At 60.8% G+C, this 56,732-nt stretch carries 46 protein-coding genes and 8 pseudogenes (1 of these 54 running past the window's edge); 31 read left to right on the top strand and 23 right to left on the bottom strand.

Translation table 11 applies throughout. The annotated features are described in order from the left end of the window. Positions 1-385 carry the final stretch of a 3-methyl-2-oxobutanoate hydroxymethyltransferase gene (locus U5O12_RS05835; RefSeq protein WP_322577725.1) on the top strand. It extends 392 nt beyond the left edge of the window, so the window shows 385 of its 777 coding nt (coding positions 393-777); its start codon lies off the left edge, out of view; the stop codon is at positions 383-385. 36 nt (positions 386-421) lie between these two features. Here the strand turns inward: U5O12_RS05835 and U5O12_RS05830 are convergent, their stop codons facing one another. Next, entirely contained in the window at positions 422-1,015 is a 594-nt protein-coding gene (locus U5O12_RS05830) for a tRNA-uridine aminocarboxypropyltransferase (RefSeq protein ID WP_322577724.1), read from the bottom strand. Beyond that, complete coding sequence (locus tag U5O12_RS05825) at positions 1,015-1,917, bottom strand: LysR family transcriptional regulator (protein ID WP_322577723.1); 903 nt, start codon at positions 1,915-1,917, stop codon at positions 1,015-1,017. Before U5O12_RS05825 ends, U5O12_RS05830 begins: the two co-directional genes overlap by 1 nt. Before the next feature lie 102 nt (positions 1,918-2,019). Between U5O12_RS05825 and U5O12_RS05820 the strand changes: the two genes are divergently transcribed. Then, a complete protein-coding gene (locus U5O12_RS05820) occupies positions 2,020-2,997 on the top strand; it encodes an NAD-dependent epimerase/dehydratase family protein (RefSeq protein ID WP_322577722.1) in 978 nt (325 codons plus the stop codon). Here the strand turns inward: U5O12_RS05820 and yghU are convergent. After that, on the bottom strand, positions 2,994-3,851 hold the full coding sequence (gene yghU / locus U5O12_RS05815; RefSeq protein WP_322577721.1) for a glutathione-dependent disulfide-bond oxidoreductase: 858 nt from the start codon (positions 3,849-3,851) through the stop codon (positions 2,994-2,996). The two genes, U5O12_RS05820 and yghU, sit on opposite strands and share 4 nt — an antisense overlap. Positions 3,852-4,101: 250 nt before the next feature. Here yghU and U5O12_RS05810 point away from each other — a divergent pair, with 250 nt between their 5' ends. Then, positions 4,102-4,314, top strand: a complete 213-nt coding sequence (locus U5O12_RS05810; protein WP_322577720.1) for a DUF4287 domain-containing protein — start codon at positions 4,102-4,104, stop codon at positions 4,312-4,314. Further along, positions 4,311-5,324 (top strand): adenosine deaminase, encoded by a 1,014-nt coding sequence (gene add, locus U5O12_RS05805; RefSeq protein WP_322577719.1) that lies wholly within the window; start codon positions 4,311-4,313, stop codon positions 5,322-5,324. Before U5O12_RS05810 ends, add begins: the two co-directional genes overlap by 4 nt. Positions 5,325-5,611: 287 nt before the next feature. Here the strand turns inward: add and U5O12_RS05800 are convergent, their stop codons facing one another. Continuing rightward, on the bottom strand, positions 5,612-6,781 hold the full coding sequence (locus U5O12_RS05800; protein ID WP_322576672.1) for an IS4 family transposase: 1,170 nt from the start codon (positions 6,779-6,781) through the stop codon (positions 5,612-5,614). 302 nt (positions 6,782-7,083) lie between these two features. Between U5O12_RS05800 and U5O12_RS05795 the strand changes: the two genes are divergently transcribed. Then, positions 7,084-8,418: a tetratricopeptide repeat protein gene (locus U5O12_RS05795; protein WP_322577718.1), complete on the top strand. Its 1,335-nt coding sequence runs from the start codon at positions 7,084-7,086 to the stop codon at positions 8,416-8,418. A 2-nt stretch (positions 8,419-8,420) separates the two neighbouring features. Here U5O12_RS05795 and U5O12_RS05790 read toward each other — a convergent pair whose 3' ends face one another. The 7 genes and pseudogenes from U5O12_RS05790 to U5O12_RS05760 form a co-directional block, all read right to left on the bottom strand. Then, a complete protein-coding gene (locus tag U5O12_RS05790) occupies positions 8,421-9,680 on the bottom strand; it encodes a Zn-dependent hydrolase (protein WP_322577717.1) in 1,260 nt (419 codons plus the stop codon). Between the two features lie 132 nt (positions 9,681-9,812). Next, positions 9,813-11,255, bottom strand: coding sequence for a dihydropyrimidinase (gene hydA / locus U5O12_RS05785; RefSeq protein ID WP_322577716.1), 1,443 nt, complete (start codon positions 11,253-11,255; stop codon positions 9,813-9,815). Positions 11,256-11,344: 89 nt separating this feature from the next. Beyond that, positions 11,345-12,652, bottom strand: coding sequence for an NAD-dependent dihydropyrimidine dehydrogenase subunit PreA (preA, locus tag U5O12_RS05780; protein ID WP_322577715.1), 1,308 nt, complete (start codon positions 12,650-12,652; stop codon positions 11,345-11,347). Positions 12,653-12,712: 60 nt separating this feature from the next. Then, a pseudogene (locus tag U5O12_RS05775) lies at positions 12,713-14,066 on the bottom strand (NAD(P)-dependent oxidoreductase). 259 nt (positions 14,067-14,325) lie between these two features. Next, a complete protein-coding gene (locus U5O12_RS05770; protein WP_322577714.1) occupies positions 14,326-15,234 on the bottom strand; it encodes a LysR substrate-binding domain-containing protein in 909 nt (302 codons plus the stop codon). Between the two features lie 7 nt (positions 15,235-15,241). Continuing rightward, positions 15,242-16,045, bottom strand: a complete 804-nt coding sequence (locus U5O12_RS05765) for a carbon-nitrogen hydrolase family protein (protein ID WP_322577713.1) — start codon at positions 16,043-16,045, stop codon at positions 15,242-15,244. 5 nt (positions 16,046-16,050) lie between these two features. Beyond that, on the bottom strand, positions 16,051-17,733 hold the full coding sequence (locus U5O12_RS05760; protein ID WP_322577712.1) for a flavin monoamine oxidase family protein: 1,683 nt from the start codon (positions 17,731-17,733) through the stop codon (positions 16,051-16,053). 198 nt (positions 17,734-17,931) lie between these two features. Between U5O12_RS05760 and U5O12_RS05755 the strand changes: the two genes are divergently transcribed. From U5O12_RS05755 to U5O12_RS05735, 5 genes are read left to right on the top strand one after another with little or no spacing between them, the layout of a single operon-like run. Beyond that, positions 17,932-19,128 carry an acyl-CoA dehydrogenase gene (locus U5O12_RS05755; RefSeq protein WP_322577711.1) on the top strand — a complete coding sequence of 399 codons (1,197 nt, stop codon included), beginning with the start codon at positions 17,932-17,934 and terminating at the stop codon, positions 19,126-19,128. A 59-nt stretch (positions 19,129-19,187) separates the two neighbouring features. Beyond that, a complete protein-coding gene (locus tag U5O12_RS05750; RefSeq protein WP_322577710.1) occupies positions 19,188-20,216 on the top strand; it encodes a LacI family DNA-binding transcriptional regulator in 1,029 nt (342 codons plus the stop codon). Positions 20,217-20,272: 56 nt separating this feature from the next. Then, positions 20,273-20,764, top strand: a complete 492-nt coding sequence (locus tag U5O12_RS05745) for a hypothetical protein (RefSeq protein WP_322577709.1) — start codon at positions 20,273-20,275, stop codon at positions 20,762-20,764. A 6-nt stretch (positions 20,765-20,770) separates the two neighbouring features. Next, positions 20,771-21,763: a response regulator gene (locus tag U5O12_RS05740; protein ID WP_322577708.1), complete on the top strand. Its 993-nt coding sequence runs from the start codon at positions 20,771-20,773 to the stop codon at positions 21,761-21,763. Then, a complete protein-coding gene (locus U5O12_RS05735) occupies positions 21,760-22,707 on the top strand; it encodes a hypothetical protein (RefSeq protein WP_322577707.1) in 948 nt (315 codons plus the stop codon). The genes U5O12_RS05740 and U5O12_RS05735 overlap by 4 nt, the downstream gene beginning before the upstream one ends. Here the strand turns inward: U5O12_RS05735 and U5O12_RS05730 are convergent. Then, a complete protein-coding gene (locus tag U5O12_RS05730) occupies positions 22,704-24,047 on the bottom strand; it encodes a GH1 family beta-glucosidase (RefSeq protein ID WP_416221453.1) in 1,344 nt (447 codons plus the stop codon). The two genes, U5O12_RS05735 and U5O12_RS05730, sit on opposite strands and share 4 nt — an antisense overlap. Positions 24,048-24,153: 106 nt before the next feature. Between U5O12_RS05730 and U5O12_RS05725 the strand changes: the two genes are divergently transcribed. After that, entirely contained in the window at positions 24,154-25,413 is a 1,260-nt protein-coding gene (locus tag U5O12_RS05725) for a CaiB/BaiF CoA-transferase family protein (protein WP_322577705.1), read from the top strand. On the opposite strand, the gene U5O12_RS05720 is transcribed toward U5O12_RS05725, so the two are convergent. After that, on the bottom strand, positions 25,410-27,371 hold the full coding sequence (locus U5O12_RS05720) for an ATP-binding cassette domain-containing protein (protein ID WP_322577704.1): 1,962 nt from the start codon (positions 27,369-27,371) through the stop codon (positions 25,410-25,412). The two genes, U5O12_RS05725 and U5O12_RS05720, sit on opposite strands and share 4 nt — an antisense overlap. A 141-nt stretch (positions 27,372-27,512) precedes the next feature. Further along, positions 27,513-28,688 carry a GGDEF domain-containing protein gene (locus tag U5O12_RS05715; RefSeq protein ID WP_322577703.1) on the bottom strand — a complete coding sequence of 392 codons (1,176 nt, stop codon included), beginning with the start codon at positions 28,686-28,688 and terminating at the stop codon, positions 27,513-27,515. 79 nt (positions 28,689-28,767) lie between these two features. On the opposite strand from U5O12_RS05715, the gene U5O12_RS05710 reads away from it, so the two are divergent. Next, on the top strand, positions 28,768-29,634 hold the full coding sequence (locus U5O12_RS05710) for a pirin family protein (protein ID WP_322577702.1): 867 nt from the start codon (positions 28,768-28,770) through the stop codon (positions 29,632-29,634). Here U5O12_RS05710 and U5O12_RS05705 read toward each other — a convergent pair. Then, positions 29,606-30,649, bottom strand: coding sequence for an LLM class flavin-dependent oxidoreductase (locus U5O12_RS05705; RefSeq protein ID WP_322577701.1), 1,044 nt, complete (start codon positions 30,647-30,649; stop codon positions 29,606-29,608). The genes U5O12_RS05710 and U5O12_RS05705 overlap by 29 nt on opposite strands. A gap of 161 nt (positions 30,650-30,810) precedes the next feature. On the opposite strand from U5O12_RS05705, the pseudogene U5O12_RS05700 reads away from it, so the two are divergent. From U5O12_RS05700 to U5O12_RS05690, 3 genes and pseudogenes are all read left to right on the top strand, one after another. Next, positions 30,811-31,260, top strand: a pseudogene (locus tag U5O12_RS05700) (FxDxF family PEP-CTERM protein); the annotation flags it as partial. Positions 31,261-31,272: 12 nt separating this feature from the next. Continuing rightward, a complete protein-coding gene (locus U5O12_RS05695; protein ID WP_322577699.1) occupies positions 31,273-31,764 on the top strand; it encodes an FxDxF family PEP-CTERM protein in 492 nt (163 codons plus the stop codon). Positions 31,765-31,920: 156 nt separating this feature from the next. Then, on the top strand, positions 31,921-32,421 hold the full coding sequence (locus U5O12_RS05690; RefSeq protein ID WP_322577698.1) for an FxDxF family PEP-CTERM protein: 501 nt from the start codon (positions 31,921-31,923) through the stop codon (positions 32,419-32,421). Between the two features lie 70 nt (positions 32,422-32,491). Here the strand turns inward: U5O12_RS05690 and U5O12_RS05685 are convergent, their stop codons facing one another. After that, positions 32,492-33,997: a CoA-acylating methylmalonate-semialdehyde dehydrogenase gene (locus tag U5O12_RS05685; protein ID WP_322577697.1), complete on the bottom strand. Its 1,506-nt coding sequence runs from the start codon at positions 33,995-33,997 to the stop codon at positions 32,492-32,494. Between the two features lie 86 nt (positions 33,998-34,083). Beyond that, positions 34,084-35,394, bottom strand: coding sequence for an aspartate aminotransferase family protein (locus U5O12_RS05680; protein ID WP_322577735.1), 1,311 nt, complete (start codon positions 35,392-35,394; stop codon positions 34,084-34,086). 167 nt (positions 35,395-35,561) lie between these two features. On the opposite strand from U5O12_RS05680, the gene U5O12_RS05675 reads away from it, so the two are divergent. Next, the gene (locus U5O12_RS05675; protein ID WP_322577696.1) at positions 35,562-36,488 is read left to right on the top strand and encodes a LysR family transcriptional regulator; all 927 of its coding nucleotides are present in this window, start codon (positions 35,562-35,564) and stop codon (positions 36,486-36,488) included. 103 nt (positions 36,489-36,591) lie between these two features. On the opposite strand, the gene U5O12_RS05670 is transcribed toward U5O12_RS05675, so the two are convergent. Beyond that, the gene (locus U5O12_RS05670) at positions 36,592-37,923 is read right to left on the bottom strand and encodes a D-amino acid dehydrogenase (protein WP_322577695.1); all 1,332 of its coding nucleotides are present in this window, start codon (positions 37,921-37,923) and stop codon (positions 36,592-36,594) included. A gap of 85 nt (positions 37,924-38,008) precedes the next feature. Here U5O12_RS05670 and U5O12_RS05665 point away from each other — a divergent pair, with 85 nt between their 5' ends. Together U5O12_RS05665 and U5O12_RS05660 are read left to right on the top strand one after the other, a co-directional pair. Beyond that, positions 38,009-38,926, top strand: coding sequence for a LysR family transcriptional regulator ArgP (locus U5O12_RS05665; RefSeq protein WP_322577694.1), 918 nt, complete (start codon positions 38,009-38,011; stop codon positions 38,924-38,926). A 54-nt stretch (positions 38,927-38,980) separates the two neighbouring features. Further along, a complete protein-coding gene (locus U5O12_RS05660; protein ID WP_322577693.1) occupies positions 38,981-39,598 on the top strand; it encodes a TetR/AcrR family transcriptional regulator in 618 nt (205 codons plus the stop codon). Positions 39,599-39,641: 43 nt separating this feature from the next. On the opposite strand, the gene U5O12_RS05655 is transcribed toward U5O12_RS05660, so the two are convergent. Continuing rightward, positions 39,642-40,409: an aldose 1-epimerase gene (locus U5O12_RS05655; RefSeq protein ID WP_322577692.1), complete on the bottom strand. Its 768-nt coding sequence runs from the start codon at positions 40,407-40,409 to the stop codon at positions 39,642-39,644. Positions 40,410-40,965: 556 nt separating this feature from the next. Here U5O12_RS05655 and U5O12_RS05650 point away from each other — a divergent pair. The 10 genes and pseudogenes from U5O12_RS05650 to U5O12_RS05605 all read left to right on the top strand — a co-directional run bounded on the left by U5O12_RS05650 (position 40,966) and on the right by U5O12_RS05605 (position 50,682). After that, positions 40,966-41,975: pseudogene (locus U5O12_RS05650) on the top strand (ABC transporter substrate-binding protein). 53 nt (positions 41,976-42,028) lie between these two features. Further along, positions 42,029-42,340 carry an ATP-binding cassette domain-containing protein gene (locus U5O12_RS05645; protein ID WP_322577691.1) on the top strand — a complete coding sequence of 104 codons (312 nt, stop codon included), beginning with the start codon at positions 42,029-42,031 and terminating at the stop codon, positions 42,338-42,340. A 573-nt stretch (positions 42,341-42,913) separates the two neighbouring features. After that, entirely contained in the window at positions 42,914-43,183 is a 270-nt protein-coding gene (locus tag U5O12_RS05640; RefSeq protein ID WP_322577690.1) for a hypothetical protein, read from the top strand. Between the two features lie 438 nt (positions 43,184-43,621). Further along, positions 43,622-44,637 (top strand): annotated as a pseudogene (locus U5O12_RS05635) (ABC transporter permease); the annotation flags it as partial. An 18-nt stretch (positions 44,638-44,655) separates the two neighbouring features. Then, the gene (gene yjfF / locus U5O12_RS05630) at positions 44,656-45,621 is read left to right on the top strand and encodes a galactofuranose ABC transporter, permease protein YjfF (protein ID WP_322577734.1); all 966 of its coding nucleotides are present in this window, start codon (positions 44,656-44,658) and stop codon (positions 45,619-45,621) included. 179 nt (positions 45,622-45,800) lie between these two features. Then, positions 45,801-46,739 (top strand): ABC transporter substrate-binding protein, encoded by a 939-nt coding sequence (locus tag U5O12_RS05625; RefSeq protein WP_322577689.1) that lies wholly within the window; start codon positions 45,801-45,803, stop codon positions 46,737-46,739. Between the two features lie 113 nt (positions 46,740-46,852). Next, positions 46,853-47,806 (top strand): annotated as a pseudogene (locus U5O12_RS05620) (ABC transporter substrate-binding protein). A gap of 225 nt (positions 47,807-48,031) precedes the next feature. Then, complete coding sequence (locus U5O12_RS05615; protein ID WP_322577688.1) at positions 48,032-48,757, top strand: hypothetical protein; 726 nt, start codon at positions 48,032-48,034, stop codon at positions 48,755-48,757. Positions 48,758-48,856: 99 nt separating this feature from the next. Continuing rightward, positions 48,857-49,597, top strand: a pseudogene (locus tag U5O12_RS05610) (methyl-accepting chemotaxis protein); the annotation flags it as partial. Positions 49,598-49,700: 103 nt separating this feature from the next. Continuing rightward, positions 49,701-50,682 (top strand): annotated as a pseudogene (locus U5O12_RS05605) (aldo/keto reductase). A 59-nt stretch (positions 50,683-50,741) separates the two neighbouring features. Here the strand turns inward: U5O12_RS05605 and U5O12_RS05600 are convergent. Continuing rightward, entirely contained in the window at positions 50,742-51,164 is a 423-nt protein-coding gene (locus U5O12_RS05600; protein ID WP_322577687.1) for a universal stress protein, read from the bottom strand. A gap of 240 nt (positions 51,165-51,404) precedes the next feature. Here U5O12_RS05600 and U5O12_RS05595 point away from each other — a divergent pair, with 240 nt between their 5' ends. Next, a complete protein-coding gene (locus U5O12_RS05595) occupies positions 51,405-51,563 on the top strand; it encodes a hypothetical protein (RefSeq protein WP_322577686.1) in 159 nt (52 codons plus the stop codon). 62 nt (positions 51,564-51,625) lie between these two features. Next, a complete protein-coding gene (locus U5O12_RS05590; protein ID WP_322577733.1) occupies positions 51,626-52,240 on the top strand; it encodes a DNA ligase in 615 nt (204 codons plus the stop codon). Positions 52,241-52,330: 90 nt separating this feature from the next. On the opposite strand, the pseudogene U5O12_RS05585 reads toward U5O12_RS05590, so the two are convergent. Both U5O12_RS05585 and U5O12_RS05580 read right to left on the bottom strand, forming a co-directional pair. Next, positions 52,331-53,177 (bottom strand): annotated as a pseudogene (locus U5O12_RS05585) (metallophosphoesterase). After that, on the bottom strand, positions 53,174-54,136 hold the full coding sequence (locus U5O12_RS05580; protein ID WP_322577685.1) for a LysR family transcriptional regulator: 963 nt from the start codon (positions 54,134-54,136) through the stop codon (positions 53,174-53,176). Before U5O12_RS05580 ends, U5O12_RS05585 begins: the two are co-directional and overlap by 4 nt. Positions 54,137-54,268: 132 nt before the next feature. Here U5O12_RS05580 and U5O12_RS05575 point away from each other — a divergent pair, with 132 nt between their 5' ends. Further along, entirely contained in the window at positions 54,269-54,670 is a 402-nt protein-coding gene (locus tag U5O12_RS05575; RefSeq protein ID WP_322577684.1) for a hypothetical protein, read from the top strand. Positions 54,671-54,786: 116 nt separating this feature from the next. Here U5O12_RS05575 and U5O12_RS05570 read toward each other — a convergent pair whose 3' ends face one another. Next, complete coding sequence (locus U5O12_RS05570) at positions 54,787-56,709, bottom strand: phosphoenolpyruvate carboxykinase (GTP) (protein ID WP_322577683.1); 1,923 nt, start codon at positions 56,707-56,709, stop codon at positions 54,787-54,789. Between the last annotated feature and the right edge of the window lie 23 nt (positions 56,710-56,732).

Below are 56,732 nucleotides of genomic sequence, written 5' to 3'. Positions count from 1 at the left end.
CGAGACTTGCCAACTCTTGGTGGAGCGTGGCGTCCCAGTTTGCTTGTACGTTGCGGACTCCCAAGGTGCCTCCCTCGCAGCTCTGGCGGCAGATATCCGAGAAACCGGGGCTACTTGCGTGGTGATGGATGAGCTCTCTGCCGAGAGCAGTCATTCGCTTGCCCTTAAGTTGCCGGACTGCTTGTGCCTGGCCACGCATTCGGGTTGGCCGGCGGATGGCCAGCTGCGCAGCCTTGAAAACATTCTCGGACTAACCCGTACAGACCCCGGCCTCGGGCAGTACCTTTCAGTCAACCAAGGCATCTCAGCGGCGATTGCGCACTACGTTTGTGATGCAAAGTCCGGACTATTGGCGCGTAACTTACTTCAGGGTTGCTATCAATAGAGGAGCTGTTAGCGCATTATTCATGAGAGATAGGGGCTAATTTGGTATGAAAGTCTGCTGCTGCACCACAAAGCCGTCAAACGCAGCCAGCAGCGGCCGCCAGCGGGCTGCGTCGCCCTCCAGCTGTGCCAGCGCAGCGCAGGTGGCTTCCAGGGTAGAGAGCTGCCCCGGCGCGTGCGCCTTGCGGATGGCGTAGCGGCTCTCGGGCACGTCATCCAAGGCCAACCGCGGCAGGCCTTGCAGCGCGGCGCTCAGGTGCAGCATCTTGCGGCTCTTGCGCCAGGTAGCGTCCAGCACTACCAGGCGCAGTGTGTGCAGATCTCTCAGATGCGCCGGGTCTAGCACGGCCGGCAGGGCGTGGCCCTCATACGCCGTGGGCGGGTACAGCAGCACGGTGGTCTTGTCGTCGGGCATCAGCGCCTGCAGCGCTGTGTCGTCCCACGCTTCGCCCACCACCAGGCGGCTGCCGGGCAGGCTCAGGTGCAGCAGGCGTGCGCTGTTCTTGGCGTGGTGCACTTCCAGCGGGTGTTGCAGGATCAGCACCTCACACGCGCTGGGTGTGGGCGTGACAAAGCGGCAGATGCAGCTGACTTGCGGGCGCTGGCAGTTGGCGCAGACGGCGCGCGCCATCACGCGCCCATGTAGGCCTGCAGCCCTTGCAGCAGCGCATCAAACGTGACTTTGCAGCGCGGCGTGTTGCGCAGGTCTTCGTGCATGGTGAGCCAGGTCTCCAGGCCCAGCGTAAAGCTGCCGGGCAGCAGGTGCACCAGCTGCGGGTCGCGTGCGGCCAGCGCGTTTTGGCAAATGCCAATGCCGCAGCCTGCACGAATCAGCGCCAGCTGGGCCACATCGCTGTCAGTGCGCAGCGCAAAGGCGTCGCGCTGCCACAGCGCAAACCCCTTGCGCGCTGCGCGCACAAAGGCGCTTTCTTCGTCAAAACCAATCAGCGCGTGCTGGGCCAGCGCGTCCAGCGTCTGTGGCGTGCCGCGCCGCTCCAGGTAGCGCGTGTGCGCATGCAAGCCCAGGTCCACCTGGCCCACGCGGCGCGCAATCAGCTGCTCTTGCTTGGGCTGTGTCATGCGTACGGCAATATCGGCCTCGCGTTGCAGCAGGTCTTGCACGCGGTTGCTCAGTACCAGCTCCACCTTCAGGTCGGGGTAGCGGGTTTGCAGCTGCGCCACGATGGGCGGCAGCACCTCCACCCCCATCACCTCGCTGGCGGTGATGCGTACTGTGCCTTTGATGCCCGAGCCCTGGCTCTCGGCGGCACGCTTCAGGGCGGCGGCAGAGCTGCTCATGGCCTGGGCAAACGGATGCAGCGCACGCGCGGCGTCGGTGGGCAGCAAGCCGGTTTGGGAGCGGGTGAACAACGCCACGCCCAACGCCTTTTCCAGGGCATCAATGTGCCTGCCCACGGTGGGCTGGGCAATGCCCAGTGCGCGGGCCGCGCCCGAGAGCGAACCCTCTTCCAACACGCCCAAATACGAGCGGTACAGCTCCCAGCCAATCTCGGTGTGGTTCTCGGTAGTCATACAGAAATGTATGGCCGCTGGCTCATGTTGGTCAATTGCTTATTAACCCGCGCCCTTCGAAACTTCATCCATCGCAACACATTGTCTTCAAGGAGTTTTGAGATGAGCAATAACACCGCATTGGTATTGGGCGCCACCGGCGGCATTGGTGGCGAGGTGGCCCGCCAACTGTTGGCCGCCGGTTGGACGGTACGCGCCCTGCGCCGCGGCTCGGCACCCACCGCCGGCCAGCACGGTGGCATTGCATGGATCAGCGGCGACGCCATGCACCGCGCCGACGTAGTGGCGGCTGCACGGGGCTGCAGCGTCATCGTGCACGCCGTCAATCCACCCGGTTACCGCCGTTGGGCCGAGCTGGTGCTGCCCATGGTGGACAACACCATCGCCGCCGCACAGGCGGTGGGCGCCACCATCGTGCTGCCCGGCACGGTGTACAACTACGGCCCCAGCGCCTTTCCCACGCTGCATGAAGATTCGCCGCAAGACCCCGTGACCCGCAAAGGCGCCATCCGCGTGCAGATGGAGCAGCGGCTGCAAGCCGCCAGCCGCCAGGGCTGCCGGGTTATCGTGGTGCGGGCGGGTGACTACTTTGGCCCCAAGCCCGGCAACAGCTGGTTCTCGCAAGGGCTCATCAAACCGGGCCAGCCGGTCACAACCATCAGCGTGCCCAACGCTCCCGGTGTGGGCCACCAATGGTCCTACCTGCCCGACGTGGCCCGCACCATGGTGGAGCTGGTGCAGCGCCGCGACACGCTGGAGCCCTTCGCCGCTTTTCACATGCAGGGCCATTGGGATGCCGATGGCACACAGTTGGCCGCCGCCATAAGCCGCGTCGTCGTCAAGCACGGCGGTGCCCAGCCCAAGGTCAGCGCCTTCCCTTGGTGGCTCATGGCACTGATTGCACCGTTTGTGCCCACCATCCGCGAATTGCGCGAGATGCGTTACCTATGGACGACGCGGGTGGAGTTGCGCAACGCGAAACTGGTTGCGACGCTGGGCTATGAACCCCACACGCCACTGGATGACGCAGTGGCTGCGGCGTTGGCGGGCATGGGGTGTTTGCCGGTGACCGCTGGTTAGCCCTGTAGCTTGCCGTCAAAGTCGCTGGCGTCATGGCGTTCGCGCAGTTGCTCGGCAGGGTCGCCGGTCACCCGGTTCACCATGCGGCCCCGCTTGACGGCCGGGCGGGCGTAGAGCTGGTCGGCCCAGCGTTGTACGTGCTTGTATTCGTGCACGCTCAAGAACTCGGCAGCGTCGTACGCCCAGCCTTTGACCAAGCCGCCGTACCACGGGAACACCGCCATGTCGGCAATCGTGTACTCGCCGCCCGCCAGGTATTCGTGCTCGGCCAGTCGGCGGTCCAGCACGTCCAGCTCGCGCTTCACTTCCATGGCAAAACGGTCGATGGCGTATTCGATTTTGGTGGGCGCGTAGGCATAGAAGTGCCCGAAGCCACCACCCAGATAAGGCGCGCTGCCCATTTGCCAGAACAACCAGTTCAGCGTCTCAGTGCGGCCTGCAATGTCCTTGGGCAAAAAGGCGCCAAACTTTTCGGCCAAGTACAGCAATATGGAGCCCGACTCAAACACGCGCAGGGGTTCGAGCCCGCTGCGGTCCAGCAGCGCCGGAATTTTGGAGTTGGGGTTCACGTCCACAAAGCCGGAGCCGAACTGGTCACCGTCGCGGATGTTGATCAGCCAGGCGTCGTACTCGGCACCGGTGTGGCCTGCCGCCAGCAGCTCTTCAAGCAGGATGGTCACTTTCACCCCATTGGGTGTGCCCAGCGAATACAGCTGCAGCGGGTGTTTGCCCACCGGTAATTCTTTGTCGTGCGTGGGGCCGGCAATGGGCCGATTAATGCTGGCGAATGCGCCGCCATTGTCTTTGTCCCAAGTCCAAACTTTGGGCGGCACGTAGGGGGAGGAGTCGGTCATGTGGGGCTTTGGAATGAGGGTTGTCTGGTTCTTTCCATGATATTCGTGATCCTCAAAACGCGCTGATGCAGGGATGCTTGCTATGCCTCAGACACAATGCGTCGTGGGTGCTTTACTTCTCCTTAAAGAAGTGGTGGCACTCCGCGTCTTTGTCGCCTTGGCGTTGATGTTCAAGGCGCTTGCGGCATGAGCGATAACAATAGGGGCCGCACCCGCAGCCCCTGTTTTGTGCGGCGACAAGGAGACCCCCATGGCAGCACCCGAAAAAGTCAAAGGCCCCGCGTCCTACTTCCCGTCCATCGAGAAGACCTATGGCCACCCCATGGCCCACTGGTTTGCGCTGGTGCAACAGCAGCAGGGCAAGAAGCACATGGAGATCGTGGCTTGGCTCAAGACCGAACACGGCCTGGGCCACGGCCACGCGAATGCTATCGTCGCGCACTGCCTGGCGGCCGCCCAGTGAGCGCGCCCATCGCGCCCGCAGAAGCAGCGCGCCTCAAGGCCCTGCCCAAGGCAGAGGTCCACCTGCATCTGGAAGGCTGCTTTGAAGCCGCACTGATCGCGCAATGGGCCAAGACAGAGGGCGTGGCACTGCCGCGCCCGCAGGAAGATCTGTTCAAGTTCTCGGGCCTGGCGGACTTTCTGGGTTTTCTCGATCTGGCCTGCGGCTTGGCTCGCACCCAAGACCGGCTGGTGGAACTGAGCTACGGCCTCAGCCAGCGCCTGGCGGCCAACGGCACGGGCTATGCCGATGTGATCTTTAACCCCACGCACTGGCACGCATGGCACGGCCGCCTGGGCGCCATGCTCGACGCCATCCACGCCGGCTTTAGCGCCGCGGAGCAAGACGGCCTGCCCGGCGTGGGCCTGTGCGTCAGCCTGCTGCGCACGCAGACGGCCATTGAGGCCATCGAGTTGGTGAACACGCTAACAACGCTGCGCCACCCGCGCGTGGTGGCCCTGTCGGTAGACGGCAACGAAGCCACCGCCGGCCGCACCGGTCCCCGGTTTGCCGAGGCCTTCCGCCAGGCCGGCAAGGCCGGCCTGCGCCGCACCGTACACGCGGGCGAATCCAGCGGACCCGAGGGCGTGTGGGACGCTGTGGAGCTGCTGGGCGCCGACCGCATCGACCACGGCGTGCGCGCCATCGACGACCCGGCGCTGGTGCAGATGCTGGCGGAGCGGCAAATTCCGTTGGGCGTGTGCCCCACGTCGAATCTGGTGCTCGGTGTCTATCCGTCGATTGAGGCGCACCCCATCGAGCGGCTGCGGCAGGCCGGTGTGCGCGTGTCTTTGAATACCGATGATCCCGCGCTGCTGGGTGCGAGTTTGGTGGGGGAGTACGCGTTGTGTCGGCAGGCGTTTGGGTGGAGTGACGAAGTGACGCGGGATGTGGCGCGGACTTCTATTAAGGCTAGTTTTGCTAGCGCGGAAGTGACGGCGGGGTTGTGGGCTAGGTTGAAGGACTGGTGAGGTCATTAGGAGACGTTGCTTGTGCAGGGGGTATCTAGCACTAGTGCGCGCCCACGTGCTTTGTTCCGACCTTCGTGACAAATGTCGGTAAAAATCAGTAAGCGAGGGTATCCGCAGTTCTAGGGATGAGCCTTATAAGCCGCTGGAGTTGACGACGTTGGCGGGATAGTGGTTTTTATAGCAACCAAGTTAAGCACTGCAATATTAGAAGCGCTTGGCGGGGTTCATGAACTGACCATCTTACGGATGCCAATAGTGGTTATATATGTTTTATCAGTAGTGTCCGGTTAAAAAGTAAACAAATTCAACTGGTTAGAGCTGATCGGTGTTTCTGGCAATGGGGTGTCGGGCTGCAAGGCGCATGAAATCTGGGTTTTCTCAAAAACCGACACTGACAATATCTGTAGAAATGTGTAGAGCGAGGCATCCAAGTGAAGCTCCTTCTTGACGATGGCAATCAGCACGTAAGTGGACACGGCGCACCAAATTTGTGTCTTGACCGCGTTCTCGCTCGTGCCCAAAAAGCGCTTGATGCGCAAGTGCTGTTTTATCCACTTGAAGAACAGTTCCACCTGCCAACGGTTCTTGTACAGGGCGGCAATCGTCAGCGCCGGCAGACTGGTGTTGTTGGTCAGAAACACCAAGGTCCTGCCGGACTCGGGATCCTTGAATCGGATGCGGCGCAAGTGCTCGGGATAGTCTTGAGCGGTGTAGAACCCGTTCAGAGCAATGGTCTGATCGCAGATCACTCCGGTATCCCGATGGGTGGGTGCCGAATACACCCGACGCGCATCCATACCCCGCTTGGCGCGGGTGACAAAGAAAGCTCCGGCCTGATGCATCTTGTACAGCCGAGCGAAATCCAGGTAGCCCCGATCCATCACGTAAAAGGCACCGGCTTCGATGGGCAGGATGTCCAGCACGTTGACCTCGTGCATCTTGCCGTCGCTGATGTGAATGAAAGCGGGAATAGAGCCACGCAGGTCCAGCAGCGTATGCATCTTCACAGCCGCTTTGGTGGTACGAAATGGGGCCCAGTCGAACAAACTCAGACACAGGTCGATCGTGGTCGCATCCAGCGCGTAGACCGTGGCATCCAGGTCGATGTTCAGGGCGTCTCTGGCATAGAGACTTCTGGCACGTTGGATCAGACGCATCGCCAGCGCGTGGTAGATGCGCCAATCCCGCAGGTTCAGCGCATCGGACAGCGTGGAGCGTGCGGGAACGCCCTTCATGCCCATGTGAAACAGCTTGGTTTGGTTGGCAGCAAGACAGACCTCGATGTCGCGCAGGGATTCGCGCCAGGTCAGTTGCGCAAAGGCCATCACCCGAAACAAGTCGGCGCAACTGAGAGTTCGCACTCCGGCATCGCCCGCGTGGCGATCGATGATGCGACCAAACGTCTTCCATGGCACGTACTCCATGATTTGCGCAAACAGCGTCTTGCCCACGTTCATGCGTCACCCCAGGCTGTTCAAACCCGAGAGCATCGCAAATGTGCCAATTGAAATTCAAATCGTGGACAGCCATGAACCTCTTGAAACCCGCGTTGCTATTGGCTTGCAAGCCGATGGCCATCATTTAAACCGGACACTACTGATGTTTTATGTAAGCTTTTAGCCCGATGGTTCTTATGTGTCGTAGTCCGGGCGAGTCAATGTTAAAAGTTGCCGAGTCGCCTTTGCCCCAACGATAGTCCAAACACCGCAAACACACTGGCAGGTTCAAAGACTTAAACCAGAAAATCAGAAGAATTGAAATGACATTTGAATTCAACCCTGCCAAACAACGAAAGCTTCGCGGCTGCTATTTCGTAATTGTTGGAGTAGCGTGCTTTGCAGTAAGTACGACGGCTGTACCTGCCGATAAAGTGACAACTGCCTGCCGTGTGCCAAATGTGCAAGCACAGGTGGCGAGCAACGGAGATCGTGATGCGCCAGCATATGCAAATCTGGCAATGAAAACACTCACTCGTTCCGCTGCGCAAGGCGATAGATCGGCACAAGCTGAACTTGGACGGGCGTATCTTGAAGGGAACAGTGTGCCCCGAGATATATCCGCTGCTGGCGCTTGGTTTTTAAGAGCCGCCGAACAAGGCGACATGGACGCTCAAATACAACTGAGTGCAATTTATACCCATGGTATGGGGGTTCCCAAGGATAGATTCGAAGCTTCATATTGGAAGGTGCAAGCTTATCCTCATGAGTTAGTAAAAATGCGCGAGGCTTTAGCGGTAGAGGTGAACCCCTTGCCTGCCCGAGCTTGGCGAGCATCGATGCAAGAATACCTGCCGCACGCGGAAAAGGGAAATTCGCTTGCTCAATACGCCGTTGGAAGAATGTATCTTGCCGCCTCTCGAGAGTATCTCGATCATGAAGTTGCTGTTGAGTGGCTAGAAAAAGCTGCTACTCATGGGCATGTGAAGGCGGCAATTGATTTGGCAGGGATCCTCGCTATTAGAGGCGAGACAAGTACTGAGTTGGAAAACTCACTTTTTTGGTTTCGGTATGCAGTTACACAGAATCGTGTTGCCACCGCCAAGGCCATGTATGAAGTGGGCATAAAGGTTCAGAAAAAACGCGGTGGAATGACAGTTTTTTGGCTGTCCCGAGCAGCTGAATTAGGCAACGCAAATGCGCAAAATGATTTGGGAAGAATTTATGAGACAGGTAATGGTGTTGAACAGGATTTTGCAAGCGCAGTAGTTTGGTATCGACGGGCTGCAGACCAAGATCTACCCGAAGCCCAATATGCGCTTGCACAAATGTATTTGGAGGGTCGAGGCGTACCAAAAGATGTGGATGCGGCGTATTTTTGGTGGGCACTTTCAGCGAAAACTAGTGCTGTTTGCAAAGATATTTCAGAGGGTGATGGAATCTCAGCAGACATGGGGAAGCCGTACTTCGCTTGTTCAATGTTTGAACGAAAGGGATATATCGGTGGTGAAATGAATGCGTCTGGTTTTTGGAACTCTCGGTTGCAAGGAAGTCAGGAAAAGTTACGCATGGCACTTACAAATTGGAGGCCGAATTTGAGTGGAAACAAACTTTTACCCTCTTCCAACTTCGATGCATTGTGTGAGCTAGATGAATAGCTTCAAACCACCCCCGCCCTCTCCAACATCGCATGCAGCAACACATTGCACCCCGCCGTGATGTGCTCCGGCTTTGCATCCTCAATCTCGTTGTGGCTGATGCCGTCTTTGCAGGGGATGAAGATCATGCCGGCGGGGGCCAGTTTGGCCATGTAGACGGCGTCGTGGCCGGCGCCTGACACAGCGGGCATGTTGGAGTAGCCCAGCTTCTTAGCGGCGCGGCCTACGGCGTCTACGCAGTTGTCGTGGAAGGCAATCGCGTTGTAGCTGGACACCATTTCAATCTTCACGTCCACGCCGTGTTCTTTGGCCACGGTGGCGGCGAAGGCTTTCACCTCGTCGGCCATCTGGTCCACCAGCGCGTCGGTGGCGTTGCGCAGGTCAATGCTGAACTTCACGCGGCCGGGAATCACGTTGCGGCTGTTGGGGAACACCTGCACCATGCCCACGGTGCCACGGCCATGCGGCGGGTGGCGGTGGGCCGCAGCCACCACGTCTTGCATGATGCGCGTGGCGGCCAGCATGGCGTCTTTGCGCAGCGCCATGGGTGTAGGGCCGGCGTGGGCCTCCATGCCGGTCACGGTGCAGTCAAACCAGCGGATGCCCAGCACGCCGCTGACCACGCCAATGGTCTTGTCGTTGTCTTCCAGCACAGGGCCTTGTTCGATGTGTGTCTCGAAGTACGCGCCAATCGGGTGGTCGCCGGGTTCCTGTGTGCCGATGTAGCCGATACGCTCCAGCTCGCCCTTCACGCTTTTGCCTTCGGTGTCGGTGGCGGCATACGCATGCTCCAGCGTGAAGGCCTTGGCGAACACGCCCGAGCCCATCATCACCGGCACAAAGCGCGAGCCTTCTTCGTTGGTCCAGAAGGCCACTTCGATGGGCGCTTCGGTTTCAATGCCTAGGTCGTTCAGGGTGCGCACCACCTCAATGCCCGCCAGCACGCCGTAGTTGCCATCGAACTTGCCGCCTGTGGGCTGGGTGTCGATGTGGCTGCCGGTCATGATGGGCGGCAGGCTGTTGTTGCGGCCTGCGCGGCGCATGAAGCCGTTGCCGATCTTGTCGATGGTGATGGTCATGCCGGCCTCGCGCGCCCAGCCCAGCACCAGGTCACGGCCCTGCTTGTCCAGGTCAGTCAAGGTGAGGCGGCACACACCGCCCTTGGGCGTGGCGCCGATTTTGGCCAACTCCATGAGCGAGGCCCAGAGGCGGTCGCCGTTGATGCGGACCTTGTCAATATCGATGGCAGTTGCGGTGGTCATGGTTCGGCTCTTTCATGATGGTTGGCTATCGCGGTGCACGGCGGGTATGCGGGGAATCCTCATACTGTCCTGCTGGCCAGAAATCGGACTCCCCGCATACCCGCCATGCACCGGGGAGTGTGCAAAGGGGTACTAGCGTTTCACAGCAGTAGGCGCCAGCGTTTCGGCGCGCAGGCGGCTGGCAGAGAAGTTGTCGCTGAAGGCGGGGCGCTTGAGGTAGCGGCCCTTGCCTTGCACGGCGCGCAGGTCGCCCTGCACATAGACCAGCTCGCCCTGGCTGATGGTGTGGCTGGGGATGCCTTTGACGGTGCGGCCTTCAAAGATGTTGAAGTCGCCCTTGCTGTGCTGCGTCTTGACCGACAAGGTCTTGGTGCCTGCCGGGTCCCACACCACCAGGTCGGCGTCCGCGCCCACACTCACACTGCCCTTTTGCGGGTAGATGTTGAATAGCTTGGCGGTGTTGGCGGACGTGACGGCCACAAACTCGCTGGGTGTCAGGCGGCCGGTGTTCACGCCTTCGTCCCAGATCACGGCCAGGCGCTCTTCCACGCCGCCGCAGCCGTTGGGGATCTTGGTGAAGTCGTCCTTGCCTGCCGCCTTCTGCGCGGCGCAAAAGGTGCAGTGGTCAGTCGCCGTGGTGTGCAGGTTGCCGCTCTGCAGGCCGCGCCACAAAAATTCGCTATTGCCCTTGGGGCGGAAGGGCGGGCTCATCACGTGGGCGGCGGCGGTGGCAAAGTCGGGGTGGCGGTACACGCTGTCGTCCAGCACCAGGTGGCCGGCCAGCACTTCGCCATACACACGCTGGCCGCGTGCGCGGGCGCGGGCAATGGCTTCAGCGGCTTCCACGCAGCTCACGTGCACCACGTAGATGGGCACGTTCAGTACGTCGGCAATGGCGATGGCGCGGTTGGCGGCTTCGGCCTCCACCATGGGCGGGCGCGAGAGCGGGTGGCCTTCGGGCCCCTTGATGCCCATCTCGGACACGGTTTTCTGCAGCAGGTAGACCAGCTCGCCGTTCTCGGCGTGCACGGTGGGCATGGCGCCCAGCTCGAGTGCGCGCTTGAAGCTGTTCACCAGCGTTTCGTCGTCGCACATGATGGCGTTCTTGTAGGCCATGAAGTGCTTGAAGCTGTTCACGCCTTCTTGTTGCACCAGCGTGCCCATGTCCTGGCGCACCTGCTCGCTCCACCAGGTGATGGCAACGTGGAAGGTGTAGTCCGACGCCGACTTCTCCGCCCAGCCGCGCCACTTGCGGTAGGCGTCCAGGATGTTTTCTTGTGGATCGGGGATGACGAAGTCGATGATGGTGGTGTTGCCGCCCGCCAGGCCGGCTGCAGTGCCGGTGTAGAAGTCGTCCATGGTGACCGTGCCCATGAAGGGCAGCTGCATGTGGGTGTGCGGGTCAATGCCGCCGGGCATGACGTACTGGCCGCCCGCGTCCACCGTGGTGGCGCCGGCCGGGGCCGTCAGGTTCTCGCCCACGGCCACGATCTTGCCGTCCTGGGTAATCACATCGGCCTTGAAGGCGCGGTCCGCGTTGACCACGGTACCGCCACGGATAAACAGAGTCGTCATGAAATGCTCCTAAAACAATAGCTGTTTGCGCAATAAATACGGGGGCTAGAGGCCATTTTGATGCCTAAATGCCGCTCTATCAAGTCCGTTCAGGCGCTGGCGCGCATGGGGTTGTTGGGGTGGGTGGTCCAGTCGGCGTGCACCGGGCTCACGGGTTTGCCGGTGCGTTGGTCCACTTCGCCCACCGGCACGTCGCGCATGCTGATGGTGTTGGGCACCGGGCACACGGTCACGCACAGGTTGCAGCCCACGCATTCGTCTTCCTTCACCTCGAAGTGGCGCTTGCCGTCTTTCATGAAGGTGATGGCCTGGTGGCTGGTGTCTTCGCAGGCAATGTGGCAGCGGCCGCACTGGATGCAGCTGTCCTGGTTGATGACTGCCTTGCTGATGTGGTTCAGGTTCAGGTAGCGCCAGTCGCTCACCGTGGGCACCGCTTTGCCCACGATCTGGTCGACGCTGGTAAAGCCCATCTCGTCCATGTAGGTGGACAAGCCGCTCTCCATCTCCTGCACGATCTTGAAGCCGTAGACCATGGCGGCGGTGCAGACCTGCACCGTGCCGGAGCCCAGTGCGATGAAGTCCAGTGCATCGCGCCAGTTACCAATGCCGCCGATGCCGGAAATTGGCAGGCCAGCCGTTTCAGGGTCGCGTGCAATCTCGGCCACCATGTTCAGGGCAATGGGTTTCACGGCCGGGCCGCAGTAGCCGCCGTGGCTGCCCTTGCCGCCGGTGCTGGGCGACATGGTCAGGGTGTAGGGGTCCACGCCCATGATGGAGTTGATGGTGTTGATGAGGGACACCGCATCGGCCCCACCGCGCTTGGCCGCGCGGGCAGGGTTGCGGATGTCGGTGATGTTGGGCGTGAGCTTCACGATGACGGGCAGCTTGCTGTACTGTTTGCACCACTCGGTCACCATCTGGATGTACTCGGGCACCTGGCCCACGGCGGCGCCCATGCCGCGCTCGCTCATGCCGTGGGGGCAGCCAAAGTTCAGCTCAATGCCGTCGGCCCCGGTGTCTTCCACGCGCGGCAGGATGGCCTTCCAGCTCTTCTCTTCGCAGGGCACCATCAGCGAAACAATCATGGCGCGGTCGGCCCACAGGCGCTTAACCTCGGTGATCTCTTTCAGGTTGAGTTCGAGGTCGCGGTCGGTGATCAGCTCGATGTTGTTGAAGCCCATGAGGCGGCGGTCGGGCGAGAGCAGGGCGCCGTAGCGGGGGCCGTTGACGTTGACCACGGGGGGGCCGGCCTCGCCCAGCGTTTTCCAGACCACACCGCCCCAGCCGGCTTCAAACGCGCGGTTGACGTTGTAGGCCTTGTCGGTGGGTGGTGCAGAGGCGAGCCAGAAGGGGTTGGGGCTTTTGATGCCGGCGAAATTGGTTGCAAGATTGGCCATGGTGTGACTCCGGTGTTCTTGGGGTTGTGAGGTCGTGATGTCTCGTGACGGAGGGGCCGATCAGGCCTTGAGGTAGGCGTGGATGGCTTTGGCAGCCAGCTTGCCGTGTTCCACGGCTTCCACGGTCAGGTCCAGTCCGCCAGCACGGCAGTCACCGCCCGCCCACACGCCCTTGAGGTTGGTTGTGCCCTCGGCATCGGTGGCAATTTTTCCGCCCGAGAGCGTCAGGCCGGCCTCGGCCAACACGGGGTTGCCCAGCTTCTGGCCAATAGCCTTGAGCACGGTGTCGGCCGCCAGGGTGGTGGTTTCGCCGGTGGCTTGCGAGCTTGCCGTCCACCATCGCCTGGTGTGCAAAGGTGATGCCGCTCACATGGCCGCTCTGGCCCAGCACCTCCACGGGCGCCAGCCAGTGGTGGATGGTCACGCCGTTGGTTTGCGCCCATTCCTGCTCAGCCTTGGAGGCCGACAGGCTCTCGGGCCCACGACGGTAGACCATGTGCACTTCTTCTGCGCCCAGTAGTTTGCTCTGCACGGCGGCGTCGACTGCGGTCATGCCGCCGCCGATGACCACCACGCGGCGACCCACGGGCAGGGTGGACAAGTCTTCGGTCTGGCGCAGGGTGGCAATAAAGTCCACCGCGTCTTGCACACCTTGCAGGGTTTCGCCCACCACACCCAGTGCTTGGGTGGTGGCCAGACCCAGCCCCAAAAAGACGGCGGCGTAGTCTTTGCGCAGAGTCTCCAGCTGGGCTGCGGTGTCCAGCTTCCAGTTGTGTTGGATGGTGATGCCACCAATGTCCAGCAGCCATTGCACTTCGCGCTGGGCAAAGTTGTCTGGTGTCTTGTAGCTGGCCAAACCGTATTCGTTGAGGCCACCAGCCTTGGGCTTGGCGTCGAAAATCACCACGTCATGGCCTTCACGCGCCAGCGTGTAGGCACAGGCCAAACCGGCAGGGCCGGCACCCACTACGGCCACCTTTTTGCTGGTAGCGGGGGCGCGGGTAAAGATCTGGGGCTTGTCGCTCTCCATCAGCGCGTCAACCGCGTGGCGCTGCAGGCGGCCGATGGCGACCGGTCGGTCTTCCTGCGTGTTGCGCACGCAGACGGCTTCGCACAGGTTTTCGGTGGGGCAGACGCGGGCGCACATGCCGCCCAGGGGGTTGCTGTCCAAAATGGTCTGTGCCGAGCCGCGCAGGTTGCCATCGGCAATGCGCTTGATGAAGGAGGGCACATCAATGCTGGTGGGGCAGGCCGTGGCGCAGGGTGCGTCATAGCAGTAGAGGCAACGTTCTGCCTCCAGCAGGGCTTGCGATTCGGTGAAGCGCGGGGTGGCGTCGGCAAACCGTTGGGCGTATTCCTCGCTGGCGAGGCGGCCTGCACGAACGTCGGCGGGAGAGGATGAGGGGGTAGACACGCTGGCAACTCCTTTAAAAACTGACCGTTTGGTCAAGTCATGAGTTGCATGCTAGCAATCCACGTGCCACGCTGTAACTAGGGGTTTGCACCATGAAACCGCCCTTTTGTCGGCCGATTGGGTCGCATCAGACGTCACGCTGGTGCATGGCGACCCAGTTTGGGGAGCGGTGTCATCGCGCCTCAATGCGTTGGGGCGAATATCGACGTCGGCCGCGAGGCAGAAATGCCTGCAGCGCTTGTTTTGCGCCCGTTGTGATCTAGTGCATGTCAGAGGTGCACACCGACTGGAGCCATTCACTGAATAGCTCCACGGCGGGGCCAGCCTCGGTGTTCTCCGGCAGCACGAGGTAATAGTGGCGTTCACCGGGCAGTGGGGCTGGGTGCGCAAGCACCAGCTCCCCCCGTGCCAGCTCCGCCTCAATCAACAGGCGGGGCACCAAGGCCACACCCATGCCACAGGCGGCAGCCGACGAAGCCATGGAAAACTGCTCATAACGCGGCCCGGCAAAGGCGTTGGGCGCTTCAATGCCCTGCGCCGAAAACCAGCTTTGCCAGCTGTCGGGCCGGGTGCTTTGCTGCAGCAAGGGCAACAAAGCCACTTCTGACGCACTCAATGCCCTGCGCCCGCGCAATAAAGAAGGGCTGCACACGGCAACCACTTGCTCTTGCAGAAGCGGGTAGCAGCGCGTGCCCGCCCAATGCCGGATCTGCAACTCCGTGCACGCGAAGATGGCCGCATCGAACGAGGTGTCGTTGAACAGAAACGGGCGGGTGCGGGTTTCAATGTGCACGACGGTATTGGCGTGCTTGGCGTGAAAGTCGGGCAGGCGCGGCAAGAGCCAACGCGCTGCAAAAGTAGGAACGCTGGCCAATTGCACCGCGCCGCCATGGCCACGGGTGGACATGAGATCCAAGGTGTCCTGCTCCAACCCACGCAGCCAGGATGCGACCTGGGTGGCGTAGCGCGTCCCCGCAGGGGTCAGCGCCACACCATGCCGCGTGCGGCGAAACAGCGCCATGCCCACCAACTCTTCGAGCGTGGTGATCTGCCGCGAAATGGCGCTTTGGGTAAGAGAGAGCTCCTGCGCCGCGCGGGTGAAGCTCTCGTGCCGCGCTGCAGCTTCGAAGCAGAGGAGAGCCTGGGTGGCAGGTATTTTTCGTCGCATGGGAGGCTTAAATCGCTGGGTTGCGCAGAGCCGTCAGGTCGCGGACGTGCTGTGCTGCGCGGCGCGCTGCCGTGAGGCGTTCCTCTTCGAGAGTGGTGAACAATAGCGTTTCTTCGCGCCCGGCTTGTGCGAGGGGCGCGCCGTCGGGCCCGGCCACCACACTCAAACCACCGTACTGCAGTGCGCCCTCGGGGCCGGTGAAGTTGGCGTAGGCCACAAACAACTGGTTTTCATAGGCGCGTACCGGTACCAGCGAGCGGGCTACAAAGTCGTACTCGGCCATGTTGGCTGTCGGCACCGCAATCAAGTCTGCGCCCGCGAGAGCGAGTGCGCGGGTGGCTTCGGGGAACTCCACGTCGTAGCAAATCAGCATGCCAACCTTCCAGCCATGGAAGTCGAAGGTTCGGGCGCTTTGCGCCTCGGCGGCAAACTGGCTGCGGTCGAGCTCGCCGAACAAATAGGCCTTGCGGTAGTTCAGGCAGCGACTGCCCGACGCATCGATCCACTGGGCAGCGTTGTACACGCGGCCGTCTGCGCCGCGCTCGGGGTAGCCGTACACCACCGCTACTTGGTGGCGTTGTGCGATGGCTGCTATGGCGTCGGCCCAGGCTCCGTCTGCCTCTTGGGCTAGGGCCTGCACGGCCGGCGCACCGATGGCGTAGCCCGTGATGAACATCTCCGGGCATACCAGGAGTTGTGCTCCTGCGCTGGCGGCGTCACGGGCTGCAGCTTCCAGACGCGCCAGATTTCCGGGCACGTCCAGCGGACCGGGGGCACATTGCCAGAGTGCCAATTTCAAAGGTGCGCGCATGGCAGTCATTCAGGAAGCGCAATCGGCCCCAAGCTGTCGAACACATCGCCGGGGCCGGGGTTGGCAGCGTGCGTGTGACCGCCCAGATGTTGCACGATGCCCCACACGGCGTTCAGGGACGTTTGCACAGCACCCTCCACCCAAGCGGGGGTCCAGGACACGTCGTCCCCAGCGATGAAGATACCGCGCTGCTGCGGTGGCAACTGGTCCTGCTTGAAGTGGGCGTACATGCGCTGGTTGTAGCGGTAGTGCCCGGGCAGTGCGCCCTTGAAGGCGCCCAGAAAATAGGGGTCGGCTTCCCAGGACACGCAAATCGGGTCGCCGATGATGTGACTGGCAATGTCCACCTTGGGGTAGATCTTCTTCAGGGCCTGCAGGGCCAGCTTGACGCGTTTCTCCGGGGTCTGCGGCAGCATCTTGAGGGCGTCGCCCATCCACGCATAGGAGAGGCAAATAACGGCCGGTTTGTCCGGCCCGTTGTCAAACAGGTAGGTGCCGCGCGTCAGACGGTCGGTGAGGGTCATGCTCATCACATCGCGGCCGGTTTCGGGGTCTTTGTCTTGCCAGAATGGCCGGTCCACCATGACAAAGGTTTTGCTGGATTGCATGTAGCGAGTGCGGTCCAGCGCCATCCACATCTTGTGTGAGAACAGAGATTCTTCGACCGCAATCTGGGTGGTGAGCAGCCAGCTCTGGCAGGTGGTCAGCACCGCGTTGTAGTGCCGCGTATCGCCCCAGCAGTCGGTGACAGCAAGCCGGCCATCCGCTGCGCGCGCAATGGCCGCTACCCCCGCACGGGTCGCGCCGCTGTGCAGGCTTTGCAAGGTAGTGCCTGCCGGCCAGTGCGCCAGCTGGGTCGGGGCGTGGCGCCATAGGCCGTGAGGCACCTGGTCGGCCCCGCCCACGATGAGGCGCTGGTTGTCATCGCAGTTGGTCAGTACCACCCGCAGGATTTCCAGCATGGAATTCGGAAAGTCCGAGTCCCAACCGCCGGTGCCAAAACCCACCTGACCGAAGATTTCCCGGTGATGGAAGGACAGCTTGGCAAACGCTTTGGAGTTGGCGATGAAGTCGTAAAACGTGCGGTCATCCCAAAGCGGCACCAGCGCATTCCACATGCGTTTGAGTGTGGGCACATCCCGGTTGCGGATGGCGTTTTGCATGTCGCTGAAGCGGGCATCGTCCTCCAGTGCCTCGGCCCAAGCGTCCGCCACCTCTTTAAAGATCGGGGGCAGGTCTTGCAGGCTGCGCGCGTAGTGGGTGTTGCCCTCCAGGTCGATGACCGTGCTGCCCGAGGCGGGCGTCAGGGGGTTGGGGAAGTCGCGCGTCTCCAAGCCCAGCAGGTGAACGTAGTGGTAGAACGCGGTGCCCGAGACCGGAAAGCGCATGCCGCCCAGTTCCGCCACTACGTCCTGCGTGCCTTCAAACACTTGCGAACGCAGCCGACCACCCATCTTGGACGCCTCATAAATCACCGGCTTGAGGCCCAGCTTCATCAGCTCGTAGGCGGCGACCATGCCGGCCATGCCGGCACCTACGATGGCGACTTCTTCGCCGAGCCGATGTGCGGGTAGCTGGCCCAGCCCCTCGGGGTGGGCGATCCAATCGTCAAACGCGAAAGGAAAATCCGGGCCAAAGATGGTGACTGGCTTGCGCACATCAGGTGCTGTCGTCGTGGTGTTGCTCATGGAATTGCTCTCCAAATTGGCGCGCACTATGTCATAGGTATGCATCATGCGCAATACATCGGCGTCAAAGCGTCAAGAATCGGGCTTTTTTGGATTTAAAAATGAGTTAAATGCATGGCTGTGTGCAAAACGCTTGCTTGCACAGGCGCTATGCAGGGGCTACGATCCCGGCATTCCTTTCTTCTGCCGGAGCACTCCATGAGCCACGCCGCCTTCAATTGGCAAGACCCTTTTTTGCTGGACAGCCAACTTTCTGATGACGAGCGCATGGTGCGCGATGCCGCCGCCGCGTACTGCCAGGACAAGTTGCTCCCCCGCGTGACCCAAGCCTTCCGTGACGGTAGCACCGACCCCGCCATCTTCCGGGAAATGGGTGAGTTGGGCCTGTTGGGCCCCACGATCCCAGAGCAATACGGCGGCCCCGGCCTGAACTACGTGGCCTACGGCCTGATCGCCCGCGAAGTGGAGCGGGTCGACAGTGGCTACCGCAGCATGATGAGTGTGCAGAGCAGCCTGGTGATGGTGCCGATCTTCGAATTTGGCACCGAGGCGCAGAAACAAAAGTACTTGCCCAAGCTCGCCACGGGAGAGTGGATTGGCTGCTTTGGCCTGACCGAGCCCGACCACGGCTCCGATCCCCAGAGCATGGCCACCCGCGCCCAGAAGGTAGCAGGCGGCTACAAGCTGAGCGGCAGCAAGATGTGGATCAGCAACAGCCCGATCGCCGACGTGTTTGTGGTCTGGGCCAAAGAAGTCAGCGAGGCCGGCGCGGTCGGTCCCATCCGCGGCTTTGTGCTGGAAAAAGGCATGGCAGGCTTGTCCGCACCGGCCATCCACGGCAAGGTGGGCTTGCGCGCCAGCATCACCGGTGAGATCGTGATGGACGGCGTGTTCGTGCCCGAAGAAAACGTCTTCCCTGAAATCCGCGGACTCAAGGGCCCGTTTACCTGCTTGAACAGTGCGCGCTATGGCATTGCCTGGGGCGCTCTGGGTGCAGCTGAAGACTGCTGGACCCGCTCTCGCCAATACACCCTGGATCGCAAGCAGTTCGGCCGCCCCTTGGCTGCCAACCAGCTGATCCAGAAGAAGCTGGCCGACATGCAAACCGAAATTGCGCTGGGCCTGCAGGGCTGCCTGCGCCTGGGCCGCATGAAGGACGAAGGCACGGCGGCGGTGGAGATCACCTCCATCCTCAAGCGCAACAGCTGCGGCAAGGCGCTGGACATTGCCCGCCTGGCGCGCGACATGATGGGCGGCAATGGCATCAGCGACGAGTTTGGCGTGGCCCGCCATTTGGTGAACCTGGAGGTGGTGAACACCTACGAGGGTACGCACGACATCCACGCGCTGATTTTGGGCCGGGCGCAAACCGGTATTGCCGCTTTTGCCAACTGAGTGCACCGGGCGTCCTGCCCAGCGAAGGGCGGGGCGCATCGCATAAACTCGACGGGGTCATGGCCTCCTCTTCAGACTCCTCCCCTATCGCAACCGAACCGGTCACCCTGCTCGAAGTGGCCCGCGTCGCGGGGGTGTCGGCCAGCACGGTGTCGCGCATCCTCAATGGCACGGCCAAGGTGGCACCAGAAAAACGCGAAGCCGTGGAAGAGGCCATCCGCCGCCTCAACTTCAAGCCCAACCTGTTTGCCCGCAGCCTGAAGACCGGCATCACCATGACGGTGGGTGTGCTCACCCAGGCGATTGAGAGCCAGTTTTACTCGCGCGCCCTCAAGGGCATTGAGATGGGCCTGTCGGCCAGCGGGCATTCGTCCATCATCGTCAGCGGCCACTGGAATGCCGAGGCCGACGCGGCCAGCCTGAAGTTGCTGACCTCACGACGCGTGGACGGCGTGATCATCCTGACCGGCACCATTGCCGACAGCGAAGTGCTGGCAGTGGCCCAGCAGCAGCCGGTGGTGATCACCGAGCGCAAGCTGGAGGGGCCCAATGTGCGCTCCATCGAGCTGGACCAAAAGTACGGCGGCTACCTGGCCACCCGGCACCTGCTGGCCCAGGGCCACACCCAGATTGCACATCTGGCGGGGGTGGAAGGCCGGCCCGACGCGCACCAGCGTTACTTGGGCTACCTGCAGGCGCACGAGGAGGCGGGAGTTGCGCCCAACCCGCACTGCGTGGTGCGCGGCAACTTTACCGACAAGGGCGGTTACCTGGCCACCCAAAAGCTGCTGGACAGTGGCGAGCCGTTTACTGCCATCTTCTGTGCCAACGATGAAACCGCACTGGGCGCACGCCTTGCGCTGTACCAGCGCGGTATCCGCGTGCCCGAAGACGTGTCACTGGTGGGTTTTGACGACCTGCCCATGTGCAATTTCATGACACCGCCGCTGACCACCGTGCGCCAGCCGGTGTACGAGGTGGGCCTGTACGCGGCGCACACCCTGCTGGAGATGATGGGTTACCCCAGCGAAGCCGTGCAGGTGCCGCCGCTGGAACTGATGGTGCGCGAGACCACGCGCAAGCATTGATTGGATGCCCGGTATCTGATTTGACGGGTAAAGTCCTATTGCTGGATACTGCCCCGATGATCAATTTGGCCAGTGCGCACGAAATTGAGAAGGTTTGTGCCAGTTTGAGCAGGGCTTGGCATTTCTTGAGTGGAGCGGAGCGCCAATTCATATTCCATATTGAGCCGCAGGTGGCATTGGCATGTGCCGAGTTCAGCTACTTCATGCCGGTGATTGTTGCTGACAAGCGGACCGGGGGTATCGGGGTCCTCATGCAGCGCTCTGATGCCCAGGCCGTGGCTGCCCACATGTTCGGATCTGACGTATCTGCCTTGGCTGACACCGATTTGCATGATGCGTGTGCAGAGGCCTGCAATGTATTTTCCGATTGCGTGGCATTGCACATAGGCGGCAATTCGGACATACACATCGGACTGCCGTTTTTGGCGGGTCCTGCAGAATACGCGCAGATTGCCTCCGAAAGCATTCCTGCGGCGATCTATTCCGGGTGTTCATTGCAAGCACCGCTTTACGTCGTTGTGTATCAATTTTTTAGCCACGCACACTGAACCACCATGTCTACAGCCCCGATTCAATTGCCTTCGACGCTGCGCTTTCTGGTGGTGGATGACAGCCGCGCGATCCAGGCCATCATCCGGCGTGCAATCCAGAGTTGCGGCTACTCGCCCATCGAAATCCAGACGGCGCTGGATGGAGAACAGGCGTTGGACCTGATTGAGTCCTTCATGCCGGACTTGGTCATCACTGACTGGCACATGCCCAAGGTGTCAGGCCTGGAGATGGTGCAGGCGTTACGACAGATGGGCCATCAGGATGTTCGGGTGGGGTTTGTCACGACCGAGCGTACGCCCGCTTTGTTGGCAGAAGCCGTCAGCAATGGGGCTTTGTTCATTCTGCACAAGCCCTTTAATGATGCGGAGCTCGTCGCGGTTGTGGCCAACGCTGTCAAAGACCTCGTCGGCGCAGCGCACCCGGAAGCCGACGAGCAGGCCTCGCTCCCTGAGGTGCCTGATGCCAGCGATCCGGCATCGGCTGGCAGAAAGCGACCCGGCAGTGAGCCTATCAGCCACACTGCCATGCAAAAGTTGTTGCTCGATCACTTGGGTAATATTCCCTTTCGCCTCATCCCCCATGAAAAGATGGCGGTAGAAAACCTCACCAGCAACAATCTGTTGGGCTTGTATGCGGCCCAGGAGCGCAAAGGTGTCTATGCCATTGGCGTCATGGATGCCAATGCCGTGTGCATGGTGGGGGGCGGCGCCGCGCGCATGTCACCCCAAGAGGTGAGAACGCTCATGGCAAATGGACAGCCCAGTACCGAGATGATGGAGAAAGCGCAAGTATTTCTGCGGGGCGTAGCCTCAAGTCTGGGCGAAACGGCGCAGGCCCCAATCATGAATGTGACTTTGGCCAAGGCCAGCGTGGTCAAAAACACGTTCGCCAAATTGGCTGAGGTGCTTGCGCAGCCCGCGCAGCGTTCGGACTTCCGCCTCGCCATTCCCGGCTACGGGGAAGGCCGTATGGCTTTTTTTGTGATGACATCATGACGTGGCTGAACATTGCCTACGGCTTTCTGTTTGTCTCCAACCTGGTTTTCATGGTGGGTTCGGCCTATCTGCTGTACCGCATACTCAATACCACCACGCAGAGCCGGGCGGATTTGCTCAAGGCTGCAAGCCTCTCGATGGAGGCCGGCAAGCACCTCAAACTGGCAGCTCAGCGCACGGTGACGGAGCTGGATCGCGTTCGAGAGGCACACCAGCGAAGCGACAACGCAAGTAGCCGTGCTATCCACGCCTTGTCGTTCAAGGTCCAGAATCTGGCGGACAACTTGGCGCAAAACCAGCGTCCGGGATCTGCCTCGGTGGGGGCGACGGTCATGACCATCGAAGAGCAAGAACAATTGGACGACATGCGAGCCAAGCTGCAAGCCGAGCTAAATGCCGCCTTGTCCAAGAACCACGTTCTGCAGGAGCAGATCGAGGAAATCCAGTTCCGCTTGGAGGGCGCATCCAAGCGGAATCTGGACATGTGTGCCGAGATCAGTGAGATGCAGGGAGTGAAGCAGTCGGTGGTGGACGGGCTTTTGAAGCAAACGGCTGCCCTGGAAACTGAGCTGCAGAAGGCCCGTGAACGGGCCCAGGCTGCAGAACGCCAAGCGGAAGAAAATGCCTTTCAGCTTGACGAGATACGCGCCCGCATCAATGAACAGACCTTCATGACTGCGCAAGAGGAGCGTCATGCGATGGATGTAGAAGGGGTGATTCCCGGCGTGGATCAATCTGCACTGATCGAAGACCAGCAGGCGCAAATTGATCTGTTGGCCAGCCGCGAAAAGACCTTGTTGGCAAAAATGGAGCAGATAGAGATGGAGTTCCAGCGGCAGAAAACGGAGAAGGCTTTTATCGAAGACCGTTTTCTACAGCTGGATTCCGCGAGCCCTGTTCAGGGGGCATTGCCTGGCGAGGCCCCGGGGTCTTCGTCGACCTAACGGCGCTGGCGGGCAATGAACTCACGGTAGCGCAAAGCGCTGTCTTTCAGGGTGCGCTGCTGGGTGGCGTAATCCACATGCACCAGGCCAAAGCGCTTGTCATAGCCACAGGCCCATTCAAAGTTGTCCATCAGGCTCCAGTAAAAGAAGCCGCGCACATCCACGCCTGCGGTGATCGCCTCGTGCAGCGCTTGCAAGTGTGTCTGCATGTAGGCCTGGCGGCCTGGGTCGCTCACCCGGCCATCCACCACCTTGTCGGCCTCGGCGTAACCGTTCTCTGTGATGTAAATGGGGGGCAAGGTGTAGTCGCGGTGGATGCCTTGCAGCAGGTCTGAGAGGCCTTGTGCGTAGTTTTCCCAGCCCATGTCGGACACGCCGTCTTGATTGGGCGAGGGCACTGGTGGTGTGCTGGTGCTGGCCCAAATGCGGGTGTAGTAGTTGATGCCCAAAAAGTCCAGTGGCTGGGCGATGATGTCAAAGTCACCGGCGTCGATGTTGTCGGGCTGCGCAAGCTCCGGGCCTTGCGGGTAAGCCTTCTTGAAAATCGGGTCCATGTACCAGCGCACAAAGCGGTCGTACTCGCGCTGGGCGCGGGTCTGGTCGGCAGCGCTGTCGGTGGCGGCGGTGGTGGGCGACTGGTTCAGCACAATGCCCAGCGGTGCTTTCACGCCAGCGGCGCGCATGGATTGCAAGGCCAGCCCGTGCGAGAGCAAGAGGTTGTGCGACACCCGCAACATGGCCGGCACATCCTTTTTGCCGGGGGCGAACACACCCTGGTCGTAGCCCAGGGTGGCGGTGCACCAGGGTTCGTTGTGCGTGGCAATGCTGGCCACACGGTCACCCAGCTGGCGGCCCATGCGTTCGGCATAGTCGGCAAAGCGGTAGGCAGTATCACGGGCCTCCCAGCCTTGCTGCAAATCCTGCAAGCCCTGGGGCAGGTCCCAGTGGTAAAGGGTGACGTAAGGGGCAATGCCGCGTTGGAGCAAACCATCCACCAGGCGTTCGTAAAAGTCCAGGCCTTCGGTGTTCCAGGCGCCATAGCCCAGGGGCTGCACGCGGGACCACGCAATCGAAAAACGGTAGCTGTCCACGCCCAAGCGCTGGATCATGTCCAGGTCAGACTCCAGGCGGTTGTAGTGGTCACAGGCCACATCGCCGGTGTCGCCATTCACCACCTTGCCGGGGGTTTTGGAGAAGGTGTCCCAGATGGACGGGCCGCGGCCGCCCTGGGCGGCGGCACCTTCGATTTGGTAGGAGCTGGTAGCGACGCCCCAGCGGAAATCAGAGGGAAATTGGGGGGTGGCGAAAGCAGCGGGAAAAGTCACTGGGTGTCCTTGCATTATTCTCATTTGAAATCGTTTTCAGTTGCGAATTTTACGGGTGAAATTCCGTCCGTCAATCCACTTGCGCAGGCTACCATGGTCCTCCCATTGCAATGAAGCCGGTATGACCCTCCCCACCCCTCCGCAAGGCGCGCTCTCCCACCTCAAAGTTCTGGACCTGTCCCGTGTGTTGGCCGGCCCTTGGTGCACCCAAATGCTGGCCGATCTGGGCGCCGATGTGGTCAAGGTGGAGCGGCCCGGTGTGGGCGACGACACCCGCCATTGGGGCCCGCCCTTTTTGCAGGATGCGCAGGGCCAGGACACCACACATGCCACCTACTTCACCGCCTGCAACCGCAACAAGCGCTCCATCACCATCGATATCGCCCAGCCGCAGGGCCAGGCACTGATCCGCCAGATGGCGCTGCACAGCGACATCTTGGTGGAAAACTTCAAGGTGGGTGGCCTGGCGCACTACGGGCTGGACTACGCCAGCCTGAAGGCACTGAACCCGCGCCTGATTTATTGCTCCATCACCGGTTTTGGCCAGACCGGGCCGTACGCCGAGCGCGCGGGGTATGACCTGATGGTGCAGGCCATGAGCGGCATGATGAGCATCACCGGCCGGGCCGATGGCGAGCCCGGCGGTGGCCCGCAACGTGCGGGGGTGGCCATTACCGATGTGTTTACCGGCATTTACGCCACCAGCGCCATCCTGGCGGCAGTGGAAATGCGCCACCGCACCGGACAGGGCCAGCACATCGACATGGCACTGCTGGACGTGGGCATGGCCATTCTGGCCAACCAGGCGGCGGGTTTTCTGAACACCGGGCAGGTGCCCCAGCGCATGGGCAACGCCCACCCCAGCCTGGTGCCCTACCAGGATTTTCCGACTGCCGATGGCGCCATGCTGTTAGCCGTGGGCAATGATGGCCAATTCGCCCGCTTCAGCGAGGTGGCCGGCCACCCCGAGTGGGCGCAAGACCCGCAGTTTGCCACCAACTCCCAGCGCGTGGCCAACCGCAGCACCTTGATTCCCCTGATGTGTGAGGTCACCACACAACGCAGCACGGCCGAGTGGATAGCGCTGCTGGAGCACCGCGCCGTGCCGTGCGGCCCCATCAACACCATGGACCAGGCCTTTGCCGACGCCCAGGTGCAGGCCCGTGGTTTAGTGCAAAAACAGGCGGTAGCGCCCGTCGTTACTGCGCAAACAGCTATTGAAACCATAGCAACTGTGGCCAGCCCATTGCGCCTGGGCGATGCGCCCGTGCAACTGCGCCATGCTCCGCCCGGGCTGGGCGAGCACACCGATGACGTGCTGACGGGGCTGGGGCTGGATGCCGCTGCCATTGCGGCCTTGCGCGCCGCAGGCGTGGTTTAACTGCCGCCCAGTGTTTCCCAGCGCTCCAGCGCGCTCATCAGTTCCTCGTCGATTTGCGCGTTGCGCTCCGAAAGGGCGATGGCGCGTGCGTTGTCGCTGGCATACAGGCTGCCGTCGGCCAGGGCTTCGGTGATGTCTTTTTGTTCGGCTTCCAGTGCGGCAATACGTTCGGGCAGGCCGTCCAACTCGCGCTGGTCTTTGAAGCTGAGTTTTTTGGCCTTGGTGGGCGCGGGTGCGGCTGGCGCAGAGGCACTCACCTGGGCGGTGGCTTGTGCTTGTTTTTGGAGCTGTTCGCGTTCGTAGTTGAACGGCTTTGCCGTGGCTTTGCCCGCAGCCGCGTTGATGGCGTTGGCGCGTTTGGTCTGGATCAACCAGTCGCTCACGCCGCCTTCGTATTCGCGCCACTTGGCATCACCCTCGTAGGCAATGGTGCTGGTGACCACGTTGTCCAGGAAGGTCCGGTCATGGCTGACCAGGAACACGGTGCCGTCGTAGTTCTGCAGCAGGTCTTCCAGCAACTCCAGGGTGTCGATATCCAGGTCGTTGGTCGGTTCGTCCAGCACCAGCACGTTGGCGGGGCGGGCAAACAGGCGGGCCAGCAGCAGGCGGTTGCGCTCACCACCGCTCAAGCTGCGCACGGGTGAGGTGGCACGGGCAGGCGAGAACAAGAAGTCACCCAAATAACTTTTGCGGTGTTTCTTCTGGTTGCCAATCTCGATCCACTCCGAGCCGGGGCTGATGAAGTCTTCCAGCGTCGAGTCCATGTCCAGCGCGTTGCGCATCTGGTCGAAGTAAGCCACGGTCACGTTGGCACCCAGGCGCACCGTGCCCCAGGGGCTGTGGCCGGGTTCGGGCTTGGGCGCGTTGGCGGGTGCCGGGTCGGGTTTGTGTTCGCCCAGAATGAGCTTGAGCAGCGTGGTCTTGCCCGCACCGTTCGGGCCCAGCAGGCCAATCTTGTCGCCACGCAGAATGGTGGCGGTGAAGTCCTTGACGATCATGCGATCGCCGAAGGTCTTGCTCACATGCACCATCTCGGAGACCAGCTTGCCACTCTTGTCGCCGCTGTTCACGTCCATGTTCACACTGCCCACCACATCGCGGCGGGCTTCGCGGTTGGCGCGCAGCTCCTGCAGGCGGTTGATGCGGGCCGTCGCGCGCGTGCGGCGGGCTTCCACGCCCTTGCGGATCCACACCTCTTCTTGCGCCAGCAGTTTGTCGGCCTTGGCGTTGATGATGGCTTCTTGTGCCAGCTGCTCTTCCTTTTGCAGCAGGTACGCGGCAAAGTTACCGGGGTAGCTCATCAGCTTGCCGCGGTCCAGCTCGACGATGCGCGTGGCCACGTTGTCCAGGAAGGAGCGGTCGTGGGTGATGGTGATGATCGAGCCCTTGAAGTCCACCAGCAGGCCTTCCAGCCATTCGATGGAGTCCAGATCCAGGTGGTTGGTCGGTTCATCCAGCAGCAGCACGTCGGGCTGGGCCACCAGTGCTTGTGCCAATGCCACACGCTTCTTGGTGCCGCCCGACAGGGTGCTGACGATGGCGTCGGGGTTCAGGTGCAGGCGCTGCAGGGTTTCGTTGACACGCTGCTCCCAGTTCCAGCCGTCCAGGGTTTCGATCTCACTTTGCATCGCGTCCAAGTCGCCTTCGCTCGCGCAATACTGCTCAATCAGGCCAATAACCCTCTCCAGACCTGCGCGAACAGCTATAAAAACCGTAGCATCTCCGTCGAGCTGGGGTTCTTGTGCCACATACGAAATACGAGTGCCGCCCTGCACTTGCAGAGTGCCGTCATCGGGTTTTTCCATGCCGCCCAGAATTTTGAGCATGGACGACTTGCCTGCACCGTTGCGGCCAATCAGACCGACGCGCTCCTGCGTTTCGAGAGAGAAGTCAGCATGGTCGAGCAGGGGGACGTGCCCAAAAGCCAGCTGGGCGTCGAGAAGGGTAATAAGTGCCATAGGAATCCGGTGTAACCAGCGATTATCCCAGCTAGGGAACTTCCCGCGGCAACAGGGGCAACTCGCCGCCGGGCCGCCACAAGGCGAGTTAGCCCCCTGGGGGGGGGGCAGCGACCCGCGCAGAGGCGGAGCGTAGGGGGCCTAAACCACCCGGTTGCGGCCGCGTTGCTTGGCCAGGTAGAGCGCCTTGTCCGCCTCGGTGTAGAGCGTTTCAAAGTCGCGCTTTTCTTCGGCGGTGGTACTGGCCAGACCAAAGCTGGCGGTAACGGCAATAGCCGCTTTCTCCCAAGGCGCGGGGGCGCCTTCCAGACGCAGCCGCAGCTTCTCGGCCAGTTTGCGGCCAGCTTCGGCAGAGGTGTTGGGCAACAACACGATGAATTCTTCACCCCCCAGCCGGCCCACCAGGTCGGTACTGCGTACGGTGGTGCTGGCCAGCGTCGCCACGTGACGCAACACAGCATCCCCCGCCGGATGGCCCCAGGTGTCATTCACCCGTTTGAAGTGGTCCAGGTCCAGCAGCAGAATGGTGGTGGTACTGCCCTGGCGCTGGGCGCGCTTGAGCTCGCTGCGGCTGAGCTCCACAAAGGTGTTGCGGTTAAACAGCCCGGTCAGCCCGTCTTGTCGGGTCAGGCGCTCCAGTTCTTTTTGTTTGGATTGCAGCTCGGCATGGGCTTTCGCCAGCTGCGTTTGTTGCAACGAAATGGTGGTGAACTTGCGCCACAGCAACACCGACAAGGCCCAGCCCATGACACAGGCCGTGATGCCATTGAGCCGGTTGGACAGCAGCAACTCCGGTGCATGCTGGGTCCAGCCGATGGCTTGGTAGAACACCAGGTAGACGCCTACATACAACCAGGCGGCCGGCACTGGGCGCAGGTACATCGCCAAACTGACACCCAAACAGGCAATCAAAAAGGGTGTGATATTGGGGGTGATCCACTGGTCCACGGACACCACCGCAATGGCGCAGACCAAAATGAACCCCGCTGCCACCAGCCCCATGCTGCGGCCTGCCAGGCTGCGGTGGCCGTGGCGCAAGTGGTAGGCCGCCCACGTGCAGCACACCACCCCCAGCACCATACCTGTGTGCACCAGCAGCAGGCCCAGCTTCCAGCGGTAGGCCACGTCTCCTGCAGGCGAGCGCAGCGCCAGTACCAAAAACACCACGATGTGCAGCGCGTTAAGCACTGCCAGCAGCGGACCGAGCCACCGCAGGCGCTGCAGATTGCTGGCCGAGGCTTCGTCCACCACCAGGGCGTGTTCGGCGCGCCAGCGCTGTAGCAACAGGCGTAAATCTGGGAAATGGGGACGGTGCATAGGTGGTCAACAACTGTAGCAGAGCCATCTTGCTACGATGTGCGGGCAGCCCATCCCGCTGCGCCCGCCAAGGACTGTTATGTCGGAACCTATTACCCCCCGTGCCCATGATCTGGGTGGCGGCTTCACCGTGCGGCGCGTCTTGCCTGCCGTGCAACGCCAGGCCATCGGCCCCTTTGTGTTCTTTGACCACTTTGGCCCGGTGACCGCGCAGCCCACCGACAACCACGATGTGCGTCCGCATCCGCACATCGGCCTGGCCACGGTGACCTATCTGCTGGAGGGCGCCATGATGCACCGCGACTCGACGGGCGTGGTGCAGCGCATCGAGCCCGGCGCCATCAACTGGATGACCGCAGGCCGCGGTATCGTGCACTCCGAGCGCACACCCGATGACTTGCGCAGCGTCACGCGCCGCAGCCATGGCTTCCAGCTCTGGTCGGCACTGCCTGCCGAGCATGAGGAAGATGCACCGTCATTCGCCCACACACCGGCCAGTGCGATCCCGGAAGTGCAACTGCCAGGGGCCACGGTGCGTGTGCTCATCGGCACGGCCTTTGGCGCAACCTCGCCAGTTGCCACCTTGTCGCCCACGTTGTATCTGGCGATGGAGCTCGACGCCGGTGCCCTCATCACCGTTCCCGACGCGGCGCAGGAGCGCGGCATCTACAGTGTGGACGCCCCGTTGGAGGTGGATGGCGAGCTGTTGGAGCCCGGCCAGATGCTCGTGCTGGAAGCAGGCAGCACCCCCAGCTTGTGCGCCCGTGCCGCGACCCGGGTCATGCTGGTGGGCGGTGCACCACTGGGTCACCGCCACATGGTGTGGAACTTTGTCTCCAGCCGCAAAGAGCGCATCCTGCAGGCGCAAGACGACTGGGAGGCCCAGCGCTTCCCCACCGTGCCCGGTGAGACGGAATTTATCCCGCTACCAGCACGGCGCCCCTAGCCGCGTCGGCCTGCGCGTCTTGGATGGCTTGCGCTGCGATGTCCAGTGAACGCAGGCGCAAGACGGGGTCGTAGATGTCGCAGACCAGCATCAGCTCAGCGGCCTGTGTGGCCTCGGCCATGGCAGCCAGACCATCGCGCACGGTGGTGGGCCCGCCTATCACCGCTTCCCCCAAAAAGTCGCCAATGGCGGCCCGCGCGTCGGCCGGTAACTGGGGCAAAAAGTTGGGAACTGGCGGCGGCAAGGCCCCGCGCTTGCCCGTCAGGATGCCCAATACCCGTTGGTAAATGCTGCTGGCCAGCAGCTCGGCTTCGGCATCCGTAGTGGCGGCCACCAGCGGCACCCCCACCATCACATACGGCTTGGCCAAGCTGGCCGAGGGCTTGAAAAGGCTGCGGTACAGGTCGAGCGCCTGGTGCAAAAAGCGTGGCGCGAAGTGCGAGGCAAAGGCGTAAGGCAGGCCCATGTGCGCGGCCAGCTGCGCCGAATACAGGCTGGAGCCCAACAGCCAGATGGGCACGTTGGTGTTTGCGCCGGGCATGGCCACCAGTTTTTGACCGGGCTGCAATGGCCCCAGCAGGGTCTGCAGCTCCATTACATCGCGCGGAAAGTCTTCTTCGTTCTCCACTTTGTTGCGGCGCAGGGCGCGCATGGTGGCCTGGTCGGTGCCGGGCGCGCGGCCCAGGCCCAGGTCAATGCGGCCGGGGTAGAGCTCGGCCAGCGTTCCAAAGGCCTCGGCCACCACCAGCGGTGCATGGTTGGGCAGCATGATGCCGCCCGACCCCACGCGGATGCGTTCGGTACCGCCCGCAATATGGCCCACCAGCACGGCGGTGGCCGAGCTGGCAATGCCCGGCATGTTGTGGTGTTCGGCCAGCCAATAGCGGCTGAAACCCAGTTGTTCGGCGTGTTGTGCGGTGCGCAGCGCAATCTGCAGCGCCTCACCCACGGTGCCGCCTTCGCGCACGGCGACCAGGTCCAATAGCGACAAACGGGTGTTTTTCAGGGCATTCATGTGCGCAATTGTCATAAGAACCCCCAAACCCTGCCTGGCTAGTCCGAATGGTCCATTGTTGCAATGCAGTAATTTCGGGAAACTGCACGCCTAGATCAATAAAGGGGTATTCCGTGAACCTGTCCAGTTTGAAAAAGGCTATCGCTGGCGTAATGATCGCCGCGTCTGCCATTGCCGCGCACGCAGGCACTTTTGCGATCGGCTCCCTGACCAACACCTACTCCAACACGGTCGATTTCAGCGGCACGTTTGACGATCTGTACACCTTCACGATGCCTGGAAATTTCACGGGCTTCAAAGGTTCTTACCAAGGCTTTGATTACGCCGGAACTGGGCTGATCACGAACTTCAGCATTGGTGTGGGCTCCAACTCTTCTCCTGTGTACTCTTTGCCCCTCAACACCACCATTGATGGCTTTGATGTGGCGGACCACCAAGGATCGTTCACGCTGGTCCCTGGTCTGAGCTACTGGTTTCGACTGAGTGGAACGGGCGATGTCGGCAACTACACCGTGACCCTGGCTCCCGTGCCTGAACCGGAGTCCTATGCCCTTTTGTTGGCTGGTTTGGGCGTCATGGGCTTCATCGCACGCCGTCGCCAAGCCAAGTAATACGGAGTCATCATGAAAAAACACATTTCAGCAATTGCCGCGACTTTGATTCTGGGTGCTGCGACGGGCGCGCATGCAGTCAGCACAACGGCAACCTTCCAGCAAGTCAGCAATGGCGCTTTCACCCAGTCTTTCTTGCTGACACCGGATGCAGCCAACACCCTGGTGCTTCGTGTCTCGGGCACTTCATTTCAGTTTTCCGGTTTGGCGTTCTCCTTGTGGGATGGCGCAACCTCTTTGGTGAGCCAAACAGCAGGTAGCAACCAAATCGCCATTTTCAGCGACCTCAGGACGACGGCGTTTGATTTGGTGGGTGGCAAGACCTATACCTTGAAGGTCACGGGTAACAGCATTGGCGCACCGAATACCTCCATTGGTACGGTCTATGCGACCAATGGCGTGGTCAGCGCCGTGCCGGAGCCAGAGTCCTACGCCCTGCTGCTGGCGGGTCTGGGATTGGTTGGCACGGTGGCACGGCGTCGTATCCGCAAGACGGCTGCCTGAGTTTTCATACGCTTTCCGAAAAAGGGCTTGCAGATGCAAGCCCTTTTGCATTTCCGGGGCCGCTAATCGTTAGGACTATTTAGTCCGTAAGTACTATTGCTGCAATGCAGCACAGGGTTAATACTGAGTTTACCTTCCCAACCTTCCGAGGTGTTTATGAAACTCAAGTCCATTCTTGGCACTGCTGCTACCGCAGCGGTGCTCGCCGGTGCATCCTTGGGCGCCAATGCGGCGACAGGCACCATTTACGCACCTCCTGCAGGTGCTTCGTTTGCAGATCTGGAGGTCGGGAGCATTTACATTGCCACCCTGTCCGATTTGGTGGGCAGCTTTTTCGGCGCCAGCTCCGTGGCGTACGGCCCCATCATCTTGACCCTGGGCTCGGTAACGTTCACCAGCGGCACCGTGGGCACCTTGGGAACTGATTTGGATGCCAGTGCGGCCGGTTTCTCGTTCAAGAACGTGGCTGTGGGCAACTACATCGTCAAGGCCAGTGGCTATGTCACCGGCGGTCAACTGCCCGGCGTATCTTTGGTCGCTGCCAACTACACCGTCACGCCCGTACCAGAACCTGAGTCCTATGCCTTGCTGTTGGCTGGCCTTGGTCTGGTGGGAACCATTGCCCGCCGCCGCATGAAGGCTTCGGCCGAAGCCTGATTCCCGGTGCAATTCAGCAAAAAGGGCTGGCCAATTGGCAAGCCCTTTTGTTTTGGAGCACGGCTAAAGATTAACGGCTGCTGGGGAAGTTGAACACCGCCCCCTCACGCACCCCGGCGCTGGGCCAGCGCTGGGTAATGGTCTTGCGCTTGGTATAGAAACGCACCGCGTCCGGTCCGTAGGCGTGCAGGTCGCCGAACAGGCTGCGCTTCCAGCCGCCGAAGGAGTGGTAGGCCACAGGCACCGGCAGCGGCACGTTCACCCCCACCATGCCGACCAGAATATTGTCGGTGAAGTAGCGTGCGGCTTCGCCGTCGCGGGTGAAGATGCAGGTGCCGTTGCCGTACTCGTGGGCGTCGATCATGTCCATGGCCTCTTGTAAGGTCTTGACGCGCACCACGCCCAGCACGGGCCCGAAGATTTCTTCCTGGTAGATCACCATGCCGGGCTTGACGTTGTCAAACAGGCAAGGGCCCAGGTAATAACCGTCTTCGTGGCCAGCCACTTTCAGGCCACGGCCGTCCACCACCAGCGTGGCGCCTTCTTTCACGCCCTGGTCCACATAGCCCTTCACCTTTTCAAAGTGCGGCTTGGTCACCAGCGGGCCCATGTCCATGCCGGGCGCAGTGCCGGGGCCGACCTTCATCTTGGAAATCTCGGCTTTCAGGCCTGCAATCACCGCGTCCGCGGTGGCATCGCCCACGGCCACCACCAGCGGGATGGCCATGCAGCGTTCACCGCAGGATCCGTAGGCTGCGCCCATGAGGGCGCTCACGGCGTTGGCCACATCGGCGTCGGGCATCACCACGGCGTGGTTCTTGGCGCCGCCCAGGGCCTGCACACGTTTGCCGTGGGCGCAGCCGGTGGCGTAGATGTATTCGGCAATGGGGGTGGAGCCGACAAAGCTCACGGCCTTGACGCGCGGGTCGGTCAGCAGCGTGTCCACGGCTTCCTTGTCGCCGTTCACCACATTGAGCACGCCCGGTGGCAGGCCGGCTTCGAGTGCCAGCTCGGCAATGCGCAGCGTGGAGCTGGGGTCGCGTTCCGACGGTTTCAGGATGAAGGTGTTACCGCAGGCCACGGCCATAGGCCACATCCACAGCGGCACCATGGCAGGGAAGTTGAACGGGGTGATGCCGGCAGTCACGCCCAGTGCCTGGAATTCGCTCCAGCTATCGATGGCCGGGCCTACGTTCTTGCTGTGCTCGCCCTTGAGAAGTTCGGGCGCGTAGCTGGCGTATTCGACGTTTTCAATGCCGCGTTGCAGCTCGCCCAGCGCGTCGGAGAGCACCTTGCCGTGCTCGGCAGTGATCAGGGCACACAGTTCTTCGGCGTGTTTTTCCAGCAGGACCTTGAGGTTGCTCATTACGCGGGCGCGTTTGAGTGGCGGCGTGTTGCGCCAGGCGGGGAAGGCGGCTTGTGCGTTGGCAATAGCTTCTTCTACCGTTGCCTTGGGTGCCAGAAGCACGCGCTTCTCGGCTTTGCCGGTCGCGGGGTTGAAGACGTCTTGTGCGCGTTCGCCGGTGGTAATGATCTTGCCGCCGATGAGGTGGCCGACTGTTGGAAGTTGGGACATGAGTAATTTATGCGTCAAAAGTGCTGCTAGCGCACGCAAAATATGCGCAAGCAGCTATAAAAAGAATAGCGAGTTGGTGATCCGTTTTAGGCGGTTTCGTTGATGGCCTCACCCAGCGCGTTGACCAGGCTGTCGATCTCGGCCTCGGTGCTGATGAAGGGCGGCGCCAGCGCAATGCAGTCACCGGCGTAGCGCACGTAAAAGCCCTTGTCCAGGCAGCGCATGGCCACTTCATACGGGCGCTTGGCGGGTTCGCCGGGCACGGCGGCCAGCGTGAAGCCGGCCGACAGGCCCAGGTTGCGGATGTCGGTGATGTGCTTGGCGCCGCGCAGGCCGTGTACGGCTTTTTCAAAGTAGGGCGCCAAGGCGTTCACGCGCTCGATCATGTTTTCCTTGACCAGCAGGTCCAGCGCCGCAATACCCGCCGCGCAGGCCACGGGGTGGGCGGAGTAGGTGTAGCCGTGGGGGAATTCCAGCATGTAGTCCGGGCCGCCCTGTGCCATGAAGGTGTCGTAAATCTCTTTCTTGGCCACGGTCACGCCCAGCGGCTGTGCGCCGTTGGTGATTTGTTTGGCGGCGTTCAGGATGTCGGGCACCACGCCAAAGTAGGCTGCGCCGGTGTAGGCGCCCAGGCGGCCAAAGCCGGTGATGACCTCATCAAAAATCAGCAGGATGTTGTTCTGCGTGCAGATCTCGCGCAGGCGCTGCAGGTAGCCCACGGGTGGCACCACAATGCCAGCCGAGCCGGACATGGGCTCCACGATGACGGCGGCAATGTTGGAGGCGTCGTGCAGGGCAATCAGGCGCAGCAGCTCGTCGGCCATGTCGCCACCTTTTTCAGGCAGGCCCTTGCTGAAAGCGTTGGACGCCAGTTGGGTGTGCGCTAGGTGGTCGGCCTCAATGCCCTGGCCGAAGGTCTTGCGGTTGGCGGGCAGGCCGCCCACCGAGATGCCGCCAAAGTTCACGCCGTGGTAGCCCTTCTCGCGGCCAATCAGGCGGGTCTTGCTGCCCATGCCCTTGGCGCGCCAGTAGGCGCGGGCCATCTTGAGCGCAGTGTCGGCCGACTCGGAGCCCGAGCCGGTGTAGAACACATAGTCCAGGCCTTCGGGGGTCAGCTCCACAATCTTGTTGGCCAGCTCGAACGACAGGGGGTGGCCAAACTGGAAGGCGGGCGAGTAGTCCATGGTGGCCATCTGCTTGCTCACCGCTTCGGTGATCTCGCGGCGGCCATGGCCCAGGCCCGCGCACCACAGGCCGGACAGGCCGTCAAAAATTCGTCTGCCGTTGGAGTCGGTGAAGTAAGCGCCCTGGGCGCTCACCATCATGCGCGGGTTGGCCTTGAAATCGCGGTTGCCGGTAAAAGCCATCCAGTGCGATTCCATCCACTCGCGGGACATGGGGAATTTGGATGCGCTGGTGATGGCCTCACCGGTGGTGGATGCGCTGGTGTCATTGAGCTTCATGGGGAACTCCAAGGGGTAAAAGCCGGTTTGGGCGATGGTGCATTGTGGGTAGCTCTGTTACTCTTATAAAGTCACAAATAGCACTATTCACTTGTCACTTTATGAAAGTAAAAGCCAAAGCTGTTCTCGGCCAGATCAGCGACATGGACCTGCGTCTGCTCCGCGTGTTCAAGGCCGTGGTGGATTGCGGGGGCATGGCCGCAGCCGAGCTGGAGCTCAACATCGGCACATCCACGGTCAGCCGCCACATCAAAGACCTGGAAACCCGCCTCGGCCTGACCCTATGTCGTCGTGGACGGGCCGGCTTTGCGCTCACCGCGGAAGGGGAAAAGATCTACGCCCAGACCACCCAGTTGCTGGCTGCGACCGACGCATTCCGCAGCAGCGTGGACGAAATCCACCAGCGCATGGGCGGGCAATTGCAGGTGGCGGTGTTTGATAAAACGGCCAGCAACCCGGCCAGTCACATTGCCGAAGCCATTGCTCACTTTCACGCGGAAGCCCCCGACGTAGGGCTGAATCTGCATGTGGCCACGCTCACCGCCATCGAACGCGGCGTGCTGGACGGGCAATTTCACGTCGGCATCATCCCCGGTCACCGGGCGTCGGACGTGCTGGACTACACCCCACTGTTTGACGAACACATGCTGCTTTACTGCGGCACGCGCCACGCACTGTGGAATTCGGACCCGAGCGCCTTGAACTGGGAAACCTTGCCCAAATACGAGTTCGCGGGGCTGGGCTACCACTCCCCCAACATGGAATTGAGCCAGCGCATGCGCCTGCCGCGTCGCGCTACGGGGTTTGACCAGGAGTCGATTGCCACGCTCATCCTCTCGGGCCAGTTTTTGGGCTTTCTGCCTGACCACTACGCCGAAAGCTTTGTGCGCAGCGGCCGCATGCAGGCCGTGCGGCCCGACCTGCTGCACTACGCCTGCGAGTTCTTCGCCATCACCCGCAAGTCACCCCAAGCCAGCCGCGCGACACGGGCGTTTCAGGAGTGCTTGGTGCGGGCGCATGGGGAGTGAAAAGAGCTCGATCACCTACCCGCATGATGCAGGCTTCGGCGCTTGCGCTTGTATCCCCCAACCGAGGCTGCACCAACCGATCCCACCACCGCAGTAACTGCCCTCAGGCTTGCATGCCGTAAAACCTGAAATCCATCTCCGGCTTCTGGCCATGGATCAGCTCGGCAATGGCCTTGCCCGAGCCCGCACCGTGTGTCCAGCCCAAGGTGCCATGCCCTGCGTTGACCCATAGCCCGCGCACCGGGGTTTGGCCGATGAAGGGGATGTTGGTGGGAGTAGCGGGGCGCAGGCCGGTCCAGTAGTTGGGCTGGCCGCCCTGTTCTTCGGTGCGGGTGTCACAGACGCCGGGCAGCACTTCTTCAATGCGACGCGACAGCATGTGGCAGCGGGCTTGGGCTACCGGGGAGTCGAGCGATAAATCGAACCCGCCGACTTCGATGGTGCCTGCCACGCGCAGTTCATCGCCCAAGCGGCTGATGGCGATTTTCTTGGCATCGTCGATGGTGGAGACGAAGGGCGCCATTTCCGGCTTCAGGATTTTGAAGGTAGCGCTGTAGCCCTTGCCGGGGTAAATCGGCAGGTCTACACCCACCGTGCGCAACAGCGGTGCGGTGTAGGAACCCGCGGCCACCACGATGTGGTCGGCCTGAAGGGTTCGCAGCGAGCCTGCAACGTTTTCCCCCTTGGGGCCCGCAGACAGTGCGCGGACAGCTACAGATTTGATAGTGCCCAGGCTCAAATTCAGGCCGTCCACGCTGTGTTCGTACAAAAATTCCGCACCGCGTGCGATACACCGCTTGGCCAGCTCTTGGGTGAAAACGCGGCAATCGCCCGACTCGTCGCTGGGGGTGATGGTGCCGCCCACGATCTGGTGGGCAAACTGTTTGAAAGCGGGCTCAATCTTGAGCAGCTCATCTTTGCTGATGACCTGGCGGTTGACGCCGTATTTGCGCATGAGCGCGGCTGCTTCACCTGCGGTATCAAACGATTTTTGGTCGCAGTAGTAGTGGGCAATGCCACGTTCCAGACGGTTGTATTCGATGCCGGTGGTGGCCACCACGTCTTTGAGGGCCGCATGGCTGTAAGCCCCCAGGGCGACGAGCTGTTGCACATTGCGCTCAAAGGCGGTGTCGTTGCAGTTGGCCAGGAACTTCAGGCCCCAGGTGTACTGGTGCAGGCCGGCGCCAAACGGGTTTTGCGGGCGGAACAGCAGCGGGGCTTCTTTGCTCAGCATCCACTTCAGCGCCTTGAGCGGGGCTTCCTTGTTGGCCCAGGGCTCGCAGTAGCTCACCGAAATTTGCGCGCCATTGGCAAAACTGGTTTCCATGGCGGCATCAGGCTGGCGCTCCACCACGGTCACTTCGTGGCCGAGCTCCAGCAACTGCCAGGCGGTGCAAATGCCGATGGTGCCGGCGCCGAGAACAATGATTTTCATGCTGCCAGTGTCGTCCAAGCCCCTGTCTTGCAAAAGCGAAATGAAAGCGTTTGCGAAAACATTAGCAGCGCTAATAATGTGGGCCATGCGAACATTCGATACCGACGCCCTGGAATGCCTGGCTGCCATCGTGGAAGAAGGGGGCTTTGAGCGCGCAGCCGTGCGCCTGTCCATTACCCAGTCCGCCGTCTCGCAGCGCCTGCGCGCACTGGAGGCGCAGGTGGGCACCGTTTTGCTGGTGCGCAGCCGTCCGGTGAAGGCCACCACAGCGGGGCGCCTGCTGATCAAACATGCCATGCAGATGCGCCTGCTGCGCGCCGACCTGGAGAGCGATTTGCTGGAGCTGGCGCCCAGCACCGGGGCCTCGCGCGAAGACGAACGCATCTCGATTGCGGTAAACGCCGACAGCATTGCCACCTGGGCACTTTCTGCGCTGGACCCGCTGGTGCACGCCGGGCTGCCGCTGGAAATCATCACTGACGACCAGGATTTCACCCATGAATGGCTGCGCGAAGGCCAGGTGCTGGGCTGTGTGACCACGCTCAAGCAAGCGCTGCGCGGCTGCAAGGTGCTGCCGCTGGGCGCCATGCACTATGTGGCCGTGGTGAGCAAAGACTATGCGCAGACGCACTGCCCGCAGGGCCTCACGCCGCACAACTTTCGCAGCATCCCGTTTGTGGCCTTCAACCGCAAGGACGATTTGCCGTCCGAGTTTGTGGGCCGGGCGCTGAACCTGCGTCGCGTGTCCGTGAGCCAGCGTTTTGTCCCGAGCTCCGAGGGCATGGTGCGCGCAGTGCTGGCCGGTTGGGGCGCCAGTGTGGTGCCCGAGCTGCTGGTGCGCGGGCTCATTAACGAGGGGCAACTGGTGAATGTGGTGCCCACGGTGACCCTGCCGGTGAACCTGTATTGGCACTGTTGGAACCTGAACTCCGAAGTGATTGACCGCCTCACGGCAGCCCTGTCGCAGGCAGCAGAGCGCATTTTGGTAGCCAAGACTGCTTAGTCACAAATTGGGCGTTGCATCCGCAATTTGACGACCGGGAATAGAATGGCCAGTATGACCACTGTTGCGCCCGCCAAGATTTCCTTCAAACAGCAAATGTTGCAGGCGCGTGAAGACGCCATCATCCGCGCGGTGAACCTGCTTCTGGCCGAAAAAGGCTTTGAGGCGATGACCGTGGACGAAGTGGCCGCGCAGGTGGGGATTGCCAAGGCCAGCTTGTACAAACACTTTCCCAGCAAGGAAGACCTGGGGGCTGCCGCCATGGCGCACCTGATGGCCCAGGCGCAAGCCTTTCTGGACACCTTGTCAGAGGACCAAGCCCCTTTGGACAAGCTGCGGGCCGTAGTGCGCTGGACCATGGGCCTGAAGCTGGGGGGCGAAATGCCTTCGTTGCCCAGCCAGAACTCCACGTTGCGCGCCACCCTCATGGGCCACAAGGCTTACATGGATGGCCTGATGGATGTGAGCGACCGTCTGGGGGAATGGATTGTGGAGGCCCAGGCACAAGGCCTGATCAATCCCAAGCTGCCGGCCATTGCCGTGCTCTACACCCTGTACGCACGCGCTTGTGACCCGGTGCTGGAGTTCCTCAAGATGGGTGGATTGCAGACCGACGAGGAAATCATCGAGTTGGTTTTGACGACCTGTTTTGAGGGGCTAAACGCGCGCTAGACCATGTGGATATTGCGCGAGCAGCTCCTGAATTGGTAGCAATTTAGCCCAGCAACTCAAACCGCCACTCCACCTGCTGCCGCAGGGTTTGGCCGGTGCTGAGCACCTGCAGGCCCGGCTGGCCTTCCGCGTGGAAGGCGTCGATCGGGTGGGTCACCGGCTCAAAACAAAAGTGCACGCCCTGCGGCGGGCGGTACAGCAGACAAAACCCGTCATTTTTTCCACGCGCCACCACAGCGGGGTCGCGCATGTGCAGGCGCAGGCCGTGTTCGGGCCAGTCGATGTGGGACTCGCCACTCCAGCCGGTGTAGGCGTTGTCGATCAGGCTGCCGCTCACGCCCATGCCTTGGCGTGGGTCCCAGCTGGGCGGAAAGTCGGAGGTGTGGGCGGTGGGCATGGGGTCGGCCCCGCTCAGCCACACACCCTGCACCGCTGCATGCAGGCGCGCATTGGGCGTGCGCAAAAACGCCGGGTGTTGGCCCAAGCCATAGGGCAGGCTGCCCTCGCCCAGGTGGGTCACTTCCAGCAACTGGTCCATGCCGTCCTCGCGCAGCACAAAGCGTTGCAAGGCGCGGTAGTGGTAGGGGGCGCCTTCAAAACACTTGGATTCGAGCGCCATCTCCAGCGTATCCAGCCGCGGCTGGCGGATGGCCCAGGGCTGCAACCAGCCGTCGCCATGGATGGGATAGGGTTCACCCACGCGGTTGGGGCGCATGGGGTGTGTCACGCCCAGGTGGGTGAAGCCACCGCTGCCAATGCGGTTGGACCAGGGCACCAGCGGGAACGAGGCCGTGGTGTAGAGGTCTGCCACGCCGCCCCACGGACGCCAGAGGTCCAGGGCTCACCGTGCCCCCTGTCGCGTTGCCAGTTGGCAACGCTCCCCCCAGGTGGGCAGCAGGCCTAGGCGTTGGCCACCGTGTTGGAGCCAATGGATGGTGTGGGGAAGGGGTAGGTGACATGTAGGAATTCAGGGGCGGTTGCCCAGACGGGGGCACGTGGCCCGCGTGCATGCTAAGGACCCTAGACGAAAACTTGGAAATAGAAAGTTAGCAGCTCCATCACTTATTATTATTGCAATGGATATGGTGAATCTAGGAAATTAAATCAGTGTCCCAAATTAAATGTAAAAATCGTTCATTCAAATTCATAAATTAAACCTGAATGCCCTAAAAATCTGTATGTTAGCCACGCTAATCTTAATTAGATCAATATCAATTATCTGCTTACTATTCACTTACTTCTTGATACCAATTTCAGTACGATCTGGTGAGGCCACTAGAGGCACAGGCTTGAGGCGGCTACGCGGGTGCAGCTCTTCTGACATCCCATGGCCCCGCTTCTACTTACATCTTGAGGAGAAATTTACAATGAAAATCAAACGACGTACCCTGGTAGCCACCGCTGTGGCTACTTCTTTGGCCCTGGCTTTGCCCCTGAGCGCTTTTTCCCAAAAAAACTCGTGGTGGGCTTTAGCCAAATTGGCGCTGAAAGCGAATGGCGCACCGCCAAAACCAACTCCATGAAGTCCGCCGCCACCGCCGCTGGCATTGACCTCAAGTTCTCTGACGCACAACAAAAACAGGAAAACCAGATCAAGGCTCTGCGCTTTTTCATTACTCCTTATGGGGGACATTGATTGCACTGACTCCTGTAGTTTCTTCCAGCTTGGACACCGTGCTGAAGGAAATCAAGGATACCAAAATTCCCTTGATCTTGGTTGACCGTTTGATTGATTCCAAAGACACCTCCCAATACGTCCCTCTATATCGGCGTTTGACTTTGTGAAGCAAGGCTAGATGGCTGGCGAGTGGTTGGCTGCCAAAAAGCCAAGACCATGAAGGGCGAGATCAATGTGGTCGAACTGCAAGGTACCGTGGGATCTGCTCCTGCTATTGACCGCAAAGCGCCAAGGTTTTGAAGACGCCATCCAAAGCAATTCCATCATCAAGATCATCCGCTCACAAACCGGTGACTTCACTCGTGCCAAGGGCGAAGGAAGTCCTGCGAGCTTACTTGAAGGCTGAAGGCAAGAAGATCAACGTGCTTTACACCTACAACGACGACATGGCCATCGGCACCATTCAGGCCATCGAAGAAGCTGGCCTGAAGCCCGCCAAGGACATCCTGATGATCTCAGTGGACGGTGTGAAGGGTGCGTTTGAAGCCAAGATTTCCGGCAAGCTGAACGTTTCCGTGCATTACAGCCCCCTTCTCGGCCCTCTGGTCATGCAAGCTGCTAAAGACATTGTCGCTGGCAAGCCGTGTCGCTAAGCTTATCAACGGCAAGGACGGCGTGTACCCAATGGAAACTGCTGCTAAAAAGTTCCCCAGCCTCCAATATTTATTTCTTTCTCGTATCGACGCAGTATCCATTTGAACTCCTGATTTGGCCCGCGGCGTAGCCCGCTGCGGGCCTTTTTTCTCAAAGCAATGACCTCTACACCTACGGCCCCAGCAGCCGTCGCACCTGCGCTGGAGCTCACCGGAGTGAGCAAACAGGTGGGCAATGTGCGCGCGCTGACCACAGTCGATTTGCGTCTGTACCCAGGAGAAATCCACGCCCTGATGGGGCAAAACGGTGCGGGTAAATCCACCCTGATTAAAGTGCTCACCCGAGCGTTTACCAAGCGAGATCAAGGCGTAATGCGCCTGTACGGGAAATCCATCCGCGCGACCTCGACACTGAATGCCCAGCATCCAGGAATCAACACCGTCTACCAAAGAGGTCAACCTCTGGTTTAATCTATCGGGTTGCAGAAAATATTTTGCGGAGTCGCTATCTTCGGCCTGGATGAAAACGCTGGTTGGGCGCATCGACTGGGTACGCCCTCCCCGAGAAGCGCGCGCACTGCTCGCCCGCCTGAACCTGAATATTGACGTCACCGAAAAACTCAAGAGCTGCTCCGTGGCGGTACAGCGGATGGTGGCGATAGCCCGTGGCCTGAGCATCTCTGCCCAGGTATTAATCTTGGACGAACCTGCTTCCAACACCTGGATGACGAAGAGATGGAGCCCCTCTGTAGCATGCTTTCCGCCGATTGCGCGACCAAGGCATGGCAATTTTGTTTGTCACCCATTCTCTGGACCAGGTGTACGCCCTGTGCGACCGCATTACCGTGCTGCGCAATGGCGAACTGAATAGGCGAATACTAAACCGCACCGAGTTAGGCCTGCAAGGCCCTGATCGCCGCCATGGCCGATATACAAAGAAATGGTATTGACCGAACTGCCAGCCGCCGCCTGCAGGGTCAACACGATGCCGAGCCGTATTGGCTTGAAACCAAGGCTCTGAATCGCCGAGGCAACGTTAAGGCTATGGACACAGATGTCCGCCAGGGGGAAGTGGTTGGTTTGGGCGGATTACAGGCCAAGGATAGGACCGAGCTGGCGCGATTGCTGTTTGGACTGGACCCGAAAGATGGTGGGGAGAAATCTGCATCAACGGCGAAACGGTGGAACATCGACACCCCAGCCAAGGCCATCAAACTGGGCACAGGACTGTGCCCCGAAGACCACCAGGCGGAAAGCATCATTGCCGACCTGTCAGTACGCGAAAACATTGCGCTGGCCTTGCAAGCCCACTGAAATCTGGAACCTACATCATTAAACTGAACAAGCGAAAGTGGCCGACAGCTACATCAAGGCCTTGGGCATCAAAACACCGGATGCGGACACGCCCATTGGACTGCTTTCAGCCAGCAATCAGCAAAAGGCGGTGTTGGCGCGCTGGCTGGCTACATAACCCACCCTTTTGGTACTAGATGAACCTACTCGCAGCATCAACATCGCCGCCAAGCAGAAATCATGAATGAGAAAATACTGAAGTCTGTGGGAAGCAAGGAATAAAGATGCTGTTTATCTCCTCCGAAATGGAAGAGGTGGTGCGCGTCTCTGATCGCATCGTGGTATTGCGTGACCGTGCCAAGAGTGGGCGAATTGCCTGCGGGTACGTCAGACGCCACCGTCTACGCGATGATTGCGGGGCAAGCATGACCAATACACAAACTTCACTTTGTGGGGCGGATGCGCGCGCATTCGCTGTTCTGGCCCCTTGTCACCCTGTTTTTGATTCTGACGGTAAATGCCAGTCTAAACCCAGGCGACTGGAAGTTGGAGTGGCGCGACGACCGCAAGCATGGGAATTGTCATCGACATTCTGAACAGTGCAGCACCGCTGATGCTGGTTTCGCTGGGGATGACCTTCGGTGATTGCCCCGCGCGGCATCGACATTTCCGTGGGCGCTGTCGTCGCCATCAGCGCGTCTGTTGCGGCGCTTATGGTCGGCGGAACCCTGGTGATCACCGATGGCGTGGCAGCCCACGTCAGTCGCTTTCCGATGTGGATCGCCATCATCTGTGCCCTATTAGCCGGACTGGGCTGCGGCCTGTGGAACGGCCTGTTAGTCGCCAAGTTGGGCTTGCAGCCCATCAAAGCCACCCTGATCCTGATGGTATCGGGTCGTGGTGTGGCGCAGCTCCTTACCGATGGCCAGATCATCACGGTCTATTACCCTGTGCCGCACTTCTTCATTGGAAATGGCTATCTTTGGGGTCTGCCATTTGCCCTGTTCATCGCGGCGTTCGTGTACATACTGACGCATTTGGCAGTCACCCGCACTGCCTTGGGCTTGTTCATCCAAGCCATGGCATCAACCCGGCAGCAGCCCGTCTGGCGGGCGTGCGCGAACGCTTGATTAGCATTAGCGTCCGCGCCTTTTGTGGATTGACGGCCGCCATCGCCGGCTTGATCGTCAGCTCCAACGTCAAAAGCGCGGATGGCAACAACGCGGGCAACTTGCTGGAGCTTGACGCTATTTTGGCGGTCACGCTCGGCGGAACGCTGCTTAACGGGGGGCGATTCAGCCTGGCGGGCAGCATGATTGGTGCACTGATCATCCAAGCAGCTCACCTCTTTCATTTACTCCATTGGGGTGCCGCCTGAAATCAACTTGGTGGTGAAAGCCGCCGTCGTGTTTGTGGTCATGCTCTTGCAATCTGCAGAATTCCGCCAGGCGTTGCTTCGCTTAGTGGTGCGCCCACCGTCCGGAGAGTGCGGCATGAAGATCCCTCGCAAATTCATTCCGTTGATAGCAACAGTGTCCCTGTTTGCTGTCATGTCGACTTACGGAGGAATTGCCTACAACGGCTTCTTTGCCCCCCAGGTGTTTCTCAACCTGCTCATTGACAACGCTTTCTTGCTCGTGGTCGCCGTGGGGATGACCTTCGTTATTCTGTCCGGCGGGATTGACCTCTCGGTAGGCTCGGTCGTGGCCCTGTCCACCATCGTCTTAGCCGCCTTGGTGCAAGACCACCAGTGGAGCATGTGGGTCGCCATTCCCTTGGTACTCACCATGGGGACCCTGTTCGGGGCCTTTATGGGCTGGTTGATTCAGCGCTTTCGCCTGCAGCCCTTTATCGTGACACTGGCCGGTATGTTCTTGGCACGCGGGTTGTGCTACCTGATCAGCATTGACTCCATCAGCATTACAGAAACCGGCTATACCTCTGTGGCCCAAACCCGGGTTCACCTTTGGACGGATGGCCCCATGTTGTCGATCAGTGCGATTCTGTCTATCGCGGTGCTGTTGTTGGCTATCTTTCTCGCGCACGCAACCCAGTTTGGCCGCACGGTCTACGCGATGGGCGGCTCAGAGCACTCCGCCACACTCATGGGCTTGCCCGTAGCCCGCACCAATGTGCAGGTCTACGCATTTAGCGGCTTGTGCGCAGCCCTGGGTGGCGTGATTTTCACCTTCTATATGTTATCGGGCTACGGACTGCACGCAGTGGGCTTGGAACTGGACGCCATTGCTGCGGTCGTGATTGGCGGCACCCTGTTGAGCGGTGGCGTGGGCTACATGGCAGGCACGTTGTTTGGCGTGCTGACACTGGGCATCATTCAAACGCTGATCATGTTTGACGGTTCGTTGAGCTCTTGGTGGACGCGCATTGTGATTGGCATCTTGCTTTTCGTGTTCTGTGTAATGCAACGTGTTTTTGAGTCTGATCGTAAGTCCAGTTGAATTTTGAGGCTGGTCCGACCGACCAGCCTCTGGCTTGAGTTTCACAACAAAATCCCGTGCAAGCCGAGAGCCGCAAAGTACGGCCATGAGGAGAAGACATGATTCGAAAGATGTTGGTCTGCGTTGGAATCCTCTGTGCACTGCACGCCTAAGCACAAGGCGTCACTGACGGCGCCATTGTGTTTGGTCAGTCAACTTCGTTATCGGGTGCTGCGGCGCAACAAGGCGTGGATTTCAACTTTGGTGTGAACCTTCACTTCTATGAAGTGAACCGCAGCAGAGGGATTCACGGCCGCAAGCTCGAACTGAAAATTCTGGACGACCGTTACGAGCCTGAACGGACTACAGCCAACTCCCAGCGACTCATTAACGACGAAAAAGTGTTTGGGTTGGTAGGCTATGTCGGCAGTGCGGCGACTCAGGCTACGCTGCCGATGATCACGCAGTCCTCTATCCCCTTCATTGGGGCATTTTCTGGGGCCGAAGATCTGCGATCACCCTTCAACCCCAATGTATTCAACATTCGCGCCAGCTACATGGACGAGGCCGAGGCCATTGTTCGTCACCTCAATACCTTGGGCTTTAAACGCATTGCGGTGTTCCATGAAAACGACGCCAATGGCCGCTTAGCGCTTCAGGGCGTCGAGCGCGCATTGAAGGCGCGGGGACTTACCTTGGTCGGCAATGGCTCTGTGGAGCGCAATGGCATTGACGTCGCGCAGGCCGTTAAAGACATCACGGCAACCCAGCCCCAGGCCGTAGTCATGATAGCCGCCTATGGCGGAACTGTGGCCTTCATCCGGGAAATGCAAAAGCTTCCCTCCCCACCGTGGCTGTGGAACCTGTCGTTTGTAGGAAGCCAAGTGTTGGCGCGGGAACTCGAAGAGCGTGGTCGTGGCATCCAGGTGTCCCAGGTAGTGCCGTTCCCCTGGAGCCCCAACTCCACGGTAATGCGTGCTTACAGCAAAGTGCTGGCCGAGGTGAAGGCGGAGCCGGGCTTCGGCTCGTTGGAGGAGCTATTTGGCGGCCAAGGTGATTGCGGAAGGTCTGCGCAGAGCCGGGCCCAACCTGACCCGGGCGGCATTCGTCAAGGCATTGGAAACCATGCAGCCCTATGACATGGGAGAGCTACAGCGTGAAGTTCACCCCGAGCAACCACAACGGTTCGACCTACGTGGATCTGACCATGATCACGGCAGATCAAAAGTTCGTACGCTAGGAGGGCCAGACCATGCTAAACAGAAGATCCCTGGTTATTTCAAGTGCGCTGTCTTTCGCCGGCACACGGTCCATGGCCCAAAACCGCAGTCTGGTACTGGGTTTCGCACAGGTCGGAGCCGAAAGCCAGTGGCGTGCAGCCAACACCAAGTCCATCCAGGAGTCGGCGGAAGCTGCAGGCGTGAAGCTGCAGTTCGTCGATGGCCAAGGCCAGCAAGCATTGCAAATACAAGCCATCCGATCGTTCATCCAACAAAAGGTCGACGTCATCGCGTTGGCCCCTGTCGTCACCACGGGCTGGGATGAGGTGCTGACTGAGGCCAAAAAGGCCCGCATTCCCGTTATCTTGACCGACCGCAGCGTCGAGACCCAGGACGACAATCTTTACATCACCACACTGGGCTCAGACTTCACAGAAGAAGGCCGTCGCGCGGGGCGCTGGCTGCTGCGCAACGCCAAGCCAACGGGCACGATCCGCATCGTCGAGCTACAAGGCTCCACGGGATCGGCCCCCGCAATCGAACGCAAGCGCGGTTTTGACGAGGTCATTCGGGCCGTACCGCGCATGAAGGTCGTGCGCTCGGAAGCGGCCGACTTCACACAACCTACAGGCGAAGACCGTGATGGCATCGTTTTCTGAAAGGCCGAATCAACAATATTCAAGTGGTCTATACCCACAACGACGACATGGCGCTTGGCGCTATCGAGGCGCTGGAAGAGGCGGGGGCTCAAACCCGCCAAGGACGTAATTGTGATTGGTGTTGACGCCGTGAAGGGCGCTTTTGAAACTATGCAGGCCGGAAAAATGAACGTGACTGTGGAGTGCAACCCTCTGATTGGCCCGCAGCTCATGGACTTGGTGCGACTGGCCGCTGACGGCAAACCCATTCCCAAACGGGTGCAGAGTCGCGAAGGCGTGTTTCCCATGGAAATAGCCGAGCGGGAGTATGCCAAGCGTAAATACTGATGTGACTGAAAGTACCGCACTCAGGCACTATGTTGGTGCGCATTCGCTGACGGATAGTCAGAGTTTCAGGGAATCATAAGAAGACCGGCAAACAGTCTCTTGAGGAACATCTTAATGTCGAACCTTGCTATCCCACCCCCCGGTCGCCGAACCGTATTCGGACGCCTTGGCATGGTAGTTCGCGGCATTTTTGACCTCCGAAGGCGCTGGTTCTTGCGGCGCTCCTTGGCTACCAAAATTGCACTGCCCGCGATTCTTGTCACACTGTGCCTGCTGGTTGTCTCCGGGGTGGCGTGGACTGCCAATAGCGGCATGTCGTATGAACTGCACAACGTCGCCGACAAGGGCATGGTCAACATCGAAGAGGCGCGCCTTCTGGACTCCGCCCTACAGGAGCTGCAACTGGGCGCCACACAGGTGGTAGCCGCATTGGCGCTGCAACAAAATGCCGTCGTGATCGACTCCATGAAAGCGCGCTTGGGCGGCAAGCTGACCGAGTTTGAAAGAACCATCACTGACGCCAACACACTCGCCGCCAAAGGTGGCGACAGTGTGGAGGCCACCGAACGTGCCGACGATCTGAAAACCATTGTCGAAGCGGTGAACGACTATCGCGCGGGCTACGACCGGGTGTTTTCGGTACCGGCTGGTGACATTGCCGCTGCGGCCAACGCACTGGTCATGCTCAATGATGCACACCGCATCGCTGTGGACAAAGTCAGCATTTTGCTGAGCCGCGAAGCTAGTGCAGCGCAACAGTCTCTGAAGCAACGGAGATGCCCTGGCAACGCTCAATACGCGATTGATCCTGGGCGTCAGCGTATTTTCAGTCATCTTGGCAATCTTGGTCGGCTACGCCAGTACCGCTACTTGCCGCTGTTTACTCCGTCAAGGTGGAACGATTGCCGCAGCCTTGGAGCAAGGCGATGCCCCGTTGAACATCGATGTTGAGCCGCACGGCGTGGCTGGACGCACCGTACGGGCCCTGTCCGGACGTGTCGGCCAACCTGAACAAGCTGGTTGCCAATGTGCGAGATTCCGGCCACCCATGTCGAACAGGCATCACAAGAGAGTGAAGCTGGTAACCACGACCTGTCCCACCCCACCGAAGAAACAGGCCAAAGCGTGCTGCAACAAACAGCGGCCTCCATGGATGAGCTCAGCATCACCGTCAAGGCCAATGCAGATGCGGCACGCCCAGGCTAACCAGTTAGCGAAAAGTGCCTCTTCCGTCGCCCTGCGCGGCGGTGAGGAGGTTGGCCAAGTGGTGCAGACCATGAAGAGCATCAACGACGCCTCGCGCAAGATCGTGGACATCATCAGCGTGATCGACGGCATTGCCTTCCAAACCAACATCTTGGCGCTCGACCCGCAGTCGAGGCGGCACGGGCCGGCGAACAGGGGCGTGGTTTTGCCGTAGTCGCCAGCGAAGTACGCAGCTTGGCCGGGCGCAGCGCCGACGCAGCGAAGGAAATCAAACAGTTGATCCACGCCAGTGTGGCGCGTGTCGAGACGGGCTCCAAGCTGGTGAACCAAGCGGGATCCACGATGAAGGAGGTGGTGGACGCCATAGGCCGAGCCACCCAAATCATGGGAGAAATCAGCACGGCCAGCGCCGCCCAAAGTGAAGGCGTGGCGCAAGTGGGCGAGGCCGTCTCCCAAATGGACAAGACGACCCAGCAGAATGCGGCCTTGGTCGAACAAATGGCCGCCGCCGCCAGCGGGCTCAAGACCCAGGCCACGGGTTTGGTGCAGATGGTGGCGGTGTTCAAACTCGGTAGTGTGGGCTGAGCTTCCGGCAACTTTCGACTTGCCAGTCCAAATGGCTATTGGCCCTTGTAGCTGTTGCGCAAGCAGCTGTGAATACAATGGCGTTTTTATTCAACGCTCCTGTATGCAATACCGTCAAATTAACCGCGCTGGCTGGAACATTTCAACCGTAAGCTTTGGCGCTTGGGCCATTGGTGGCACCTGGGGCGCCGTGGACGACAACGACTCCATGGCGCGCTGCACCGCGCACTTGATCTCGGTGTGAACTTTTTTGACACCGCCGATGTGTACGGCGACGGCCGCAGCGAACGCCTGTTGGCGCGCCTGCGCAAGGAACGCAGCGAGCCCTTCTACATTGCCACCAAGGCCGGCCGGCGCTCGAACCCCCATGTCGCAGCCAGCTACACACGAGCCAACCTCACGGCCTTTGTAGAGCGCAGCCTGCAAAACCTGAATACCGAGGCCATCGACCTGCTGCAGCTGCACTGCCCCCCACCGAGGTGTTCTACATGCCCGAGGTCTTTGGCGTGCTGGACGACTTGGTCGCTGAGAGCAAGCCGCGCCACTATGGCGTGAGCGTAGAGAAAGTGGAAGAGGCACTCAAAGCAATTGAATACCCCGGCATGCAAAGCGTGCAAATCATCTACAACCTGTTTCGCCAGCGCCCGGCCGAGCTGCTGTTTGCGCAGACACAACAACGCGGCGTCGGCGTCTTGGCACGCCTGCCGCTGTCCAGCGGCTTGCTCAGCGGCAAGATGAGCGCGCAGAGCAGCTTTGCCGAAGACGACCACCGTGGCTTCAACCGCGAAGGCGCGGCCTTTGACAAGGGTGAGACTTTTTCGGGCCTGAATTTCAACGTAGGGCTGCAGGCCGTGGAAGCCATGCGCCCCTTGGTACCCGCTGGCATGAGCATGGCGCAAATGGCGCTGCGCTGGATCCAGATGCACCCAGCCGTCACCTGCACCATTCCCGGGGGTAAAAATCCGGCCCAGGTCGGCGACAACGTCGCTGCGGCCGATATGCCCGCGCTGAGCGATGCGACTATGGCCGCGTTGGACGCGATATATGCCCAATACGCCAAGCCGCTGGTGCACCAGCGCTGGTAGCCCACCGTAGCGGTGGCAGTTGGGTACTGTCCCGCCGCCTCAACAGTGCAGTGCTGGAGCTAGCGCACCAGCAGCGCAGGCACTTTGCACTCTGCCAGCACCTGCGTAGCCACCGAACCCATCACCAAGTTCCCCAAGGCGCTATGGCCGTGCGAGCCCAGCACCACCAGGTCAAACCGGCCCTGCTCAGCCAGTTTGGCCAGTGCGGGGCCAGCCGGGCCCACCTTGCTACTGCTCTTGGCGGTGATGGCATGCCGTTGCAGAAATTCCAACACCGGCCCCAGCACCTTGGCGGACTCGTCTTGGTAATAGCCTTCCACCACCTCTTTGCCCAACGCTGCGCGGGCATTCGCTGGCAAGGCGGGCTGGGCGGTGAACACGGTGTAGTCATGGTCCGTCGACAGCAAGGCGTCGTGCGTCGCTAGGTAGGCCAGCATTTTCTTGCTGTAGCTGCTGCCGTCGACCGCCAACAGGACTTTCATGGGTACTCCTTGCCCTTGAATTCCCCGCCAGTGTAATCGCCCGGTTACACAGCGCCCTGTCTTACGTCAAACACCCCGCTGTTATGCACAAAAACAGCCAACTTTGTTGACGCGGTTTCGCCATACGTGCTACGGCTCGCAGGTCAATAACAATGATCAGGGAGTCACCATGTCAGTTTTTCATCCGCTGCCTTCACTCCCACAACCCGGGCGCCGAAGTCTGCTACTGGCCTTGGCCAGTTGCTGCGCGCCAGCGGGCGCACGGCTGCATCCGGCCTCGCAGCACCGCTGATGTTGGCCCAGTCTTGGGATGTCAAACAAAAAGACTTGGGCGGCACCAAGGTCAGCGAAAAATTCGACGGCGTGCGGGGGGCTACTGGGACGGTCACCGACTGCTGACCCGTGCTGGCAACCCCATCGCCGCGCCCGCGTAGTTCCCGGCCGGCTGGCCCAGCGTACCGCTGGACGGTGAGCTGAGGGTAGGCCGAGGTCAGTTCTCTGAGGCGGTATCTACGGTGCGCGACCGGACGCCCGACGAAGCTGCCTGGCGCAAACTGCGGTACCGGGTGTTTGACCTGCCCGCGCACGGCGCCCAGTTTGATGAGCGCATCCCCGCACTACGGGCCGTGGTGCAGCAAATCCATCAGCCCTGGGTACTGGCAGTGGACCAGTCGCCCGCCAGCACCACCGCAGCCTTGCAAGCCCAGCTGCGCACCACGGTACAAGCCGGCGGCGAAGGGCTGATGCTGCACCGGGGCAGCGCCCACTATGTGGCTCGGCGCAGCGACGATTTGCGCAAGTTCAAACCCTTTGACGACGCCGAAGCGCGCGTGGTCAACCACGTGCCGGGCCGGGGCAAGTACGCGGGTCAACTGGGCGCGCTGTGGGTGGAGCCCGTGGTCGTGGAAGGGCGCACCAGACAAGGTTTCAAGCTGGGTACGGGCTTCAGCGATGCACAGCGGCGCAATCCACCCCCCGTAGGCAGCTGGGTGACCTACCGCTACCGCGGCGAGACCGACACCGGCGTTCCGCGCTTCGCCAGCTTCTTGCGCGTCGCGGTCGATCCGGGTCTGTGACAAGGCCGGCCCGTACTGGGGCACGGGTTGTCAATGTGTGCGTTCGAATTGCTACGAAAGCAGGAGCTGCTCGCGCAATTTCTGTAAGGGCTAGGTGCCAATTTCTATCAAAAGCTCCGGCCGATACGCTAGCTGTTCATTTTTGCGCGCATAGCCCAGCGGATTGGCCACCACGCGGCAGCTGCCCACGCGGTAGTCACTGGGTGCGTGCAAGTGCCCGTGCAGCCAAAACTGGGCGTGCGGCAGCAAATCGTCCAGCGCGTTGCAGAAACCAGCCGTGCCCGGCACCAGCCCATACCGCGGGTCCGCGCTGTGCAGGCTGGGCGCAAAGTGGGTGATGGCCACGGTGGGGCCGTCAAACGGCTGGGCCAGCGCGGCGCGCAGCCAAAGCCTGGCAGACCAGCGCCTGCTCGCGCAGCCCCTCGGCCAACCAAGGTGCGCCGTGCCTTGTGGTCAGTGTTTTCTTCAGGTAGTAGTTGGCCGCGCGAAACGCTTTCTCGCGCGCCTTGAGCTGCTGCGCCAGCGAATTGACGGGGGGCCGGGCTCCCGTCTTGTGGGGACCAGATGCCTGCGGATTGAGTGCATCAAAGTCAGTCCATAGCGTGGTGCCCACCAGGCGCACGCCACCTAGCACCAGGGTTTCGCGCTCCAGCCAGTGAATGCCCAACCGCAGACAAGTCGCCTGCAACCGTTCGTGGGCCGCATCAAAGTCAAAGGTGTCGTATTCGTGGTTCCCCGGCACAAACACCACCGGGGTCGGCCAGCCCTGCAACGGAGAAAACCGGCCCAGCCCAAAATCCTGATCGAGTAGCAGCGAGCCGGGCTGGTAAGAGCCCACATCACCGGCCAGCACCAACAGGTCGGCGCCGGGCAGCGGCGTGGGCTTCCAGTGGGGGTGTACTTCTAGGTGCAGGTCGGATAGCAGCTGAATTTTCATAGTGAGAACAGATGCGAACCCAGCACTTCAATTTGCCCGCGCAGCCAAGCGTGGGCGGCATCACTGTCGAGGCGCTGGTGCCACAGGGCGTCTACCTGGATGGGCGATACCTTGAACGGCAGCTCGCGGATCACCAACTGGTCGGCAAACCCGGTCACATTGACAAAGTGGCGCGGCAACACGGTGAGCAGGTCCGAGTGCACCACCACTTTGCCAGCGGTAAAAAACTGGTTCACCGTGAGCACCACACGCCGTGTGCGCCGCAGGTTGGTGAGCGACTCGTCGATAAAACCAAACGCCCGACCCGAAAAGCTGACCAGTAGGTGCTGGGCTTCGCAGAAACGGTCCAAGGTGAACTTGCCCTGGGCCATCGCATGGTCCTTGCGCATCACACACACATAGTCGCCTGCAAACAGGCGGTGGTGCAAAAACGATTCCGCTGCGCCCGACTGCGCACGCGCCGTGAGATCCGTCAACACCGACGGAAAGTGGCCCACAGCCAGGTCAGCATCGCCTTCGTCGAGAACACGGCGCGGGTCGCGCGTGGTCAGTGGCACCACCCGCAGCGACACACCTGGCGCCTCGCGCGCCAGTACCGCTACCAGTCCGGGCATCAGCCCGGCTGCGGTCGCATCCGCCATGGTTAGCACGAAGGTGTTGTCGGCCGTTGCCGGTTCAAACACGGCGGGCGCTAGGGCGGTTTGCAATTTGTGCAAGATGTCTCGCACCGCAGGCCACAGCTCTTGGCCGCGCGCGGTGGGCTCCAGGCTGCGGCCTTTGCGCACCAGCAACTCATCGCCCAGCGTGTCGCGCAGGCGGCGCAGGGCGTTGCTCACGGCGGGTTGGGTCAGAGCCAGTTGCTCTGCCGCTTTGGTCAGGCTGCGCTCGGCCATCACGGTGTCAAACACCTTGAGCAGGTTCAGGTCGAAAGTGCGCAAATTGATGCTGGGTTTGGACATCACTCAATCATAAGTCCGGTGAATAGCAAACATCACCAACATAAAGTTGAATCGCACGAGGGAAAACCCTATGATTCATCCATCTCAAAGATTTAACCCCAGTAAGTTCCCCTTTGATTGAAGGAGTTGACCATGACACAAGTACTTTCTTACGCCTATTTTGACGCTGCTCCTGCTGTACGGGCTGCAGCTCCTGTCCGCAAGACCGCCGGCTCCCGTACGCTGGCTGGCATGTTGCTGGCTGCCGTGTTGTCCGCTTTGCTGGTGGTTGCCGGCCAAGTGATCGATACCTGGACGGACGGCCACCTGTTGGCAGGTTGGGTTGCTCTGTGGACGGTGGCATTCGCCGCTTTGGCCTTGCTGGCGCCACCCCTGCGCAAGATGTCCTCCATTGCATCGCGCTTGATCACAGCGTCCTTCCAAGCTGCCAAAGAACGCCGCATGGAAGAGAAGATGTGGGAATACGCCAACCGCGACCCCCGCATCATGGCCGAACTGCAACACGCTGTGATGCGCAGCCGCAACGAAGTCTAAGCACCGAATCAGCGGTACGCGCCTTAAGGCACGTCCATAGAAAAAGCCACCCTTGAGGTGGCTTTTTCATGTCTAGCCCTGACAGCTTGCACGGCCGGCCAGCTCTTTTCCCCCGCTCAGGCTGCCAAGCGCTGCGCTAATAGGGTTTGCGTCTCTTCGAGTTCCTTGGGCAAATGGTAGGCCAGTTGGGCAAACAACTCCGAATGCAGGGCCAGCTCAGCCTTCCAGTCGGTTTTGTTCAGGCTGGTGACCGAATCAAACTGGGCTTGGCTGAAGTCCAGCCCCGTCCAATTGATCTCAGCATACTGGGGCGCCACGCCAAAACCAGTTTCTACGCCGGGAGCTGCCCCTTCAATACGGTCAATCATCCACTTCAACACGCGCATGTTCTCGCCGTAGCCGGGCCAGACGAACTTGCCATCGTCGCCCTTGCGGAACCAGTTGGTGGTGAATATCTTGGGCTGCGTCGCGCCGGTGGCAGCCAGCTTCCCGCCAATGTTCAGCCAATGCTGGAAGTAGTCGCTCATGTTGTAGCCGATAAAGGGCAGCATGGCGAACGGGTCGCGGCGCACGATGCCTTGCTGGCCCACCGCCGCAGCGGTGGTCTCCGACCCCATGGTGGCGGCCATGTAGACGCCTTCGGTCCAGTTGCGCGCTTCGGTCACCAAGGGCACTGTGGTGGATCTGCGGCCACCAAAGATGAACGCATCAATCGCCACGCCATTGGCGTCGTCCCACTGGCTGTCCAGCGCGGGGTTGTTACCGGCGGCCACGGTAAAGCGGGCGTTGGGGTGGGCGGCGGGTTTCAGTTTGCCATCTGAGCCATTGGCTTTGGCAATTTCTGGGGTCCAGTCCTTGCCCTGCCAATCAACGAGGTGCACTGGCAAGCCGCCCGTGTCTTTTTCCATGCCTTCCCACCACACGTCACCGTCATCGGTCAACGCGACGTTGGTGAAGATCACGTCTTTGTCCAAGCTGGCCATGCAGTTGGGATTAGTGTGGAAGTTGGTACCCGGGGCGACGCCAAAGTAACCCGCCTCCGGGTTGATGGCGTAGAGCTTGCCATCGGCGTTGGGCTTGATCCAGGCAATGTCGTCACCGATGGTCGTGACCTTCCAACCTTCAAAACCCGCAGGCGGCACCAACATGGAGAAGTTGGTCTTGCCGCAGGCACTGGGGAAAGCAGCGGCGACGTGGTATTTTTTGCCTTGGGGATTGGTGACGCCCAAGATCAGCATGTGTTCGGCCAACCAGCCCGGGTTACCCGTAGCGCCTTCAGAGGCGGTGCGGCCCATATTCGACGCTATGCGCAGGGCAAAGCACTTTTTACCCAACAAGGCATTGCCGCCGTAACCAGAGCCATAGCTCCAAATCTCACGGGTTTCTGGATAATGCACGATGTACTTGGTCTTGCTGCACGGCCACTTCACATCCGCCTGGCCCTGCGCCAATGGCGCGCCCACGGTATGCACACAGGGCACGAAGTCACCTTCAACGCCCAGCACCTCGTACACCGCACGGCCCATGCGGGTCATGATGCGCTGGTTCACGGCCACATAGGCACTATCCGACAACTCGATACCAATGTGGGCAATGTGGGAGCCCAGCGGCCCCATAGAGAACGGAACCACATACATGGTGCGGCCTTGCATGCAACCGTCGAACAGCGCTTTTTCGCCATCCTTGCCCGTTTGCAGTAGGGCGCGCATCTCGGCTGGCGCCATCCAGTTGTTGGTGGGACCCGCGTTTTCTTTTTTCTCGGCGCAGATATAGGTACGGTCTTCGACGCGGGCCACGTCGCTGGGGTCAGACCAAGCCAAGAAGCTATTGGCGCGTTTGGCAGGGTTGAGTTTTTGGAAGGTACCTGCATCCACCAGTTGCTGGCACAGGCGCTGGTATTCCTCGTCCGAACCATCACACCAGTAAACCGTCTTGGGCTTGCACAGCGCCACCATGTCAGCAACCCAGGCGATAAGGTTGGCGTTTTTAACGTAGCTAGGGGTGTTCAGGGTGAGGCCCTGCATCACGGGTGCGTTCATGAAAAGCTCCTAAGTTTGTAAAT

Source organism: Rhodoferax sp. (assembly GCF_034519335.1).
Taxonomy (GTDB): domain Bacteria; phylum Pseudomonadota; class Gammaproteobacteria; order Burkholderiales; family Burkholderiaceae_C; genus Allorhodoferax.
Note: the sequence above shows the minus strand (reverse complement) of the source record. Positions and strands in the feature narration are given on the sequence as shown.

Bases quoted from the DNA above. Each gene is read 5' to 3' on its own strand.
- U5O12_RS05740 (WP_322577708.1), top strand. From the start codon at position 20,771: ATGTCTACAGCCCCGATTCAATTGCCTTCGACGCTGCGCTTTCTGGTG.
- U5O12_RS05675 (WP_322577696.1), top strand. From the start codon at position 35,562: ATGAAAGTAAAAGCCAAAGCTGTTCTCGGCCAGATCAGCGACATGGAC.
- U5O12_RS05660 (WP_322577693.1), top strand. From the start codon at position 38,981: ATGACCACTGTTGCGCCCGCCAAGATTTCCTTCAAACAGCAAATGTTG.
- U5O12_RS05755 (WP_322577711.1), top strand. From the start codon at position 17,932: ATGAGCCACGCCGCCTTCAATTGGCAAGACCCTTTTTTGCTGGACAGC.
- U5O12_RS05800 (WP_322576672.1), bottom strand. From the start codon at position 6,781: ATGAACGTGGGCAAGACGCTGTTTGCGCAAATCATGGAGTACGTGCCA.
- U5O12_RS05810 (WP_322577720.1), top strand. From the start codon at position 4,102: ATGGCAGCACCCGAAAAAGTCAAAGGCCCCGCGTCCTACTTCCCGTCC.
- U5O12_RS05690 (WP_322577698.1), top strand. From the start codon at position 31,921: ATGAAACTCAAGTCCATTCTTGGCACTGCTGCTACCGCAGCGGTGCTC.
- U5O12_RS05795 (WP_322577718.1), top strand. From the start codon at position 7,084: ATGACATTTGAATTCAACCCTGCCAAACAACGAAAGCTTCGCGGCTGC.
- U5O12_RS05745 (WP_322577709.1), top strand. From the start codon at position 20,273: ATGATCAATTTGGCCAGTGCGCACGAAATTGAGAAGGTTTGTGCCAGT.
- U5O12_RS05665 (WP_322577694.1), top strand. From the start codon at position 38,009: ATGCGAACATTCGATACCGACGCCCTGGAATGCCTGGCTGCCATCGTG.
- U5O12_RS05830 (WP_322577724.1), bottom strand. From the start codon at position 1,015: ATGGCGCGCGCCGTCTGCGCCAACTGCCAGCGCCCGCAAGTCAGCTGC.
- U5O12_RS05680 (WP_322577735.1), bottom strand. From the start codon at position 35,394: ATGTCCCGCGAGTGGATGGAATCGCACTGGATGGCTTTTACCGGCAAC.
- U5O12_RS05600 (WP_322577687.1), bottom strand. From the start codon at position 51,164: ATGAAAGTCCTGTTGGCGGTCGACGGCAGCAGCTACAGCAAGAAAATG.
- U5O12_RS05750 (WP_322577710.1), top strand. From the start codon at position 19,188: ATGGCCTCCTCTTCAGACTCCTCCCCTATCGCAACCGAACCGGTCACC.
- U5O12_RS05575 (WP_322577684.1), top strand. From the start codon at position 54,269: ATGACACAAGTACTTTCTTACGCCTATTTTGACGCTGCTCCTGCTGTA.
- U5O12_RS05765 (WP_322577713.1), bottom strand. From the start codon at position 16,045: ATGCGCGCACCTTTGAAATTGGCACTCTGGCAATGTGCCCCCGGTCCG.
- U5O12_RS05825 (WP_322577723.1), bottom strand. From the start codon at position 1,917: ATGACTACCGAGAACCACACCGAGATTGGCTGGGAGCTGTACCGCTCG.
- U5O12_RS05790 (WP_322577717.1), bottom strand. From the start codon at position 9,680: ATGACCACCGCAACTGCCATCGATATTGACAAGGTCCGCATCAACGGC.
- U5O12_RS05820 (WP_322577722.1), top strand. From the start codon at position 2,020: ATGAGCAATAACACCGCATTGGTATTGGGCGCCACCGGCGGCATTGGT.
- U5O12_RS05710 (WP_322577702.1), top strand. From the start codon at position 28,768: ATGTCGGAACCTATTACCCCCCGTGCCCATGATCTGGGTGGCGGCTTC.
- U5O12_RS05695 (WP_322577699.1), top strand. From the start codon at position 31,273: ATGAAAAAACACATTTCAGCAATTGCCGCGACTTTGATTCTGGGTGCT.
- U5O12_RS05640 (WP_322577690.1), top strand. From the start codon at position 42,914: ATGGACACAGATGTCCGCCAGGGGGAAGTGGTTGGTTTGGGCGGATTA.
- yghU (WP_322577721.1), bottom strand. From the start codon at position 3,851: ATGACCGACTCCTCCCCCTACGTGCCGCCCAAAGTTTGGACTTGGGAC.
- U5O12_RS05670 (WP_322577695.1), bottom strand. From the start codon at position 37,923: ATGAAAATCATTGTTCTCGGCGCCGGCACCATCGGCATTTGCACCGCC.
- U5O12_RS05645 (WP_322577691.1), top strand. From the start codon at position 42,029: ATGACCTCTACACCTACGGCCCCAGCAGCCGTCGCACCTGCGCTGGAG.
- U5O12_RS05735 (WP_322577707.1), top strand. From the start codon at position 21,760: ATGACGTGGCTGAACATTGCCTACGGCTTTCTGTTTGTCTCCAACCTG.
- preA (WP_322577715.1), bottom strand. From the start codon at position 12,652: ATGGCCAATCTTGCAACCAATTTCGCCGGCATCAAAAGCCCCAACCCC.
- U5O12_RS05760 (WP_322577712.1), bottom strand. From the start codon at position 17,733: ATGAGCAACACCACGACGACAGCACCTGATGTGCGCAAGCCAGTCACC.
- U5O12_RS05705 (WP_322577701.1), bottom strand. From the start codon at position 30,649: ATGAATGCCCTGAAAAACACCCGTTTGTCGCTATTGGACCTGGTCGCC.
- U5O12_RS05715 (WP_322577703.1), bottom strand. From the start codon at position 28,688: ATGCACCGTCCCCATTTCCCAGATTTACGCCTGTTGCTACAGCGCTGG.
- hydA (WP_322577716.1), bottom strand. From the start codon at position 11,255: ATGACGACTCTGTTTATCCGTGGCGGTACCGTGGTCAACGCGGACCGC.
- U5O12_RS05570 (WP_322577683.1), bottom strand. From the start codon at position 56,709: ATGAACGCACCCGTGATGCAGGGCCTCACCCTGAACACCCCTAGCTAC.
- U5O12_RS05725 (WP_322577705.1), top strand. From the start codon at position 24,154: ATGACCCTCCCCACCCCTCCGCAAGGCGCGCTCTCCCACCTCAAAGTT.
- U5O12_RS05720 (WP_322577704.1), bottom strand. From the start codon at position 27,371: ATGGCACTTATTACCCTTCTCGACGCCCAGCTGGCTTTTGGGCACGTC.
- yjfF (WP_322577734.1), top strand. From the start codon at position 44,656: ATGAAGATCCCTCGCAAATTCATTCCGTTGATAGCAACAGTGTCCCTG.
- U5O12_RS05580 (WP_322577685.1), bottom strand. From the start codon at position 54,136: ATGTCCAAACCCAGCATCAATTTGCGCACTTTCGACCTGAACCTGCTC.
- U5O12_RS05685 (WP_322577697.1), bottom strand. From the start codon at position 33,997: ATGTCCCAACTTCCAACAGTCGGCCACCTCATCGGCGGCAAGATCATT.
- U5O12_RS05730 (WP_416221453.1), bottom strand. From the start codon at position 24,047: ATGCAAGGACACCCAGTGACTTTTCCCGCTGCTTTCGCCACCCCCCAA.
- U5O12_RS05770 (WP_322577714.1), bottom strand. From the start codon at position 15,234: ATGCGACGAAAAATACCTGCCACCCAGGCTCTCCTCTGCTTCGAAGCT.